The organism is Verrucomicrobiia bacterium (genome assembly GCA_036268055.1).
In the GTDB taxonomy this organism is placed as follows: Bacteria; Verrucomicrobiota; Verrucomicrobiia; order Limisphaerales; family Pedosphaeraceae; genus DATAUW01.
This window is the reverse complement of sequence record DATAUW010000035.1, coordinates 1-51,480: the sequence shown is the minus strand read 5'-3', so window position 1 is coordinate 51,480 and position 51,480 is coordinate 1. Positions and strand designations below refer to the sequence as shown.

The following is a 51,480-nucleotide window of genomic DNA, read 5'->3' as shown; positions in this document are numbered from 1 at the left end:
GCGATATCGTTAATGGCATAAGTGGGTTAAGGTTGCGGGTGGCGTAAGCGGAGAAGGTGGTGGTGCTGGTTTTTGGGAGGGTGATTCGCATGTTGGTGTCCACGTTGGTCGGGGTGGTGAGACCGGGGTCCAGCTTTGAGTGAGTGGTTGGCTCGATGTTTTGGGCGTAGTGGACGTTTTCGCCGTGCGGGTCCTTTTCTTTACGCTGTTACAAATACGATGTTCGCCGGGGCTCGCCTCGCTTCGCTCGATATAGTGGGGTTTATTAATGGGGTTGGTTATAAACGTGCCGAGCCTATGGCTCTTAGAGCATTTCAACAAATGATGCAGCGGTGTGCTGCGCTCTGATGGGAAGCGGTCTTTTTGGCTTTTGGCTTCGTTTCGGCTCAGTCACAGGCTACTGCGGGCATGTTCCTTCGCCACAGCCTCGTCAAAAGCCAAAAATCCTCGTTTCACATCGCTGTATTATTTCTGTCAATGCTCTGATGAGAAGCGTTGGGCGAATGGCTGAGCGTTCGTTCCATGAGAAGATTTCTTTCGTCCCTGAAGGGACTTGATTTTGTGCGGAGGCCAACCCAGCAATAAATTGCTGGGCTAAGATCTGTCGTCCCTGCGGGACTTGGGACGGCGGAGCAGCAGCTCCGCCCATACCCCAGACTGTCGGTCGTCCCTGCGGGACTGCAGCTCTGTCCAACCCCGCTATGTTCCGGCGATACCATCGCGCTCCGCACGTCTCAACCTCTCGGCTAATATCTTTCAACCCTCCGGGTCGCAAGAAGCTGACATGCGCCCGGGAAATTGACATTATTCCTTTTCAACTTTGAGGCTTGGGCCGACCAGGGTTCCGTCCATCAGAACGACGCGGCATAGTGTGGCGGTTCGGCCTTCATTGAAAATTTTATCGTAGGTGGCTTCGTCTTTAGGGGCTAATTGTATTTGATAAAGCCAGCTATGGGAATTCTGGACGGTTTTGGAAAACGGAGAGTCGGACGGGAAGCTAATCGGGCGAGCGGTGATGGAGTCTATCCGCCAATTTACAATCTGGGGATTTGCTTTTTCTATCGCTTGCATGGCGGTGGTCACGGCCTGATGCATCGGCAGGGGTGGTTCGGTGGAATGTCCGTCCCAGGAGGGTTGTTTCTTCAATGTCTCCCAGTTCACGAGAAATTCCCAAACGACGTTTTTTGCATTTGCGATTTCGTCGAAGGTAGCGACGGAAATTTGGTTGGTTTCGCTGGCGAATGCGGGCGAACTGTTCCCGATTAAAATCGCAACCAGCGCGGCAATGAGCTTGGGGTATTTTGAAATTGTTTTCATCGCGCCAAGGAGAGTTGTGATCGCCGAGCCATTTAAGAGGGTTTTGTTATTCATGGTGGATCAATCGGGTTTGCTCTGTAGAAATCATATTACCATGAGGAACGAAGACGGGAAATGTGTTCGGCGGGGGCGCCAAACACTGCACGCGGGGGCGCGTGCGCTCCCCAAAAACTTACTTCGGTTTTACTTTTGAATAATAAGGAACCAATGTTTTCTACCGAGCAAATCAGGTTCAATTTTTTTTGATTTTGACTTCGAAGAGTTTTGGCCATTTTTTGCCGGTGATGAAGAGGCGGTCGGTGGCGGGGTCGTAGGCGATGCCGTTGAGGACGTCGGTGTTGGTGTCGCGGTCGGTGGGTTGCAGTAGGCCGCTGAAGTCTATGGTTCCGAGGACGTGGCCGGTGGCGGGGTCTATGCGGACGACGTAGTCGGTCATCCAGATGTTGGCGTAGATTTCGCCTTTGATGTATTCGAGTTCGTTGAGGTTGCCGACGGGGCGGCCGGCGTCGGTGACTTGGATGGTGCGGGTGGCTTGGAAGGTAAGGGGCTCGAGGAAGCGGATTTGGGGGGTGCCGTCGCTGAGGATGAGGGAGCGGCCGTCGGTGGTGAGGCCCCAGCCTTCGCCGGGATAGGTGTATTGCATTTCGAGGGCGAAGGTTTGGAGGTCGTAGCGGAAGGCAAGATGGTGTTGCCACGTGAGTTGGTAGAGTTTGCCGTTGAGTTCGGCAAGGCCTTCGGCGAAGTATTCGGGTGGTATGTCTATGTGTTGGAGGACTTTACCGGTTTGGAGGTCTACTTTGCGGAGGGTGGATTGGCCGTAGAGGCCGGTGCTTTCGTAGAGGACGCCGTTGAGGTAGAGGAGGCCTTGCGTGAATGCATCGCGATCGTGGGGGAATGTGCGGATGATTTGGTAGGTCTCGAAGTTTCCGGAGGGTGTGGGCGCGGGGAGGAGTGGCGCGGGCGCGGGGGAGTTATCGCAGCCGGTGGCGAGGAGAAATAGGGTGGCGATGGCGAGCAGCGCGGGGAGGCGTGGCCGGAAGAATGCGGATGCGAATTTCATCGGGACTGGTGTAGCTGATTTTGCGGGGGTTGGCAATTCAAGCTGTGCGTGGAGGGCGTCGTGAAAAAAAAGAACGGCGGTGGTAAGCCGCCGTTGCATGGGGAGATGTGTGAAAAAAATTTACGCGGTTTTTGCTTTCGCTTCGTTTTGGCCGCCGAGGACGCGGCGTACGGTGAGGAGGAATTCTTCGTTGTTGATGGGCTTTTGGAAGAAGGCGACGGCGCCGGCGGCGAGGGCGCGTTCGCGGAAGCGTTCGGGATCGCTGCCGGTGATGATGATGACGGGAATGCCGGCGGCTTCCTGAAAGCGTTGCATCCATTGCATGATGTTGAAGCCGTTCCACTGGAGGCCGGCGGAGCCGACGTCGGGCGGGAAATTAATATCGAGCACGATGAGGTCGGGTTGTTCGGCGCGGGCGGTGCTGACGGCGGTGGCGCCTTCGGTGGCGGTGAGCACGGTGAAGCCGAGCGCTTTTAATTTGAGTTCAAAAGCTTTGAGCACGACGGGATTGTCATCCACGACGAGGATTTTGCGGCCGGAACCGATGCCGGGTTGCGCGTGGCGATCGCCCGGGGCTACGCCGCCGCTGCCCACGAAAGGCAATTCTTCTTTAGGCTGGGCCACCGGTTCATTGCGCCATTTTCCAAACAATTTCATAGGGATTTGCGGGTTGGGAAATAAGGAATCTGTACCGATACAGGACAACGAACTGGCATGCTCTGATACGCCCGCCGCTGATGGCGCGCGCGCCGCAACCGGCAATTAAGCGCCGATATCTCGTTTGTTTTCGCTGTTTTCGTCATGTTCATTATTTCAAGCACTTTCCTGAATAGCGGTTCTCATGCCATTTATATTACGTTCACGCATTCCTCGCGGATGCAGCCGGCAAGCGGTGAATTCAAATACGCTTTTGCGAAATACAAAATGCACAAATGGGAAGAAACATTGGGCGGCGCGGCGAGCGTATGTTACGGTCGTGGCGCGTGACGAATAAATTTTTCGTGGCGGGAGAAGAACGCGCGGCGCGGGTGCAAGACCTGTTCGCGGCGGTGGCGCCTCGTTACGACTTGATCAATGACTTGCAAAGTTTTGGACTGCATCGTTATTGGAAACGGCGCGTGCTCACGCTGGCCACAGTGCGTCCGGGTATGCGCGCGCTTGATTTGTGTTGCGGGACGGGAGACATCGCCCTGGCTTTGGCTCGCGAAGGCGCGGAAGTTGTGGGCTTGGATTTCAGCGCGCCCATGCTCGCCGTGGCGCAGCAACGACTGGAAAATTCCTGCGCGCAAAAAAATTCTTCCGTGCAATTTTTGCAAGGTGATGCGCAACACATTCCTTTCCCGGACGCGAGCTTCGATATCGTGACCATCGGTTACGGCTTGCGCAACCTCGCGAACCTCGATGCCGGTTTGCGCGAAATCCAGCGCGTCGCCCGGCCCGGCGCGAGATTGCTGGCGCTGGATTTTGGGCGGCCGGATAACGCGCTCTGGCGCGAAATTTATTTTGCGTATCTCGGAAAATTCGTGCCGTGGATGGGCCGGATTTTTTGCGGCGATCCCGACACACACAGTTACATTCTTGAATCCCTGTTGCATTACGCCGGGCAACACGGCGTCGCGGCGCGGATGGAGGCGCTCGGCCTGATAAACACGCGCATCATCAATTTCATGGGTGGCGTGATGAGCATCAATTACGCGGAGAAACCGCGATGAAATGTCGTTGCCAATCGGCGCGGCGCATGAACAGAATTCAATCGTGAACAATTTTCGCGACAAAATGATTTCGTGGGACGCGTTGCCTGCGTGGCGCGCCGGGTTGCGTGAACGCGGCGTGAAACTGGTCGTGACCAACGGTTGTTTTGATATTTTGCATCTCGGTCATGTGACTTATCTCGAAGGCGCGCGCAATCTCGGCGACGCACTTTTGGTGGGCGTGAACAGTGATGCCGCCGTGCGCGAACTTAAAGGTTCGCAACGTCCAGTAAATTCCGAAGCCGATCGCTCCGCCGTTTTGGCCGCACTGGAAAGTGTGAATGGCGTTTGCATCTTCACCGAAAAAACCGCGACGCATTTTCTCAAGCTCGCGCAGCCGGACGTTTACGTAAAGGGCGGCGACTACACGCTCGAGACATTGAACCAGGATGAACGCCGCGCTGTGGAAGAAGCGGGAGGAAAAATTATTATCGTGCCCATTGTCCCCGGCAAATCCACGACCTCACTGTTGCAAAAAATTTCGCGCCTGTAATTAGCCGAGCCGCGAAGGCATCTCTACGAGGTTGAGTTAATGGGCTGACAAAGCGTGAAGCTCCGCCTGCGTCATCTCCGTGATGAGTTGGACGAAGGTGGTTTGCGGTTCCCAATTCAAAAGACGTTTGGCTTTGGCAGGGTTGCCGCTCAGGTGCAGGGGTTCGGCGGGACGCATGAAGCGCGGATCCTGTTTGAGGCAATCGCGCCAGTGGAGTTGCACGACGCTGAAAGCCGTTTCAACCACGTCCTGGACGGTGTGCAATTTGCCGGTCGCAAAAACAAAATCTTCCGGTTTGGCATGTTGCAGCGTCATCCACATGCCGCGCACGTAATCGCGGGCATGGCCCCAATCGCGCTGGGCGGTGGTATCGCCAAGCACCAATTCCTTTTGCAAGCCGAGCTTGATCGAAGCGGCGGCGCGGCAGATTTTTCGCGTCACAAAATTTTCACCGCGCCGCGGAGACTCATGATTATACATGATGCCGTTGCAGGCGAAGAGCCCGTGCGTCTCGCGATAGATGACGACCATTTGCCGCGCGAAGGCCTTGGCGCAGCCGTAAGGATTCACCGGCGCCATCGGCGTTTCTTCATCTTGCGGCGAAGCGGCGGGGCGGCCAAAAATTTCACTCGAAGCCGCGTGAAAAAATCGCGGGGCCTTGGGCAGGTCGCGCAACATTTCGAGCAATCGCAGGGTTCCCATCGCGGTCATTTCGCAAGTGGACTCAGGAATTTCAAAACTTAAACCGACATGGCTTTGGCCCGCGAGATGATAAACTTCGTCCGGCGCGGATTTCGCGAGGGTGCGCCGCATCGAGGTCGGATCGTCCAAGTCCGCGTAATGCAGAAAAAGGCGATGACCGTAAGTTTTTGGATCCTGATAAAGTTGTTGAAGGCGCGAGCGATCCAGGCTGCTGGTCCGGCGCACGACGCCGTGGACTTCATACCCTTTTTCGAGCAGCAACTCGGTCAGGTACGAACCGTCCTGCCCAGTGATGCCGGTAATCAGCGCGCGGGTCATGCTCAGCCTTTGACTTTGATTTTGCCTTCGAGATGATCCTGCAGCAATTTCACGTCGGCATCCACCATGTCAATGACGAGGTCTTTGAATTTGATTTTCGGCTCCCAGCCCAATTTCCTTTTGGCCTTGCTGTAATCGCCGATGAGCAATTCCACTTCCGCCGGGCGATAATAGCGCGGATCAATCTCCACGTATTTGTTCCAGTCGAGGCCGACGTGGCCGAACGCGTGATCGAGAAATTCGCGGATGGAATGCGTCTCGTTCGTGGCGATGACATAATCATCGGGCGTGTCCTGCTGCAGCATGAGCCACATGGCCTGGACATATTCGCGAGCGTGGCCCCAATCGCGCTTGGCATCGAGGTTGCCGAGGTAAAGTTTGTCCTGCAACCCCGCCTTGATCTGGGCGACGGCGCGGGTGATTTTGCGCGTGACGAAAGTCTCGCCGCGGCGCGGAGATTCGTGGTTGAAAAGGATGCCGTTGCTGGCGTGCATGCCGTACGACTCGCGATAATTCACCGTGATCCAATAAGAATAAACCTTGGCGCACCCGTACGGACTGCGCGGATAAAATGGCGTCGTTTCCTTCTGGGGAACTTCCTGCACGAGGCCGTACATTTCGCTGGAAGATGCCTGGTAGAAACGTGATTTCACGCCGGTCTCACGGATGGCTTCGAGCAGGCGAATGGTGCCGGTCGCCGTGATGTCGGTCGTATATTCCGGGCTGTCAAAACTGACGCGCACATGGCTTTGCGCGGCGAGATTATAAGTTTCGTCCGGCTGGATCTGGCCGACGAGACGCGCGAGCGCGCTGGCATCGCTCAGGTCGCCGTAATGCAAAAACAAACGGCTCTTGCCGGAATGTTGATCGGCGTAAATGGAATCGAGGCGGCCGGTGTTGAAAGTGCTCGCGCGGCGGATGATGCCGTGGACTTCATAACCTTTGCTAAGAAGAAACTCGGCCATGTAAGAGCCGTCCTGTCCGGTGATGCCAGTGATTAACGCTTTTTTCGACATAGGTTTAGATTAAGGTTCGGGGCTGAGGATTTAAAGTTTAAAGTTGTCGCAGAGGTGACACGACGATTCGCGCCGTGCCGCGGATTGCGGCGGCCTTGAGCGAGGGCGAAGTTGACTGTTCGTCCGCGGGCCTTATGCTTAATTGCGTGATCAAAACGGGATTTAAATGTGGGCGCCTGATTGCGCTGGCCATGCTTTTTCTGCCCGGCATGGCTGCCGCCGCGCCCTTGATCGCGATCGCCGCGACCAACGGAGTTCCAGGCACGACCGTGCAAGTGCCGGTCCTGCTGGCAACCGATACCAATCTCTTGTCGGCAGAATTCGACCTGCGCTTTAATTCAAAATCCCTGACCGCCAGTCCGCCAGTTGCGGGTGACGCCGTCGCCGACCACATGGTGGCATCGTGTGAAGTGAAGTCCGGCGTCCTGCGCGTGGCGATCAATTCATTTTCCCATGCGCAGTTGAAAGACGGCGTGCTGGTCTTTGTGCCGATGACCATCGCGACGAACGCGTTCCTGGGAAAAGAGACTTTGGTGTTCACCAATGTGGCCTTGTTTGGCGCCGGCAAAGATCCGGTCCGGCCCATCAGCATAATGAACGGAACGCTGACGATTATGAAACCGGTGCATATCGGGATGGCAGTGACAAATGCAGCCGCACAAGGAGAGGCGCATGGCGTCGCCGCGGAGTAAGATCAAGACACGCGTGTGCGACTCGCGCAAATCCCCTACCTTGCGCGCAGTGTCAAGAGGCGTTCGACGGGTTGAGGCCGCGCTTATTTTGTTTGGCTTTCAGTCAAAATTTTTCCAACGTCAGATTTTACCAGCATGCGATTTCTGATGTTGAACTGGCGCGATCCGAAGAACCCGATTTCCGGCGGCGCGGAACGGGTGACGCTTGCATATCTCGCCGCATTGCAAAAGCGCGGCCACGAAGTCTTCTGGTTTGCGAATGCTTTCCCTGGCGGTTCGCGCGAAGAAACCATCGAGGGTGTGCGCATCGTGCGCGGCGGCGGCATGGGCACTTCCATACTGAAGGCGATTGATTGGTATCGCCGCCAGCCGAAATTCGATCTGGTGATGGACCAGCACCACGGCATTCCCTGGTATGCGCCGTGGTGGTGCAAAACGAATTGTGCCGCTTACATCCACGAAGTGCTTGGACCCATTTGGAGCGCTTTTTATCCGTGGCCGATTTCGATGATCGGCCGCTGGCAGGAAAAATGGACGCATTGGTTTTATCGCAAAGTGCCATTCTGGACGGCCAGTTCCTGCACGCGGGAAATTCTTTTATCGCACGGCGTCAAGTCCGTGAAAATGATTCCTTACGGCGTCTATACTGTTGCGCTGGCGTCCTTGCCAGAGAAAACGCTGGAGCTGCCCTTGCGGCTGGTGGTCGTTTCGCGACTCGCGCCGAACAAGCGCATTGATCACGCCGTTCGCACCGTGAAATGCCTGGTGGACCGTGGCGTGGATGTGCGGTTGACGATTGTCGGGACGGGTGAAGTGGATGCCCTGTTGCGGAAGTTGGTGGCCGAATTGCAACTGGGCGAACGCGTGGTTTTTACCGGTGGGCTTTCCGAGGCGGACAAGGATGCGGAATTGCGGCGCGCGCATTTTTTGCTGCACACCTCCCTGCGCGAAGGCTGGGGCCTAAACGTCGTCGAAGCCAATGCAATGGGTACACCGGGCGCGGTGTACCCGGTGGCGGGCCTGATCGAATCCACGTTGCACGACGAAACTGGAATTATTTCCAAGGCGGAAACACCGGAGTCGCTCGCGGAGGGGTTGGTGGAGATTTTGAAATCGCCGGAGAAATATGCGCGCTATCGGGTTGCGGCGTGGGAACGGGCGAAGACGTTGCATTGGGACCGGGTGTTGCCGCTGGCGAGCGAATGGCTGGAGCAACAAGCGCGCGGCAGATGATTCCAAACTCGCTTGCCAGCAAAACGTGAAACTGGCAACCTGTTTCAATCGTGTTAAGCAACCCAAAGCAGGCGCGGCATGCTGCGGCCCAGTGCTGGTGCGGAATTCCACTCTATGAGTGAAGGCGCCGAAAAAATCGCGCCGCCGCCGTTGTCGCTGTTGTCCATCGTCGTTCCCGCGCGGGACGAGGAGGGTTGCATCGCTTCCATGGTCGAGCATTTGCATATTGAACTTAAACTTCACAATGTGCCGCACGAAATCGTGGTCGTGGATGATGGCAGCAAGGACCGCACGTGGGAAATCCTCAGCGAGCTTAGGAATTCCATTCCCAATTTGTGCCCGTTGCAGAACACCGGCCAGCATGGGTTCGGCCGCGCGATTTTTTGCGGCCTGGATAATATGCAAGGCGACGCCGTGGTGATCATGATGGCGGACGAATCGGATGACTGCCGCGACGTGGTGCGTTATTGGCAGAAGTTGAACGAGGGGTTCGACTGTGTTTTCGGCAGCCGCTTCATGCGTGGTGGCGGGGTGATTGATTACCCGCGCGTGAAGCTCATGATCAACCGCATGGCGAATTTATTTTTGAAGGTGCTGTTTCAGATCAAATTGAACGACACCACCAATGCCTTCAAATGCTACCGCCGCACGGTGATTGAAGGTTGCCGTCCGCTGATCTCGCCGCATTTTAATTTGACGGTGGAGATTCCGCTCAAGGCGATCGTGCGGGGCTATACCTGGACGGTGATGCCGATCACGTGGCGCAACCGCCGCACCGGCGAAGCGAAATTGAAGATCAAGGAAATGGGCAGCCGCTACCTGTTCATCTGCCTTTATGTATGGCTGGAAAAATATTTCAGCCGCGGTGATTATAAAAAGAAATGAGCGCTAACGAACCAGCTGAATTGGAAAAAATCTATGAAGCCCGCTTCCGCGAGAACAAGGAATATCGCGGGCAAATCTGGTCGGTGCTGCTGGCGGAGTTTTTTCAAAAATTCGTGAAGCCCTCCGATCATGTGCTGGATCTGGGCTGCGGTTATGGGGAATTCATCAATCAGGTTCAATGCGCAAAAAAATACGCAATGGACTTGAATCACGATGCGCTTAAGTATCTCGACAAGTCGGTGACATTTCTTGAGCAGGATTGCTCGAAGCATTGGGAGTTGCCGGATAATTCGTTGCAGGTGGTTTTTACGAGCAATTTTTTCGAGCATTTGCCGGACAAAATCGCGCTGGGAAGAACCCTTGATGAAGCGCGTCGCTGCCTTGCGCCGGGCGGACGCATTATTGCGATGGGGCCGAATATCAAATATCTGCCGGCGACTTACTGGGAATTTTGGGACCATCATCTGCCGCTCACCGAAAATTCGATGACCGAGGCGCTGGTGACGCGCGGTTTTCAATCCGAATTGAACGTGGCGAAATTTTTGCCTTACACGATGGTGAATCAGCCACGCTATCCGATTTTCTTTCTCAGCCTGTATCTTAAATTGCGTCCGGCGTGGGGCTTTTTCGGGAAGCAATTCCTGGTCGTGGCGCGCAAAAAGTGACGGTAGTTGAGTCGGCGCGAAAGTCTTATCTGACGGACCGCGGGTCTATGACCCGCAGCAATATTCGACAAGCTTGCCGGTCACGATCTTTCTAATACGTTCATTTTTCAAGAGGGCTTCGAGTGGGGCGCGCCGTTGGCTGAGTCGTGTGCGGCAATTTAATCGGTCGTTGCTGCGGGTCATAGACCCGCGGTCCGTAAGGAAGTATTTCCATGAGCCGTTCGACAAATTCCTGTTAGCGGATTTTATTGATTTTATTGTGCTGGTTGCGCAATTTTTACGCGATGTCTGACGCACAATCACTTTATCGCAAACATTTCAATACGCCTGCCGTGCACCTGATTCGCGCGCCGGGGCGGCTGGAATTGCTTGGCAACCACACCGACTACAATGAGGGGCTGGTGCTTGCGCTCGCGGTGGACAAGGAAATTCAGATGGCGGTTTCGCCGCGCAATGACGGCAAGATCGAATTGATTTCCACCGCTTTTCCGCAGCCGGAAATTTTTTGGGCGGACCAGGCGAAAAAAAATCCGGCGGCGCCGTGGACGGATTATATCAAGGGCGTGCTGGAGCAACTGCGGCATCGCGGCGTGCATTTCAAAGGATTCAACGCGGCCATTCACGGCACAATTCCCATGGGCGCGGGCATGAGCAGCTCCGCCGCGCTGGAAGTCGCCACGACTCTGGCCGTGCGCCAATTATATCCCTTTCGTTTGACGGAGACGGGTCTCGGCAAACCGCCCGAGCGCGATACGAATGGCAAACTTTCTCCGCTGACTCCGGCCGAGAAATTGGAATACGCCAAAGTCTGCCGCGCGGCTGAAGCGGATTTTGTGGGCGTGAAAGTCGGGTTGCTCGACCAGATTTCGTCGTTGTTTGGCAAGGCAGCGCACGTGATGGAAATCGATTTTCGATCGCTGACGGTCGAGTGGGCGCCGATGGCGGGCGAGGCGATCATCGTTTGCAATTCGGGCGTGAAACATTCGTTGGTCGAGGGTGCGTATAATGAACTGCGGCGTAATTGCGAAGAAGCGGCGGCGGCGCTGGGCCGAAAATTTTTGCGCGAAGTGGACATGAAATTTCTCACGACGAACAAGTCGAGATTGACCGAGCGCCAATATCAGTGTGCGTATCATATCGTGGGCGAGAATCAGCGCGTGGTGGCGGGTGCGAGGGCATTGCAGGACGGCGACCGGCAGCAGTTCGGGCAATACATGTTCCAGAGCCACGAAAGCTCGCGCGATTATTTTAAGAACAGCACAAAAGAATTGGACCTGCTCGTGGAGTTGGCGCGGACGCATGCGGGTTGCCTGGGTGCGCGCTTGACGGGTGGGGGATTTGGCGGCGCGACGATCAATCTGGTGGACCAGGACGCCGCGAAGGATTTCATGGCCAGCATGTCGCGGCAATATGAGCAGAAGAGCGGGCACAAGCTGGAACCAATTCTTTGCCAGATTGTGAACGGGGCGGAATGATTTAAACTGAGATTTAGTTTGTGACCGCTGAAGCAGACTATAATTGAACCAACGCTGATTTCATGGCGATCATTCCCAGACCATTTCGCGCGACGCCGAAACTTGGGCCGCCCAAGAGCGGGCCGCGCCAGCGCATCCTCAAGGAATGGCGCGGGGAAGACGCTGACGCGCACGCGAAGACCAATCTGGTTCGCACGCGCAAAGTGGCGGACATCATGCCGAGCGTGCTGGTGGAATTGCGCATGGACAATCGCCGCGCCGAGGCAGAGGTGGTGAAGGTTTGGAATAACCTAATTGATCCGGGAATTGTCGCGCACGCGCAGCCGACCGGATTGAACAAGGGAACACTTTTCGTGACGGTGGACAGCAGTCCGTGGCTGGATGAGATCGTGCGCTATCGCCGCAAGGAAATTCTCAAGCGGCTGCAGCATAGTTTCGGCACGGACCTGATCGCGCGAATTTCTTTTCGCATCGGGTGATCAGGCTGGCACAGCGCCAGCCGGCTTGGGCGTGGCGTGTTCATCCAGCACTAAAACACCGTGCGGCGGGAGGTCGTAATTTCCCGCAACGACTGTGCCGGTGAGGAAATCGTGCATGGGTTTGTAGAATTGGATGCGGATGGGGGAGTTCTGGTGGTTGAGCAAAAAGTAAATGCGCGTGTTGTCTTTTTCGCGCATCGTGACTTCCACGGTGTCGGGAACTTTGAGCAGCGGCTGGAGATTGCACAACTGGCGCAGCCAGACGACGAGGTCGTCGTAAAAATGTTGCTGGCTCATGGTTCCGATGTAGATCGCCTTGCCGAGGCCGAAATTGTTCATGGTCATCGCGGGGCGGCCCGCGTAAAAATCCTTCGCGTAGGTCGCGAGCACCTGGCATTCCTTGGGTTCGATGATGTCGCACCACACCTTCGCGGTATGATGATGGTTCGTGGGGAAGGTGCCCTTGAAAGTCAGATGATTTTCCTCGCCGGGCGGCAGCGGATCGAACTCGAGCACTTCCATGCCGAACAAGTCCGTGAGGTCATGTGGATAGCCGCAGTTCGGCGCCATGTGATGTTGATCAACAAGGCCGGTGTTGAAAGTGCTGACGAGTGTGCCGCCGTTTTGCACGTAGAGCTTGAGCAAATCGGCCTCGCCGCCGGCCATGAGATGCATTGAAGGCGCGATGACCAGTTTATATTTTGAAAGGTCCTCGGTGGGGCGCGCAAAATCTATCGAGAGATTGCGATGGTGCAGGCCGTTGTAAAAAAGCTGGATGTGTTCGCGCAGGCTGAAATTTTTGTTGGGCTGCATCGGCTGTTGCATGGCCCAATCGTTGTCGTGGCTGTAGAGGATGCAGACGTCCGAGACGATCTTTGTGCCGCGCAAGGCTGGGGCAAGCAGTTTGATTTCGTCGCCAAGCTGGCTGATTTCGCGATAAGTGCGGCTGTCTTTGCGACCGTTGTGCGGCAGCACGGCGCCGTAAAATTTCTCGCTGCCGATCAAGGGCTGGCGCCAGCGGAAATACAAGACGCCCGTCGCGCCGCGCGAAATCACGAGGTAGGTGAAGAGCCGGACGACTTGGGGGCGCACGAGCGAATTGACGTCCTGCCAATTCACCTGACCAGCTTTTTGTTCGATGACCCAGAAGCCTTCTTCACCGTCGGGGGTCCGGATGTTGTGCTTCTTGAGCGAGCGCAACATGTCGAGTTCGCACGCCATCTCGGAAGATTTGGATTTGATCGTGGCGTTGCTATCCACGGAAACAAAGTCGAGCGCCTCGGCGACGTCGAAATGATCGAAGCGCCGATAGAGCGCGCGGAGGTTCGCGGTGACGGGACATTTGGGCGTGAGTTCGTGGAGGATGTCCGCCTGCATCTTGACGAAGGCGAGGATGGTATCACTGCAAAAACGCATCCAATCGAGCGCCAGCGCGGGGTTGTGCAATGTGGGCGAGTGGCGCGGCATGGGAATGTGATCCCAGTCGCTGACGATCTGGCCCCAGTGGCGCGCGCCGGTCTGTTCGTTGAAACGCTCGATGACTTCGTATTTGGCCTTGAGCCAGGAATGCCAGTCGCGGCGGGTCTCTTCGTTGAACGAGGCTTCGGTGTTATGCGCGCCGAGGCCGTTATCAATCTGCCAGGCGATAAGCTGCGGATGATTGCCGAGCGCGCCCGCCATCGCGCGAACAATCTTCTGCGAAAAATCCCAATAAACATTGCTGTTGAGGCAGGTCGCGCGGCGCGTGCCTTCGCCGTGGACGTGGCCGTGCTCATCAATGGGAAGTATCTCGGGATGATTTTTGGCCAGCCAGATCGGCGGCGCGGCGGTGGGTGTGCCGAGGACGATTTTGATGCCGGCTTTACCGACGACATCCATGGCGCGTCTGAGCCAGGAGAAATCGTATTGGCCCTCGGAAGGTTCGCAGAGTCCCCAGGAAAATTCGCCCATGCGGACAATATTGACACCGGCGGCGACCATCAGTTCGACATCGCGTTCCCAACCGGATTCGGGTTTTTCAGCGGTGCCGGCGTACGGAAAGACCCAGTGCTCAGGATAGTAATCTACGCCAAAATACATAACGATTATGCGTTAGGAGGTTAATGCGTTGAGCGATACCTTGATTGTACGCCGATGTGGGAAATGCGCAATCTAAAAGTGGGGAGGGGAAGTTAACCGCGGAGGCGCGGAGGTTCGACTTGAGGAAGAAAAAATTATTTTGTCGGAGTGGCCATTAAGTCACGGGCATGGTTGATCACGTAATCCCAGTTGAAGGCGGGGCCGGGGTCCACTTTGTTGGATTGGATGTGATAGTGGCCGAGGATGCCGTGATAATTTTCCCATTCGTAGTTCGTGAGTTTGTGGGGGATGAGTTTGCCGGAGGCGTCCACAGGATATTTGCATTCGATTCGCGGGAAGACAGTGCAAAGCGTGGCGGTCAATTTCACCAGCGCGGCGTATTGTTGCGGCGTGAAGTCGTATTGCTCAAGTTCTTCGCCCTGGATTTCGCCTTTGATAATCTCGGGGCGCGCGGGATGGCCGACGAAATGAGGCGTGCGCACACCGCCATCGCCAAGGCGCGCAGGAATGGTGATGGTGGTTTGGCCGTCAGGCTCATGCTTATACCAGTTGGGCAAAGGATTTTTCTCCTTGCGGCTGTAGGAGCCCATGTTGGCGATTTCAATTCCGACGGAGCGCGTGTTGGCGATGGTCGCGTGCGGGGCGCGTTCCTTCAGGTCGAGCGTTTGATAAATGGTTCCGTCAATGTCCAACATGAAATGCACCGACAAATCTCGATGGTCCTGGAGGATGTTGAAACATTGCCGGCTGACGCCGCAGACATCGAAGTGAATCACGAATTGATCCACGATTTTTTGCAACAGGAGCAAATCCCAGCCGCCGCCGCGAACGCGTTCGACTTCGGCATCCGTCAGCGGATTGCGGCGGAGACCGTAGCGATTGGGCGCGGTGAGTTCGGGTTCGGCTTTGGCGGAATCGGCCCAGCTTGATTTGTCGTAAGGCGCGAAACGGCGTTCGACGCGGTAGGCATCGTAACCGCCCGGATCCAGCCACAGCACGACCGGCGTGCCGGTATGAATGAATTTTCCGGCGACGACGATTTCGTCATGCTGGCGCGGCTCGAATGCGCCCGGACGTGGTGCGGTGCGGCAGCCGGTGGATGCGAGAAGCAGGAGAGCGGAAAATAAAACCAAAGTTAGCGAAAGCTTTTTCGAGCACGACCGGAAAATCATGCGCCATATTTCATGGGCATGTGAGTCAGGTCAAGCTTGGGATAGAACCCGGCAAGGCAGTTAGATTCTTCACGAAATAGTAAAAGGAGCGGTTTTATTTTTGCGGATTACCGAGTTAGCGCGCCGGCGACCATTCTCCAAACCTCCAAGAATCAAAAAGGTTAAAAATCAGATAAAATAAATGAAATAAAAACACAATGTAGGCAATTTAAGCTGCGAAATTGCCTACATTGATATTTTAATAAAGGAATATATGACAGTCAATGGAATTGTAGGCAGGGTATCAGTTTGGGTTATCAGTGAGTATTAGTGTGGTCAGTGTGGGTTGTAGCGGCGGCCTATGACCGCCGTTTTGCGAGGGATTCGACGGTCATAGACCGCCGCTACAGGTTGAAATTTTCAAACTGATACGCTACCGAATTGTAAGAAAAGAAAATCTTCCTCGCGGGTAACAGTTACTTTGACACACAGGTCTCAAGGTTTTCGAGACTCAAAATCCCGGCATTTTCAAGTATCTCACGGCTGCCGCCGGGAAAGTCATTAGGCGAGGCGCGCCGGTTCATAAATGAGTTAGCCAGATTAAAATGCGATCGGGTTTATTAGCCTGGTTAAGTTCTGGGGCGTTTTCGTCTCGAGGGTAGAACAGGGTTGGCGAGTGGCGCTGGAGTTACAGCCGCGAGTTACTCGAAGTTTTTTCTGGCTATGCCGGCGCGTTTCTCCGGTAATGGTGCGCGAAGCGATGAACAGTTATTTCAACGCCGCCGACTGGCTGATTATTTTTTTCTATCTCGGCGGCATCATTTTGCTCGGCGTCTGGTTCGGCAAGGACCAGAAGAACACGCGCGATTATTTCCTCGGCAGCAAAAATATCCCGTGGTGGGGCATCGGCCTGAGCATCGTGGCGGCGGAAACGAGCGCGCTGACGATCATCGGCGTGCCGGCGATGGCTTACGGCACGGACATGGCGTTCATGCAGTTGATCATCGGCTATGTGATCGCGCGCATCATCCTCGCGATCGTGATGGTTCCGCATTATTTCAAGGGGGAAATCTATTCGCCGTATCAACTGTTCGGAAACGCGTTCGGACATTCCGTGCGGCAAACGGCGGGCGGATTTTTTCTGCTGAGCGAAACGCTGGCGGCGGGGGTGCGCGTGTACGTGGCGTGCATTCCGATCCAGCTTTTGCTGGGCATCCATATCTTGCCCGCGATTTTTTTATTCGTCATTCTCTCGCTGATTTATACTTACATCGGCGGGGTGAAGGCGGTGATCTGGACGGATGCGGTGCAGTTCGGGTTGTTTCTCGCAGGCGGACTTTTCACCTTGTTCTATATACCGCACGTTTTTCCCGGCGGGCTGGGCGAAGTGTGGCGGCAGGCGTCGGCGGCGGGAAAATTTCACTGGCTCAACCCGCAATTCTCGTGGCACGACCCGATCAATATCTGGATGGGAATCATCGGCGGGACAGTGATGGTGATGTCGTCACACGGCGCGGAACAACTCATCGTGCAACGCGTTCTGGCGTGCAAAAATGTGGCGGACGGGCGCAAGGCGCTGGTCTTGAGCGCGGTGGTGATTTTCCCGCTGTTCCTGATTTTTCTTTTGTGCGGCGCGATGCTGTGGGTGTTTTATCAGTCGCATCCATTTCAAATTCCGCTGCCGGAATCGCGGCCAGGCATCAAGTCGAACGATTTTATTTATCCGATTTTCATGCTTACGGAAGTGCCGCATTATTTGAAAGGATTGCTGATTGTGGCATTGCTTTCTGCGGCGATGTCGTCGGTGAGTTCGGCGCTAACGGCGCTGGCATCGGTCTCGACGATGGACTTCGTGAAGGGATTTATTTCGAAGGGGCGGTCGGAGGGATATTACCTGGCGTTCAGCAAAATCTCGACGGTGTTTTGGGCGGCGGCATTGATTTGGGTGGCTTACTTGAGCCGGCAACAAGCATTCATTCTGGATGCGGCATTCAAGCTGCGCGGACTGACGAGCGGCGCGTTGCTGGGTGGATTATTACTGGCGCTGTTTTGGAAACAAGGGCGCGCGATGGCGGTGATTGGGGGCATGGTGACATCGTTGGTGGTGATGACGTGGATCAGCCCGATTGTGCAAGCGTGGAAGGGATTGCCAACGTGGTTGCGGTTGGAAAATCAAATTGCGTTTCCGTGGTACACGTTGATTGGATTGGTGATTATGCTGGGGGTGACGGGAATGATTTCGTTGGTCGTGCGGCGTGAAGGGGGACGGCGGAGCGGCAGCTCCGCCCTACCGTGACATAAATGAAAAAGCCGCCGGTGAGGGCGGCTTGGGGAAAACGGAATTAGTTGATCAGCTTATTTTTTGCGGCGGAAGAACGCGGCAAATGTCGCGGCGCCCGTGCCCAGCAAGGCATACGTGCTCGGCTCGGGAGCGGCTGAGAGCGTGAGGCTGTTGAAAGTGATGTCGTAGGCGTTGCCGGGAGTATTGCCAGCCGGGTCCAGTTCAAGATTGAAACCGTACAGGGCATCATTACCGGCGGCGACAGCGGTTTGCTGTGCGGTGGTAAGATTCACGGTTTCCGAATAGGTTCCGGGAAAAGTAAACGTATTGTAGCCGCCGTAAGGTGTGCCGCTGTTCGGGCCGGCATTGTCATTCAAAATAAAAGGCACGCCGACGTAAAATGCACCGGCTGGACCGTTCAAGGTGAAGGTGAGCGTCACCTGGGTGTCGGCGGCATCGAGTGGGATTGGGGTTGGGTTGGCATAATACAAACTGCCATAGCCGGTGGACGATACTTCGTAGCCTGCCGCCGAAGGTGTAATGACGGTGGGTGAAGCGGACCAACCGGGATAAAGAGTGGTCTGGCCGGCAGTCATGTTGCCCAGGGTGGGATTCCCGGTGGCTGATTGCGCGAGGGCCGAATTCACGGCCGCCAGCGCCGTCATCCCCGTGACCGCAGTCACGATCCACTTTGCGTTTAGTTTCATAGTTTGTTTAGCTGATTTGTTTCGATGGTTGTTGCAACAAGGTCACAACGCGGCCTGACATTGGTGCTTGGTGGGCATATTAAAGGCGGAGGAGGGATGTGAGGGTAGTCGCATGAAGTGGTTACAGCGGGATTGCTTGCGTTGAGTTTTGCGGGTATTTTTAAATTTGCAAAATGCTGGTTTGCAAATATATGCGAAAGCAGAGGGGAGTGGATCGTTTTTCGAGAAAGGCGGGATTTTTGTACGGACGCGGTCTTTCAACCGTCGCGCTGTACTCTAACGAACGACGGTGGTCGCGCTGGAAGGGTCGTTGTTATTGCGGTGCCATTTATCCATCCGGGCGGCAAATAGCAATTCTTTGCCTGCCATCACGGAAAGTTTGTTGGTGGTGCAAATCACCTCGAGGTCATTGGCGGAGGTGGAAATCCTGGCCCGTTCCTTACCGTCCAGAAGCACCTTCTCTCGTTCAAAAGTCACGGTATGATCAACGCTCATTTTAGCGGCGGCATCAAATTGCACTTCTCCTAACCTTACATCAACCATTTCACCTTGCCGCTGGATACCTACTGAAACCATATCGCCACGCGCGACCACGCTGCGCCCGCCGGGGGTGCGGCAACTGGCGGTATTGGAATAATGTGCGGAAGCTGAATGGTCAGCCGCGCCGGTCTGGGTAACGGGAGTTGATTTACAACCGAATAGTGAGACGAAACAGGCCAGCATTAAGAGGCTTCGCGCTTTTTTCCGTGTCATAAGCTTCGTGGGTTTCCGAGCGGAGGGTAGCTGCTAATTGGACAAAGGACAACCTTTTTTGGCGTCAAAGTTTGATGGCTATTTATATGCGAATGCCCGGCGGTGTGGGAGCGCCACCCTGCTTTGAGGGTGGTTTAGGATGCGTACGAACGTGTGCGCCTTTGAAGACTATGGATTGCATTTCGGCAAGCCGGCGATAAAGTCTGGCCACAACCCTTGAATCGAAAAAAATAAAAGAAAGCGTGCTATGAAATATTTTCGGTGTTCTTTGATGTCTATTATTACGTTGTTGGTGATGGTGTTTTCCGCCGCGGTCAGTTTTGCCATCGAGCCGGAACCGCCTGCCAGTCCGGAAGTGGCGGCGGCGATGCAGCCGTATTTGGATGGTTATAAATTGGCGGGCATCATCGGCATCATCGCGGACAAGGATGGGAAGGTGCATTACAAAAACCTGATCGGTTATGCCGACGTCGAGGCGAAGAAACCGATCAGCGAGGACAATGTTTTTTGGATCGCTTCGATGTCGAAGATGTTCGTCGGCGCGTCTATCATGATGCTGGTGGACGAAGGCAAGGTGAGCCTGGACGATCCGGTTACCAAGTTCATTCCGCAACTGAGCAAGTGGATGGTGATGGAGGAGAAGGACACGAATCACGTTTTGCTTAAGCCATTGGTGCGGCCAGTCACGATCCGGCATTTGTTGAGTCATACGAGTGGTCTTACTGCGCTGTCCGAGCTTCAGCGGGAGACGGGCGCCGACAGCACGCCGCTTAAAGATCGCGCGCTGAGTTCGGTGTGCGGGCCGCTTCAATGGCAGCCGGGCGACAAATATCAATACGGCAACCAGGACATCAATATCGCCGCGCGGGTGGTGGAAATCGTCAGCGGCATGGCTTACCAGGATTTTTTGCAGAAGCGTTTTTTCGATCCGCTGGGCATGACCGAAACCACGTTCTGGCCAAGCGATGCGCAAATCGCGCGGCTGGCTAATGCCTACGGTCCGAACAAGCGCAAGACCGGTTATGCGAAGGGTAAGGTTGATTTTCTGACAATGCCGTTCAGTGATCGCGTTCATCGTTATCCCGAGGCGGCGGGGGGATTGTTTTCAACGACGCACGATATTTTTCGTTACGGATTGATGCTGGCGAACAACGGCGAACTGGACGGCAAGCGCTATCTTTCACCGGCGGCGATGGATGAATTGCGCAAGGAACAAACGGGGGCGACGAAGGTCAATTACAGTTTGGGTTATCATTTGCGCAACGGCATGTTCGGCCACGACGGCGCTTACGGCACGGATTTGTCGGTCAATCCCAAGACGGGGATGGTTGCCATTTTCATGGTGCAATGCACGAGTGGCGATCAATGGGCGGCGCGCGATCTTTTTCTCAAGACGGCGACGGAGGTTTATAATAGGAAGTAATAGAGGCCGGCTTATTTCTTCGCGGTTGGGGAATTGCCTTTGGACAGGAGGAAGGCCATGAGGTTATTGAAATCGGCGATGGGAAGGGCGTCGGAAAAATTGTCGGGCATGAGGGATGACATGGATTCAACGCGGCTTTGCATGTCGGATTTGGCGATGGAAGTTTCCTTGCCGGTGGCATCCACGAAGACGACGACGGCGCCTTCTTCGCGCCGTTGCAGGCCGGCAAAGACGTCGCCGTTTTTCAAGGTCACGGTGCTGTAGCGGAACGAGGGATCCACGTTGCGGCTGGGGTCGAGCACGTCTTCGATCAAGCGCTCCAAGCCGCGATTGCCGACGCCGTCGAGGTGCGGCCCGACGGCTCCGCCGCGATTGTCCATCGAATGACATACCATGCAATTCTGCTCAAATACTTTTGCGCCTTTGGCGGCGTCGGCTTTGGCGAGATCGAATTGCGCGCGACGCTGGTCGAGCAGCTTCTGGCGCTGGGCGTCGGCGGGCGGCAAATTTTTTGTCAGGGCTTCCACGCGGTTTTCGTAGTTGGCGGGTGCGGTGGCTTTCAGACGTTCGCTGATGCCGCGATCCTGGAGAACGCGCGGGGAAATTTTTCCGGTCTCGGCTAATTTCAAAAGCGTCTCCGCGCCGTCGGCGCCGGTGGCGAGGGCCAGCGCCATCTTTACCTGCAAGCGGTCGGGGGCGGTGCGCAAGGCCTCGATCAATGCGGCGCGCGCGGCTTCTGAATTTGCGGATGCCAGCGCGTGCGCCATGCTTTCGCGCAGTTCGGCAGGGCCGGCGGGATCGGCGGCGAGGCGGCCGAGCAGCGCGGCGTGGGCGTCGGGATTGATCGCCATCAAGGCCATTGCCGACTGGCTGCGGGTTTCAGGGGAAGTAGTGTCGTCGGTTACCCATTGCGCCAATTCGGTTTCGAACGCGGCGAGCTTGAAGGTTTTGGCCAGTTCGGCGACGGATTGCTGGCGTTGGGCGATGATGAGCGGATCGGCGGCGGGCAATTCGACTGCGGGGGGATCGAAGCGGCCCACGGCGAGCCAGGCGTAGGCGGTTCCCTCGTCGGCATCCACAATTTCCACGTACACTTTTTTTCCGGACGCAGCGTGCAAGTCCCAGGTGAATTTTTGAGCGACGTCATTGCGCGGAGGGGCGCTCTCGGCGAGCACTTCACCGGTGTCAACGGCGCGCAAGCGCACGGCGTTTTTTTTCTGCGGCGGTTTGCCGGGCGGGCCGTCGTGACCGGCCATGAAAAAGGTGAGTTGTTCGGGCGCGGTAAAATCCGGCGAGCGAAATTTGCCGGTGAGTTTTTCGCCGCTGGGGAGACTACTGATGAATAGCGAAGCGGGATCGCCGTCGGCGGATTTGCGCATTTGGAGGGACCAGGGATTCGCGCGGTTGGGGAGGCCGTCAACCGGGGAATTGTGCCAGGTTTCGGGTTGTGATTTTAATTCGCTGTCGAGTTGTTTGGCGATATCGCCGCCCCAATCGGCGAGTTGCGCCGGGCCGGATTCGTCGCCGCGTTGGGCGGTTCCTTTTTGCACGGAGCGAAACAAAGCCATTTGAAAATCCGCGTCGCCGGCAAATTTTTTGCGGGTGAATTCGACGAGATGACTGATTTGATCGGGCGGCAGATAACGCGCGATGTGGCGGAGGAAATCGGCGGAGCGCGCGCGGCTCTCTTCGTGATTTTGCAGGTGGCGCAACAGGAAATTCGCGGATTCGGACGAGGGCACGCCGAGGCAGACGTCCACGATGGCTTGCTCGTCGGCATCGCTCCATTGCGCGAGCGGGAGGCGCGAGAAAATGTTGGTGGCGAGCAACTGATTGCGCAAGGACATGCGCAGGACGTAGAGCAAATGGGTGTCGTCGGCGGGGACGGTTTCGCGGGCGTCGAGCAGCGGGCGAAGGTTGTTGAAATCCGGGTGGCGGCCGAGGGCGTCGGCGGCGGTGCGCTTCACGAGTGCGTCGGGATCTTGCAACGCCGCGAGCACGAGCGAACGCTGGCTGGGCAATGATCGGGTGGATGAACTTTCGTTGAGCGCGGGCAATTCTGCCAGGACGCGGGTGGCGTGGACGCGCAGGCGTGCGTCTTTGTCTTGCGCCGCGGACGCGAGGATTTTTGGATCGAGCGCGTTCAACCGGTAGAGCACCCAAAGGCCGTGAATTTTTTGGAACACGTTGGTGTTTGATGGGCGCATGATTCGCGTGACGGGCGCGATGGCGGCGGGGCCGATGCGGTCGGTCAATTCACTCATCGCGAGCATGCGGATGGTGAGGTTCGGGTTGCCGAGTTCGCGGATCAAAGTTTTGCCGGGCGCGCGGGAAATATCGAAGTGCGCGGGGGCGGGGGCTTCACTGGTGGCATTGGTGCCGCGATAGACGATGCGCCAGATGCGGCCGCGCTCGCGGTCGCGACCGGGATGATCGAGCGGCACTTCGTAATGGCCGATGATGCGATTGTAAAAATCGGCGACGTACATCGTGCCGTCGGGGCCGACTTGCAAATCCACCGGGCGAAACCAGGGATCGTCGCTGACGAGAAAATCCGGCTGCTGGATCGCCCACGGCGAGGAACCGCGCATTTCTAGGGAATCGCGATCAATGCGGCAGGTCATGACGTTGCCGACGAACATATTTTCGCGAAAGTCGGGCGGGAAATTGGTGGCGGCGTAATAAACGATTCCGGCGATGGCGGTCGAGCCGTGTTTGTGATCTATCATCGGCGGGGCAAAGCCGAGGCCGTCGTCGGGTTTGCCGAAACTGGGATAATAACCGCCGCGCAAAATTTCATAGATGGGCAGGGTTTCGCAATCGGCGGAGTAGAGGTTGCCGAGGGGATCGAAGATGAGGCCGAAGGGGTTGACGCGGCCCCAGGCAAATTGCTCGATGTGGGAACCGTCTATTTTGACGCGGTAGGTGTTGCCGGAATTGAGTTTGATGCTGCTGCCGTCTTTGGCGGTGAGGACGGAATCGTTGTTGTAACCGTGATTGGCGTAGAGCCAGCCGTCGAAGCCGCGCCGGAAGGAACTGGTCATGCCGTGAGTGTCTTTCTCGAAGCCGAAGCGGCCAAGAAAGGGTTCCTTCGTGTCGGCGTGGCCGTCGTGATTGGTGTCGGTGAAACGGTAAAGGAAGGGGATGCTGTAGCCGATCGCGCCGTCTTTGTAGGGGTAAATGCCGATGGGAATATTCAGGCCCTGGGCAAAGGTGGTGATTTTCGCGGCGTGGCCTTGGGGATCGAAGTCGGACAAGATTTTTATCATGTCGCGCGCGGGCTGGCCGGCGGGGGCGGGAAAGGGATATTCGCGAGATTGGGTGATCCAAAGGCGGCCCTGGGCATCGAAGGCCATATTGATGGGTTTGCCGATGTCGGGTTCGGCGGCGACGAGTTGGATTTCAAAACCGGGTGGCAGATGAAAGGCTTTTTGTTCCTGCGCGGGGGTGAGCGGCTCGGTCTTGCGCACGATGTCGGCGAAGGAATTTTTCGTCCCTTTGGCGGCGGGTGCGGCGAGAGCGGCCGCGGTGGCGGCGGTGAGGGTTAGGGCGAGAATGAAATGAGTTACTAACTGCGAACGGCGGCGGAGATTGATCATGTTGCTCATCCAGATATTAGAGCTGGTTTCATAAGGGTTGGCTGCATCCGCGAACTGTTATACATCAACGGTTTAATTTTTGGCACGTCGAGTTTATTTTCAAAAAAACTCCTGCTTCATCGGTCGCTGTAGAGAAGGCATCCGGCCCTACAAAGGCATCCCTCAGCGCATCTCGTTTCAGTGTTTTTTTACCGCCGCAAACACGCACTTAGCCCACAAAAGAAAAGATTCTGACTTTTTCACCTTGCACGCGTTATCATCATAAAACTCGGATTCATAATAGAATCGGCCTTCCCCTATTCGAGGTTTTTCAAAAAGACCGCGATTTAATTCTATAACCGGTGAACGCATCCCATCAATATCTGAGGATGATTTGGAATTGATTGCTTACAAGGCAAAAAGTAGCACACTGGAAAGATAAAATCAGTTCAAGGATTTATTTCTCAGTGAAGTTTTTTTAGCAGATGCGCCAAGACCGAAAGCAAAGATGAAGATTTTGCCTTTGGGCCTTTGCCCTCCTTAACCGTCCAATCTTTGCCCACGATCATCATCACGATGATGAGCACCAATGTTGTGTTGAAATCTGACATTCGCGACTGCTTTCTAATGGGGAAACCTGCGCGGTGGGGCTGCGCTCAGATTTCCACAAGCAGTTGATAACGTCAGTTATGAACAACTCATCTATCCGCCCCACGAGAACAAAACTTAACACTCTAAATCCGAAATTGTACTACACCGTTTCGCAATCGGCCGCTTAACACAGCCACGTATGGTCATGAAAGCTGTTTCGACTCTAAATCAAAACAAATAAAATTGCAAATTTTTGGGCGCTTCTGTGTCCTTCGGCTTTTTAAATTTAATCAGTTTGAAGATGAGGAGGGTGTCAACCGTCATCCAAATCGAAAAATGACGATGGCTCGGATTTTATTCGAAAGCCTGCTGCCGAGGGTAACCCAAATCATAGCCTTCGCGCGGCTATTTTCATAGGAATTGACAATTTATCTACGCTTCTACGTGCATTCGAGCGTCGGGTGATTGACAAATCGCGCAAGGGAACGAAATTGGCTGATGAAAATGAATTTTGCTAAGTTCGCTTCGATTATAGCGGTGTCATTTACACTTTTTCTTTTTTCAAACGCGGCTTTTGCCGGTGGTGATGGGTGTCACGGGAGCAGGATCGGAGGGGAAGGGCAAGGTGGATTGATGGGCGGCGGTGGTTGTCAGGGTGGGCTCACTCTTGGTGGTGGTGATGGGTGCGGAGGTGGGTTCGTTGGCGGGGATGGTTGCCATGGACCGTTGATTTAGTGTTGTTGTTATCCTGGCTTTGCATCAGGCGCATTCAGACGGATCGGACCTCAGACAAGTGAGGAGGGACTCTTTTCTCGACCGAAGTCAAAATTGGAATTTCTCGGAAGCTACGCCCAGTGCTGCGTTCCGTAAACTTTTTCTCAATGGTGCGGGATAAGTCGAATCGAGAACGCGTGATGGCTTTGAATATTGTTCTTTAGAATAGAGGATAGATGTGGTCGGCGAGACGCCGGTCACTGCACGCGGGACGTGTGCGTTCCCCGGGGAAAGAGATGATCGTCGCCTCCACTTGGACGGTTGGGCGCGATTTTAAGAACGCGCACATGGCAAAAATTCGGGTGATTTATTTCGGTTACGCGGGCACTTTCATTTTCATCAAATTCTTTCGTCCCGTTGCTGGCGGGACTTGAATTAGAAGTGAAGGAAGACCCAGCAATGAATTGCTGGGCTAAGGTCTGTCGTCCCTGCGGGACTTGGGACGGCTGCGCGGCAGCGCAGCCCTACCTTGCGCCAGGATATCAGTTGTCTCTGCGGGACTTGGGTCGGGTTGGCCGGGCTTGATCTCGGGACGGTGTCAAGATGGGCCGGGTTCAGGGCATTGGGCGTTGTGGCGGAAGAATTAGTTGAGGGCGCGTATTTCTGGCGTTCTTTCAAGAGGCAAAAAGGGGAAGGGTTCGGTGTTACGGGGAATCGTCGCGCTGGGAGGGTTTCGACTGGTCGGCTAATAGCCATCAATGCGTCGGGTTGCGAGAAACACTTGCCGCGTGGTAGCAAAATGCTACTGAGGCGTGTCCATGCGCGCGATTGTGGGGGAATGCGCGCGATTAACGCAGGTGGTTGACCTTGGCGGCGAAAATAAAATCGCAGACGGTGAGGCCATCGCTTTGATGGTCCCAGAGGGTGAGTTTGACTTTGCCCCAGGCGAGGTAGAAATCCGGGTGGTGCTGGACTTTCTCGGCGAGCTTGCCAACTTTGACGGTGAAGGCGAGGGCTTGCTTGAAGTCTTTGAATTTGTATTCGCGTTCGAGGTGGTGGCCCTTGATGATTTTCCAGGCGGCGCCGAGTTGGTGGGAGAGTTTTTTGATTTCGGAACGGGACAGCGGTGGGACGGGGCCCTTGGCGGGGATGCAGGGTTTGTTGGCGAGTGTATCCATGTGTTACCATGAATCTGGAATGGGGCGGAGTCAATGGTCGAGACGAGGTTGCCAGTAGTCTGGGTTGCGATGGAGATGTTTCACCGCCTAAATCACGATGATATCGTTTTCCAGCGTGTAATAAATGCCGTAAGGGAAGCGCTTGATGAGGTAGCGGCGGACATCGTCTTCGATAACGCGCCAGAGAGAGGGATTGCCGAGAATGACTTCGATGCCGGCTTCAACTTCGTCGGCGAAGGCGTCGCCTAAACCTGGTACTTGATGGTTGTAGTATCGGGCGGCGGCGATGAATTCGGCGAGAGCTTCGTCAACGAAGCGATGCTTCATTTTTTGAGGGCGGCGCGAGTCTGCTTGAGCGCTTCAGTTCCATCAATCAGTTTTGCTTTGCCGGATTGTACGGCAGCGCGTCGGTCGCGGATTTCATTTAAATGAGCCTGTTCGATGGAGGGATCCACTTTGCCGGCGAGACTGGCGAGAAGTTTTTCGACCAAGAGCGCGCGTCCGCTGGTGGGCAAATCGAGGGCCTCTTTGGCGAGCATTTCAACGGAAAGACTCATGTTGGAACAATACTATCCCATAAGGGTGAAATGCAAGAATCTGTTTACATCCAATTTGCATTCCCGGCGAGCCTGCGGCATTATGGTCGAGGCTGACCGGCTAACCTTCTCCGTGGCGGCTTGGAAAGAATCCTTTGATGATGATCGCAACCATTTTGAATCCGACGCCGCATGCGTGGTGGGATTTTGGGTATCTGGGAGTGGCGGGTTGTGTGTTCCTGGAGCAGATCGGGGTGCCGATTCCGGCGTTTCCGGCGTTGCTGGCGGCGGGGGCGTTGTCGGTTTCGGGTGAGATGAATTTCGCGCTTTGCCTGGCGATTGCGATTGGGGCATCGGTGCTGGCGGATTCGATTTGGTATGTGATCGGGCTTTCGCGCGGGGGAAAAGTGCTGAACCTGATGTGCCGTTTGTCGTGGCGGCCGGATACGTGCGTGAGCAAAACGAAATCGTTTTTCTCGCGGTATGGGACGCGGACATTGTTGTTTTCAAAATTCGTGCCGGGGTTGAATACGCTCGCGCCACCGCTGGCTGGGATGTCGAATGTGCGTTACGGCGAATTCGTGGCTTATGATGCGGTAGGGGCGTTGTTCTGGGCGACTTTGCCGCTGGCGGCGGGTGCGTATTTGAGCGAGAGTTTTAAGCGGTTGCAGATGCAGGCGCATTCGATTGAGGCTTACATTCCGTGGGTGTGCGGGTTTCTGGTGGTGGGGGTGTTGATCTGGAATTTCATCCAGCGGAAGCGTTATTTGAAGGCGTTGAAGGAAAGTTTGCAGGCGAGCATCAGCGTGGAGGAATTGAAGCGGATGCAGGACGCCGGCGAAAGTGTGGTGGTGGTGGATGTGCGGGATGAACTGGACGCGCGGGCGAATCCTATCACGCTCCCGCACTCGCGCTGGATTCCTCACGACACGATCGAGAATCACTTCAGCGAATTGCCGCTGGACAAGACAATCGTGGTGTTTTGCGACTGCCCGGCGGAACAGACGGCGGGCAGCGTGGCGGAGTTTTTGCGGGAAAAAGGCGCGAAGCAGGTGCGCCCCTTGGTTGGTGGTTTAAACGGCTGGCGGTCAAAAGGTTTTGAGATGGTTCCGATGAATTTTGATCCCGCGATCTGATTTGGCGATCACTCAACGCGGCGATTCGCCTTTGCCCGCGAATAAATTAGGCCGAAATTCGCTTTGACTCACTCTTGCGGTGAGGTATCCTCTCGCCCCTATTTGATTATGGCAAAATTGACCGTTAAAGATTTGAATGTGCAGGGCAAGCGCGTCCTCGTCCGCGTGGACTACAATGTTCCGATGGAAGAAAAGGACGGCCAAATGGTCATCAACGACACCACGCGCATCAAGGAAACCCTGCCCACGCTCGAATTGCTTATCAAACAAGGCGCCAAAGTGATTCTCGCGGCGCATCTTGGGCGGCCCAAAGGCCAGCGCGAACCTTCCATGTCCCTGCGTCCCGTGGCCGCGAAGCTCGCGGACATGCTGCATTGCAATGTCGCTTTCGTGGATGATTGTGTTGGCGAAAAAGTGGAGAACACCATCGGCGCGATGAAGCCCGGCGACGTGCTCCTGCTGGAGAATGTCCGTTATTACAACGAAGAGGAGGCCAACGATCCCGTCTTCGCCGCCAAGCTCGCCAAACTCGCGGACGTTTATGTAAACGACGCTTTCGGCGCCGCTCATCGCGCGCATGCCTCGACGGAAGGCGTCGCCCGCGTCATCGCGAAAAACGGCGGCCAATGCGCTGCCGGCCTGCTGATGGAACGCGAATTAAAATTTTTGGGCGATGAATTGGAAAAACCCGCGCGGCCATTCGTGGTCATCCTCGGCGGCGCAAAAGTCTCTGACAAGATCAACGTCATTGACCGATTGCTCGAAAAGGCCGACGCCATTTTGATCGGCGGCGCGATGACTTACACTTTCCGCCTCGCGCTCGGTGCGAAGATCGGCAAATCGCTTTGCGAACCGGACAAGACGGACATCGCCAAGTCCGCGTTGGAAAAAGCCAAGGCGCGCAATGTGAAATTCCTTTTGCCGACGGACAATATCGTCGCCACACCGGTGAAGACCGACAAGCTGAACAAAAAAGGCAAGCCAGTCATTGACTTGACGAATCCGCGCGTGAACAAGGACAAAGATATTCCTGATAACGAAGAAGGCGTGGACATCGGCCCCGACACCGCGAAGACGTTTGCCGACGTGATTCACGGCGCGAAAACGATTTTGTGGAACGGCCCGATGGGAATTTTCGAAGACCCGCGTTTTGCCGAGGGCACGTTCGCGGTGGCGCGTGCGGTGGTGGAAGCCACGCAGAAACACGGCGCCAAGAGCATCATCGGCGGCGGCGACAGCGTGAAGGCGCTCAATGTAGCCAAGCTCGGCGACAAGGTGACTTTCATGAGCACCGGCGGCGGCGCGAGCCTGGAATTTTTGGAAGGCAAAGTATTGCCGGGCGTCGCGGCGTTGACCGATAAAAAATAGCCGATATTTTCTGAAAGACCAATATGGATAAGGAACGCAAACTCATCATCGCCGGCAACTGGAAGATGCACAAGACCGTGGCCGAGGCGCTGTCGTTCGTGCGCGATCTCAAGCTGGAAACCGGCAGCGTTAAGGAAGCGGACATCGTGATCTGCCCGCCATTCACCGCGCTCAGCGAAGTTTCCAAGGTGGTGCTCAATTCCAATCTGCGCCTCGGCGCGCAGAACATGAACGAGCACAACTCCGGCGCATTCACCGGCGAAATCGCCGCGGGGATGTTGAAGGAATTTTCCGTCCGCTATGTGATCCTTGGCCATTCCGAACGCCGCCATATTCTTGGCGAGAAGGACGATTTCATTTGTAAGAAAACGCATGCGGCCCACGCGGCTTCCATCAAGCCCATCGTATGCGTCGGTGAAACTCAGGCGGAACGCGAGGCGAACCAGACCGAGGAAGTTTTGGAAACGCAGGTGCGCGGCAGCCTCGCCGGTCTTTCCAAGGCGCAGATGGAGGAAACCATCGTGGCCTACGAACCGGTTTGGGCCATCGGCACCGGCCACACGGCCACGCCCGCGCAGGCGCAGAAGGAACATCAATTCATTCGCAAGCTGCTTGCGAGTATTTTTGATGAAACTGTCGCCCGCCGCGTGCGCATCCAATATGGTGGCAGCGTCAAACCCGCGAATGCGCGTGAACTGATGAGCCTGCCCGACGTGGACGGCGCGCTGGTCGGCGGCGCTTCGCTTGAAGCCCGCAGTTTTGCTGATATTATCAAGAATTCGATTTAACCGTTAACTGACTCAAAGCTATGACTATTTTGACTGTGCTATTTACATTATTGTTGCTGGTGGATTGTGTGTTCCTCGGACTGCTGATCCTGATTCAACTGCCCAAGAAGGAAGCCGGCGCGGGGGTGGCATTCGGCGGCGGCACCACGGACGCGCTGTTCGGCGCGGGTTCCGGCACGGCGCTGACCAGTCTCACCAAATACGCTTCGGCCGCATTTTTTGTATTGGTGTTCGTGCTTTCGGTCTTGAACACGCACGCGAGCCATTCGAGTGCGGACGCCCTCAAGCGCTCGCTCGAAAAACAATCGGCCCTGCCGCCGGTTTCAACGACTGCTCCGGCGCCGTCCTCGACTCCGGCGCCCGCACCCGCGAGCAGCGCCGCCCCAGCGATGCCGCTGATGATTTCCACCAACGGCGCCGCGCCAACCAATCACCCGGCCAAATAATCACGGATGAATTTGCCGACGAACCCGCCTCTGCCACGGAGGAGGTTTCGTCGCATACCGAAGGCTGCCGCGCTGTTGGTTTGCGGCTTCAGCCTGCTCTTCACGGATTGCGTCCGGCGTGAACCGCGCGCGGACATCGTCATTGTCAACGGCATCGAACCCGAAACGCTCGACCCCGCGCTGGTGTTGGGCGTCTCCGAGGGAAGAATTGTTTCCGGGCTGTTCGAGGGTTTGACGCGCGTGAATCCCAAGACCGCGCTGCCCGACCCGGGACTCGCTTCGCATTGGGAAATTTCACCGGACGGCCGCATCTACACATTCCATCTCCGTACAAATCTCGTCTGGTCCACCGGCGAACCTATCACCTCGGCAGACGTCGTCTATTCGTGGATTCGCGCGTTGAAACCGGAAACCGCCAGCGAATACGCCGGACAACTTTTCTACCTCAAGAACGCCGAGGATTTTAACTCGGGCAAAATCAAAGACCCGAACCTGGTCGGCGTACATGCGATTGATCCCTACACGGTGCGGGTGGAACTCACCAATCCCACCGCGTTTTTTCTCGATCTGTGCGCCTTTCCCACTCTCGAAGTCGTGCCGCGGCAGACGATTGAAAAGTACGGTGACAAATGGATCATGGCCAAGCCGCTGCCTTCAAGCGGTCCTTACGAAATGATGTTCTGGCACCTCAACGACCGGATCCGCTTGCGGAAAAATCCGCGTTACTGGGACGCTGCGAACACCCGGATCGAGGTGGCGGATTTTCTGCCGCTGGGTTCGCCGATCACAGCGTTGAATCTTTACGAAACCGGCGGTGTGGACCTGGTGTGGGACAAGGACCTCGTGCCGACGGAATTGCTCGACGTGCTGATGAAGCGCCCCGACTTTCACAGCTACACGATTCTCGGGACTTATTTCATCCGCTGCAACACGACGCGGAAACCGTTCAACGACGTGCGGGTGCGGCAGGCGCTCGGCTACGCGATTGACCGCGAGCGCATCACCAAAAAAATCACGCGCGCGGGCGAAGTGCCCGCCACGCATTTCACGCCGCCGGGCATTGGTCATTATCACGCGCCGGAAGGCTTGGGTTACGATCCCGACAAGGCGCGCAAGCTCCTCGCCGAGGCGGGTTATCCGGGCGGCAAAGGTTTTCCGCGTTTCACTTATATGTTCAACGCTTCCGCCGGCGGCGCATCGCTGATCCACGCGAAGATCGCGGTGGAACTGCAACAGATGTGGCGTGACACACTGGGCATTGACATGGAATTGCGGCAGGTGGAATGGAAAGTCTATCTCTCCGACGAAAACAAACTCGACTATGATACGAGCCGCGATAGTTGGATCGGCGATTACAACGACCCCGACACCTTTCTCAATTTGTTTATGACCGACGGCGGCAACAACCGCACCGGCTGGGGCGATCCGCATTACGACGATTTGATCCGCTCCGCCGACAAGGAAAACGACCCGGCGAAGCGGCAGAAGTATTTGTATGAGGCGGAAAGCATCCTCCTCACAAACGGCCCGGTCATCCCGATTTTTTATTACGTGGGTTTCAATTATTACCACACGAACATCATCCACGGCATCTACGAGAACGTGCTCGACAACCATCCGCTGAACGCGATTTGGAAAACGCCGGCCACCCCAACCAAACATTGACATGTATTTTTTGCGACGCCTGCTCATGTCCATCCCGTTGTTGCTGGTGATCAGCTTTCTCTCGTTCGGGTTGCTGCATCTCGCGCCGGGCGGGCCGTTCGACCGCGACCGCAAACCCGCCACGCCCGATGTCGAGCGCAACATCAAACGTAAATATCACCAGGACGATCCGTTCTGGAAACAATACCTGCGCTACCTCGGCGTCGGTTACGACCGCGAGGCGAATGGAAAAATCCACTGGTTCGAGGGCGGATTGATCCGCGGCGATTTCGGACCCTCGTATATTTATCGCGATCACACCGTCAACGACATCATCGTCCAGGGCTTGCCGGTTTCGCTGTCGCTGGGGTTCATGGCCTTTGGATTCGCGCTGGGCATCGGGTTGCCGCTGGGATTTTTTACCGCGGTGCAGCGCGGCAAATGGGGCGATTATGCGGGAAGTTTTTTTGCGGTGCTCGTCGTGTGCATTCCTGGGCTCGTGATCGGGCCGGTGCTCGTCGTGGTGTTCGCGATTCATTTCCGCTGGTTCCCGGTCGCGCTGTGGGAAACGCCGTGGCACGCGGTGTTGCCGATGATTGCGCTCGGGCTGTATTTCGCGGGGCGCGTCGCGCGCCTGATGCGCGAGGGCATGCTGAACGTGATGCAATCGGAATTCATCACCGCCGCGCGCGCCAAAGGCATGAGCGAAACCACGCTGCTGCTCAAGCACGGCGTCCGCATCGCGATCTTGCCGGTCCTGTCTTATTCCGGCCCGCTGCTCGCGGACCTGTTGACGGGCTCGTTCGTCATCGAAAATATTTTTCAAATTCCCGGCCTCGGCACCCCAATCGTGAACGGCTCCCTCAACCGCGATTATCCCGTCGTCGTCGGGCTCGTGATTCTTTATGCCGTTTTGTTGATTGCGTTGAACCTGCTCGTGGACCTCGCCTACATGATGCTCGACCGGAGGGTGAAGTATGAGTGAGCCGGCCACGACACCCGCGCCCGAAATCGCGCAAAGCCCGGCGGTCAAGCATCTCAGCCTGAACGAAAAGGCGTGGCGTCGCTTCAAGCGGCATCGCCCGGCGGTGATCAGCGCGTGGTTTTTGCTGGCGTTGATAATCGTGGTGCTCGCGTGGCCGCTGGTTTTGAAAACGGCGCAGATGAGCGGGGCAAAAGGAAAAGCGTTCGCGATGAAATACGATCCCGATACTTTATCCGACGAATCCTTCGTGCCGCCGAGTTGGGAACATTGGTGCGGGACGGACGTGCATGGGCGCGATTTATTGTCCCGCATTCTTTACGGCGCGCAGGTGTCGCTGCTGGTGGGCGCGGTCGGGGCGAGCGTGAGCTTGATCATCGGCGTGTTGTGGGGCGCGATCGCGGGTTACCTCGGCGGACGCTGGGACGACGTGCTGATGCGCATCGTGGACGTGTTGTATTCGCTGCCCTCGATTATTTTTGTGATTGTGCTCATCACGACGCTGGAGGGGCGCGTTAAAAACCTCATAGACTATTTCAATTCACCCGCGCTGTCGGATCTCACGCGCTTGCTTTTTCTGTTCATCGGACTCGGCGCGGTTTCATGGCTCAACATGGCGCGCATTGTTCGCGGGCAAGTGTTGAGTTTGCGGCAACGCGCGTTTGTCGAGGCGAGTCGCACGATGGGCGCGGGGCATCGGCACATCCTGGCGCGTCATATTCTGCCGAATGTTTTTGGTGTCGTGATCGTTTATCTCACGCTCACCGTGCCCGCGATCATCCTCTACGAATCCTTTCTCAGCTATCTCGGTTTGGGCATCCAGCAACCGATGGCAAGTTGGGGCTCGCTCATCGCCGAAGGCGCGGGACAGATCAATATCATCCGCGTCTATTGGTGGCTGCTTGTGTTTCCCGGCCTGGCTTTGGTGTCGTCGCTGCTCGCGCTGAATTTTCTCGGCGATGGCTTGCGCGAAGCGTGGGATGTGCGCGCCGACCGCTAAGCTTACTGTAACGAAATGCCGATGCGATAAAACTGCTGCGGCGCGGCGGTGTTCGTATCCGTGAAACTCACCTGCGAACTATTCGTCACCGGCGTGACCGCGAGATTCGTCAACGATTGCCACACGCCGCTTTCCAAATCTGTGGTGACTTGTGGCGTGTAAGTGCGCCCAATCATCGCCGGGCCAAAAGCGAGCGTGGTTCCCGCAGATAAATTTGTGCCGGGCGTTATTTGAAAAGTGAACACGGACGCCGGGTTGGTCGGATTCAACCCCGCGACGAATTTGAAATAATTATTTTGCCCGGTGCCGTCGCCATCGGCATTCGTCTGCGCCTGCGCACAATTCGTGCAGCCGAAATATTGCAACTGCCATGCCTGATAAGGCGCTGGATCAGGCACGGTGACCGTATAATCCGCCACCACGGGCAAATGATCACTGGCATTCGTCAGATCGTGATAAAGCGTCGCCGCGGTGATCGGCGAACCCGCGGGAATGCTGGAGTTCAAAGCCGAGTCCGAAGTGCTGACGTTTCCCTGGAACGGCGTGGAACCATTATTGCCAAACACATGATACGTGTTCGTGACCAGCGATAACCCGCCCGGCACTCCAAAGAAAACATTGCTCGTCATGATTTGAAAATCATCGCGGTAACGCAGGTCGGTGGTGGATTCGGTTTTCAACGCGAGCAGGGTGCTGGTTCCCCAATTCACATTGGTGCTGCCGGTGGGATTGGAAAAATCGTAACCGCCGCCTTGCGCGATGCCGCTGGGCGAATTTGTCGCGAGGATCGTGATATAGGAAGCTTCGCCCGAAGTTGTCACATTGTAATCTCCGACATACACCACACGCGCGTTGGCCGGCAGGCTGGCCGCTTCATCGTTGCGAATGATCACCGCCTCTTTGCCGCGCGAAGTCAGGTCGGACGCCGTCGTGCCGGACTTATAGTGACTCACATAAATATAAAATACGTTCGAGGCTGCGGGAGTAACTCCCGCCGGGGCGAATTCGTAACGCATCACCTGGCGATACTCGCCGCTGCTCGAACCGAGCGAACCGCTCGTGGGATTGACAGGAACCGACGCCACGAGTTGAACCGTCGCGGTGTTATAGGCAATCGCATTGGGGCCATTGCCGTCGGCGGTGTCGCCACCACTCTCCGTCGCTTGAAACGTGCTTAAGGCATAACGGTTGGTGCCATAAAAAGCATTCAGGCCATTCACGATCGGCTGCACTGTGACGGGATTGCTGGTCGTTTCTTCAAGAGCAATGATGTCGAGCGGTTGTGCATGTTTATCTGTGCCGAGAGTTTCTTCGCCGATGCCTTCAAGGACGCCGCCGAGCAAAACATTCGTGCTGCCAAACGGCGTGATCAACCCGGGCAGCGGCGCAGTCGCGCCATTGATGTCGTCTTCAATGTTATAAGTGACGATGCGTAATCGAACATCATGCGCGAAGGCGGTGGCAGCTATGCCGCAGGTGCAGAACAATGCGAGACAAAAGGAAAGAACCCGGCGGGCAATTACGACATTCATGAATAATAATCTTCAGTATTATTAACTGCGCTAAAGCCGCGAAAGTCAATCGCATAGCGTTCGATGAAGAAGATTTAATGTGAAAGTCTATGACCGCCGGATGGTTGGGTTCCGGCGGCCATAGAGTCGCAGCGGGGAGAATCTTTGGTTACTGTTTCCGATTACCCCCACCTCCTTGACGACGATGTAACTAAATCATTTGGGACGCAGGCGGACTATTATAATTTGGCGGATTTTTTGGAAAGGGGGATAGACACAACCACGAGCAGCAAGCCAAGGCTGATTCCTGAAATAACCAACCCCGGCAGCAGATAGTCCTGGTGAAAATATACCCGCACTTCATGTCGTCCGGCCGGGACGGGCACTGCCCGCATCCAGATATTTGCCGGCACGCAATCGCAAACGCGCCCGTCAATCTCCGCGCGCCAGCCGGGATACCACGCTTCCGCCAGCACCAGCAACGCGTCCGCCTTTGCGTCCACGTCCACCAGGAGCGAGTTGAGTTCGAAGCGGCGAATGGGTGCCGTCGCAGCAGTTTGGTTGCTATGCTGCGGCAGGGGATTGAGCAACGGCTTTTCCAGCAGTGCGCTTTCGTGAATATTATGACCCCCGGCAAGTTGCGCCATGATCGTGTCGTAGTTTGACACCACTTCCGCCGAGTAAACCAGGAATGCGCGCGGCGAGGGGTTGGTCGTCACGACAATTTTCTCGGTGGCGGGATCATAGCCAGCGGAGATCGCCAGGTCGGGATAAGGAAACGGTCCGTGATCATATACCTGGGTGGAGATGCCCGTATTCAGAAATTGCGATGGCTTCAGTCCGAGGCTTCGATGCAGAAAATCCCAATCGCGTTGCAGGAACAGGGAGAAATTACCGTCAAGATTACTATAGCGGTACATCATCCCGTTATTCGCCGGGGCGAAATTTGCCGGCAGACAAACGCGTGGCGGCGGTTGGAATGGCTCGATCAATCCCGTCGCTTGCAACTGTTCCACGAGCGGGCGTTGATAAGCAAAGTCCGGGGAGTAATGCATCGTGACGCCGAAAGTGTAAGTGCCTTTGATTTTCATCGTGGCCCGCCACAAGTCCAGCGTCTGCAACAATACCAGCGCTGCGAACAGATAATGCACGGGTGTTGAGCCGTTGCGTTTCCACCAAGCCAGCAGCCGGGGATGCGGACGGCTCAACGAAATTCCCGCCGCGCAAATCAAGGCAAAGGAAATTAGAAATCCCTCGCGCGCATGGATGCGCAAGCTGGCGAAGCCGGGCAGCCAGCGGTAAAAAATTTCAAAGGCCGGCGTGCTGTTTCCCACTGCCAGCAAAACGCTCACTGCCAACATCGCCAGCAAGCCGCGCACGGCCGACTCTCGAATTCGGCGCAGTCCGCATATTCCGAGCACAACCACAATCACGCCGACGAATAAATTCATCTCCCAGTATTGGCCCGCGAACCGGTTTGAAATTCCGATCGGGCTAAACAGGCTTCCGAAATTCATCCATTCCAATTTCATGAAGCTGGCATACGCGCGCGAGGGCGCATTGCGATTGCCTTCCTTCACCAATTCCATGAACGGCAACAATTCCGCCGACACCAATCCGACGCACCACACCATCGCCACTCCGAATTGGAGCCAACCGCGCCGCAAATCCGCCATGGCCTCCCGGATCGGCAATTTAACCGACTGTCCGAAAATGAAAATCCCCTGGCCGATGGCCGAGAACCAAAACACCTGCGGATTCCCGCATAAAAATTGCAACGCCAGTGCCAGCGCGTGCCCGGCCACTCTCCGCCAATTCCACGGACGGTTGGTTTGTGCGGCAAAATAAAACAACCACGGCACATAGCATAAGCCCCAGCAATAAGGTATTTGCCCGTTCACCCAGCGCGAGGTCAATGCGCCCGAGCCAACAAAACACAGGCCCATGAAATAACTTGCCCCGCGAGTTGCGCCCAGGACTTCGCCCAATCGCCGCATCCCAAAAACCGCGATGCCAAGATGCAACCAGATCAGCGCGATCACGCCCATCGGCTGTCCCAGGAGAACCAGATATACGGGCGGGTAGAAGATGGCGTTTTGCACGTCCGCCAAAAACGGGCGTCCAAGGTCAATGTAAGGATTCCAAAGGGGAACGGTTCCTTCCAACAGCGCGTGCCTGAGGAAATACCAAATCGGTTTCCACATCAGGAGATAATCCGAGCCTTGAAGCACTGAACCTATTCCCTGGCAAAGATACACGGCGAAGCACCCGGTAGCCGCCACCACAAGAAGGGCTTCGGTGCGCTCACGATTTCTGCTGGCTGCCACGTTTTAAAGCAGACCATTCGCAAGACAGAACCGTCAAGGCGAATTCGGAAGTGAACGGTGGCGGCGATCTATGACCGCCGAATCCGTCGCGAAATGGGACTCATAGAGCGTCGTTACCGTTTGAAATTTTCAAGGTGATGAGTGAATTCAGCGGGATTTACATTCGAGAGTGCGGCTGTTAAAAGATTTAAGTGTTAAATGATTCCACGATTTGGAAATCCCTGAGTTCACCCCGCCAATTCACTTTGATCGGCGGGCCGTGCGCGATTGAAAGCGAAGCGCTTTGCCTGAAGGTGGCGGCCTCGCTGAAAAAAACCTGCGCGAAGCTCGGGATCAATTACATTTTCAAGGCGAGCTACGACAAAGCGAACCGGACTTCAAACCAATCGTTTCGCGGGCTTGGTCTGGACGAAGGTTTGGAAATTCTCGGCCGCGTACGCGCAAAAATGGAAGTGCCGGTGCTCACGGATGTCCATACCGAAGCGCAAGTGGCAGCGGCGGCGCGGGTCGTGGACGTGCTGCAAATACCGGCATTTCTTTGCCGGCAGACGGATTTGATCGTCGCGGCGGCGAAGACGGGACGCATCGTGAACATCAAGAAGGGACAATTTTTATCGCCGCTCGAAATGGGGCAGGTTGTGAAGAAGGCGGAGAGCGCGGGCGGAAAAAAAATCGCGGTGACGGAGCGCGGCACGACGTTCGGCTACAATAATCTCGTCGCCGACATGCGCTCGATTCCCATCATGCGCAAGTTCGGTTACCCGGTGATTTTTGACGCCACCCATTCGGTGCAGTTGCCGGGCGGCGGCGGCGACAAGTCGAGCGGGCAACGGGAATTCGCGCCGGTGCTGGCGCGGTGCGCAGTCGCGGCGGGCGCGACGGGCGTGTTCATCGAGACGCATCCGAACCCGGACGTGGCGTTGAGCGACGGGCCGAACATGATCCCGCTGGCGGCGATGCCGAAGTTGCTCGCCGAGTTGGTGAAGTTGCACGAGTTGGTGCGGTAGAATATTTGGGCTCGCGCGGACGCTCGCCCTCTCATCCAAATTACTAAAATGGTTTACACGAACGATGAACTGAACGCGCGGCTCGCGAAGGTGAAACTTTTTTTGTGCGACGTGGATGGAATTTTAACCGACGCGTCGGTGTTCATCGGTTTGGATCAGGAGATCAAGCGGTTTCATATCCGCGATGGGTTGGGTCTGGTGATGTTGCGGCACGCGGGAATTAAAATTGGGTGGGTTTCAAAACGGCCATCGCTGGCGACGACGCGGCGGGCGGAGGAATTGAAGATTGATTTTCTCGAACAGAGCAAAGGCAGCAAAGTGGAGATTATCGAAAACCTTTTGCTGAAGACCAAGCTGACCTGGGAACAGGTGAGTTACATGGGCGATGACATAGTGGATTTGGGCGTGCTGCGGCGCGCGGGTTTCGCGGCGACGGTGGCGGACGCGACCGACGAGGCGAAGGCGGTATCGCATTACGTGACGCGGGCGGACGGCGGGCGCGGCGGGGTGCGCGAGGTGATTGACATGCTGCTCAAGGCGCAGGGGCTTTGGGACAAACTCGTGGCGGGGGAATCGGCGTGAGGTGATGAGAAAATTGTTTTTCATAATGGCGCTGGCGGCGGCGGTGGGCATCGCCGTGGAGAAATTACTGGCGCAATCCACGCCGCAAATCTCGATCTCCGAAGGCATGGTGCAGCAAGTCCCCTACGATCCGCCAAACGAATCGCATATCAAATACGAAATCCGTTTCAGCGATCTTACGCCGCACGGCGAAGGCAAGGAGCTGGTCAAGAACATGATTCTTAAGCAATTCGCGTTGACGGGTGGCGCGCCGCAAATGGTAGCCGAAGCGCCGGAATGTTTGATGGATCCCAAGACGAAGGAATTCAGTTCGGCTGGGCCGTTGAAGGTGCATGCGCAGGAGGGGAAAGTTTTTATTGAAGGGCGGGGGTTTGAATTCTTGCAGAATGATTCGGTGCTGGTGATTTCGAACGACGCGCATTCCATTATTGATAACCAGACGGGAACGAACCTGCCGGTGAAGACGGAAATTTTTTCGCGCCATGCGCGGTTTGAGATGAAGACGGACGCGACAAACGGCACGGCGGTTTATGAGCGGGACGTGCACGTGAAAGATCCGCGGATTGATTTGACGAGCGATTATCTATTTGCGGATTTGCCGAGAAGCGGCAAGGGGCAATCGAACCGGCTGAGCTACATCGTGGCGAAAACGAATGTGGTGATGGATTTTTTGAATCCGCAAGGCGAGCGTTCGCACGCGACGGCGGAGAAGGCGGTCTATAATTCGCGCGATGCCAACGGCGCGACCAATGACCTGCTGGAATTGACGGGCAACCCGCGGGTGACCTTGACGAATGGCTGGATGACGGCGGACTTGTTTTTGGTGAATCGCGCGACGGGCGCATTGCAAGGGCAGGACAATTTTCATTTCCATTATTTGCCGCAAATCATGGCGGGAAAAACCAACACGGAGGAGGCGGACATTTATGCCGACCGTTTTGATTACGACATGGGCACGCGCGTGGCCAAATTCAACAGCGTATGGGGCCATGTCCGGGTGCGCGATACACGAATGAAACTCGATTGCGACCAGTTGGTCGCGAACCTGCCGAAGGCGCAGTCGGGCGCAAATCATTTCGATCACATCGTGGCGGACAAAGATGTGACGATGGATTTTCCGGATGAAAAGACCGGGCAAAATATTCACGCGACCGGGCAGAAAGCGGTTTATGATTTCAAGGTGGCGAACGGCAGGACGAATGAAGTGCTGGATTTGACCGGCGAACCCGCGCTGGAAACGGAAAAGTATTCGGCGCGGATGACGGCTGATCGCATTCATGTGGATAGCGGGCTCGGCACGATTCGAGGCATTGGGCATCAACATTCGACTTTGAAAAAAAAGCCAGACGAGCCCGCGACGATGGACACGGACGTTTTTTCGGAGGAATTGGAATCGTTTATGGACACGGGGCTCTCGATTTATTCGGGTGGGGTGCGGGCGTTCGATCCCGAGATGAATCTCACCAGCGAGAAACTCACGGTCAAATCCGTTCGCGGCACGAAGGGCAGCAAGGGGCATCTGGATAATATCGTGGCCGAAGGAAACGTGGCGATTGATTTTGTGAGCGAACCCTTTTCGGCGACTAATATCGTGAACTTGCAAACCTTCGCTTTGCGGCTGAAACAGCCGGGAGATTTTGACGAGGTGGGGCAATTCGTCAGCGGGCAACTGACGCCGCCGACGAAGGCGCTGCTGGGAAAATATTCGGGCGGAACGAATGAAGCATCAGGATTGAAGGGCGTGCTGGCGGCGGAGTTGAATCGCATCGCGAAAAGCGAGAATGTTTACGAGTCGAACCGGTTCGATCACGTGGTGTTGTCGAAGGATACGATTGCGCTGATGAACGAGCATCCGATGGGAGTGGATCGGGTGGAGTTGAACCGGCTCCTGTTGCTCGATGCGTTTCCGGGCGAGATTGAGCGCGGCGAGCAGGGCGAAAAAACCCATGCCACGGGTGATCGCGCGATGTTCGCTTATGTGCCGATGGGCGCGACGACGAATCGCGTGTTGGACTTGACGGGACATCCACGGCTCGACAAGCCGGATTTATGGGTCACGGCGGACGATGCGATTGTTTTTGACCAGACGACTGGGGTGAGCCGATATGTCGGCCAGCCACATTTTCATTTGAAGTTTGGCGGGTTCACCGGATTGAAAACGCCGAACGCGGAAAAGAAGCAGCCGGAAAAAAAACAACCGTGAGCGCGGCGAACATTATGAGCGAGATGCAAACAGATCCAGCGGCGGCTCCGACGTCCGTTTCGAGCGGGCAAATTTTGCTGACGACCGACAAGCTCGTGAAGGAGTATCGCGGGCGCCGCGTGGTGAACGGAGTTTCGATCCGGGTGGATGCGGGAGAAATCGTCGGGCTATTGGGGCCGAATGGCGCGGGCAAGACGACGACGTTCAATATGGTCGTAGGCGTGGTGAAACCGGACCTGGGCGCGGTGAAATTTTTGGACCGGGACATTTCGCGTTTGCCGATGCATTTGCGTGCGCGGCTGGGGATCGGTTATTTGACGCAGGAACCTTCGGTCTTTCGTAAGCTGACGGTGGAGCAAAATATCTCGGCGATTTTGGAGACGTGCAAGATGACGTCGGCGGAGCGTAAGGTGCGCTTGAAATATCTGCTCGAAGAATTGGATTTGACGCGGGTGTCGAAGAGCATGGCCTACACGCTGAGCGGCGGCGAAAAACGGCGGCTCGAAATCACGCGCGCGCTGGTGACGAGCCCGAAGTTGCTGTTGCTCGACGAGCCGTTCAACGGGATTGATCCGATCGCGGTTTATGAGGTGCAGAAAAATGTGCGCCGGTTGAAGGAGCGCGGCCTGGGGATATTGATCACGGACCATCATGTGCGGGAAATTTTGAATGTGGTGGACCGCGCGTACCTGATTCACAAGGGCGAAGTGGTGTATCAAGGCGCGGCGCAAAAGATGTTGGAAGATCCGAAGGCGCGGGAGATCTATCTGGGGCCGGAGTTTAATATGTAAAAAAGTTTTTAAGTTTCAAGTTTTCAGTTTTCAGTGGGTGAGAAGCGTTGGGGTTTTTGTGAGTGAAGTTAAAGTGGGTAAGAGGAGTGGGACTTACTTGTGTGGGCCGAGTTACTTTTTCTTTAAGGTTCGCCGACGGCAAGTTTAGTTATTTCGGCTAGTAACTCGGAGTTTGTAACTCAGTAAATAACAGTGTTGCTTCAAACTGGCTTTTAGGGTTTCGTTTGCGGGTGCAAATTAAATTTTGGCGGAACGAATTGAAGCTGGCGCATACGTGGACGATTGCGACCGGCGTGGCGACCGGGGGCACGAATACGTTCGCGGTGGCGATGGTGCAACTTACGGGATCGGATGGGACGATTGGCCTCGGCGAAACAGCGCCGGCGAAGCGTTACGCGGAAAATGTCGCGGGGGGAATGGAATTTTTTGGAAAGGTGGATGCGAGCAAGCTTTCGTTCGGGGATGTCGCGGGAAGCATGAAGTATGTCGAGGGGATTGAGCCGGGAAATTTTGCGGCGAAATCGGCGATCAACGTGGCGCTGCTGGACGGGGCAGCGCGGCTCGCGGGCAAGGCGCTTTATGATTATCTCGGGCTGGGTTTTCGTGACAAACATCATGTGACATCGTTCAGCATCGGCATAGATAAGCCGGAGGTGATTCATAAAAAGGTGATCGCGGCGGCGGATTATCCGGTTTTGAAATTGAAGGTGGGCGGGCCGCATGATCGGGAGAACATGAAAGCCTTGCGCGAGGCGGCGCCGAAAAAGTGGGTGCGCGTGGATGCGAATGAGGGATGGAAGACGAAGGAACAGGCGCTGGACATGATCGAATGGCTGGCCGAGGACGGCTTTATCCAATTCATCGAACAGCCAATGCCCGCGACGACGGATGCGAAGGACATGGCGTGGTTGAAATCGCGTTCGCCGCTGCCGCTGGTGGCGGATGAGTCGTATCACACGGCGAAGGACGTGGCGCATTGTGTGGATTGTTTTCACGGCGTGAATGTGAAGTTGTGCAAGACGGGCGGGGTGAGCAATGGTTACGAGGCGTTGCAGGCAGCGCGCAAGGCGGGACTCAAGACGATGATCGGTTGCATGATCGAGACGAGCGTTTTGATCAGCGCGGCGGCGCACCTGGCGGAGTTGACGGACTATCTGGATATTGATGGGAATCTTTTGATCACGAATGATCCGTATGTGGGGGTCACGGCGGAGCGGGGGTTGTTGTCGTTTGCGTCGGCAGTGGAGAAGACGGGGCTTAGGGTTAGGGCGCGCGGGTGAGTTTTTGAAATGCGGAGTGTGGAGTGCGGAGTGCGGAATTTCTGAAGTGTGAAGTTTCAAGCTTTCGGTTTTCAGTTGGGAAGGGTGGTGGTGAGAGGGCTCTGGTAAATGGCTTTTGCGGCAGTCTTGTCTTGAATTGCTGCGGGTCATAGACCCGCGGTCCGCGACGGATGGGAGGGGACTCTTTTGGAATCTTCAATTTGCTTGAATGTGGTTTGGGGCGGGGAGTTAATCGGCGCATGGGCACGATGACTTTGACGGCAAGTTCGCCGGCGGGAACGGCTACATCCACACAGGCGGCAGCTTCGCGGGCGCCGCGTATTACTTCGATTGATGCCCTGCGCGGGCTGGTCATGTTCACGATGATTTTTGTGAATGACCTGGCGGGTGCGCCGGAAAATATCGTGCCGCCGTGGATGAAACATTTTCACGGCAAGAGCGGGATGACTTTTGTGGACATGGTGTTCCCAGGATTTTTGTTCATCGTGGGGATGTCCATTCCGTTCGCGCTGGGGCCGCGATTGCGCCGGGGTGAGCCGCTGTGGAAAACGCTGGCGCATGTGCTGGCGCGGACGGGCGCGCTGCTGTGGATCGGCGTGCTGATGGTGAATGAAACGCCGAGCAGCGAAAAGCTGGGCTGGTCCGGCGCGTTGTGGTGCACGCTGATGTATCTCTCGGCGATCCTGGCGTTCTGCGTGATCGCACCGCCAAGAAAAACGTCGGGCGAATCGGGAAAAACTTTTCAAATCATTTCATTGGCGCTGCGAATCGTCGGCTGGGTGGGAATGATTTATTTGGCGATGGTTTTTCGAGACAAGAACGGCGGGGCGATACTTTCGTTCAATCCGTTTCATATCGAGACTTCGTGGTGGGGAATTTTGGGATTGATCGGCTGGGCGTATCTGGTGGGGGCGATTGTGTTTCTGGTGTTCAGGACGAACCGGACGGCGTTGCTGGCGTGCATGGTTTTGTTGATGTGTTTTTATCCGGCGGAACGCGCGGGATTTTTTGACGGCTTCTTTTTGTCGCAGTTCGTGGGGATGGGCGGGACGATTGGGTCGCAGGGGGCGATCACGGTGGCGGGACTTTTGCTGGCGGTGATTTTGGTGTCGCCGGACATGAGCGCGGTGTCGGCGCGGGTGAAGTTTGCGTTGTGGTTCATCGCGGGTTGCGCGGCGGCGGCGATGCTGGTGAAGGGGCTTTACGGCATCAATAAAAATGCGGCGACGCCGGCGTGGTGCTTGTGGGCGTGCGTGATCATGGGGGCGCTTTGGCTGGTGTTCTATTATATATGCGACGTGCGGCCGGTGCCGGTGATCGCCAAACCGCTGGCGGTGGCGGGACAGAATGTTTTGCTGGCGTATTTGATTTCGGAAATGTTGCCGGGGGCGATTGATTGGCTGCATCTCGGCGATTGGTATTATGGGCTGGCGGGGCCGGCATTGGGGAATGCGATCGCGCGGTCGGCGGTTTGTGGGGTGATGATTTTGTGCGTGGTAGCGGGGGTGAATCGGGTGGGGTTTCGGTTGAAACTATAAGGCTGTTTTTAAACGCGGAGGGAAAAATGCGGGGGGAGTTTTCAGTTTCAAGTTTTCAGTTTTCAGTTGGGAAAGACTGTGGTGAGATGGGCACGCTGGAAAATGGCTTTTGCGGCAATCTGGTCGTGAGTTGCTGCGGGTCGCAGACCCGCGGTCCGTAGGGAAAGTGGAGCGGGGAACATTAAAAATATTGTGATTGAGAGGCGGTGGTGGGGGTTTGCCGTTGACTTTGGGGGAGGGTTCGGGAATACCTTGGGCATCACTTATATTTTATGAAATTCAAACAGGGAAAAACTTTTTTCGCGCTCGCGGTGGCGCTGCTCGCCATGCTTTCGATCCATACCCAAACGGCCAGCGCGGCGGATAAATTGAAGGCGCTGATCATTGACGGTCAAAATAATCACAACTGGCAGCAGACGACGCCGATTCTCAAGGCGGGCCTGGAAAGTTCGGGCCGCTTCACGGTGGAGGTCGCGACGACGGCTAAGTCGGGTGTGCCGATGGATTTCAAGCCGGACTTCACGAAGTATGATGTGATCGTGCTGAATTATAACGGCGCGGATTGGCCGGAGGAGACGAAGAAGGCGTTTGAGGATTATATGAAAAATGGCGGCGGCATGGTGAGTGTGCACGCGGCGGATAACGCATTTCCCCACTGGGAGGAATATAACAAGATGATCGGCGTGGGGGGCTGGGGGAATCGCAATGCAAATTCGGGGACGATGTTGCGCTGGCGCGATGGCAAGGTGGAGCATGATCACGGCGGTGGCGGACAGCACGGGCAATTTTTTGCGTGGGACGTCGAGACGCGCGACGCGGAGCATCCCATCATGAAGGGGTTGCCGGAAAAATGGCTGCATACGCCGGATGAACTTTATTCGACGCTGGTGGGCCCGGCGGAAAATGTGACGGTGCTGGCGACGGCGAAGTCGGACACGACGCAGCAGAACGAACCGATTTTAATGACGATCAATTACGGCAAGGGCCGCGTGTTTCATACGACGATGGGGCACAATGATGTTTCGATGAAGGACGTGGGTTTCATCACGACGCTGAATCGCGGCGCGGAATGGGCGGCGACGGGGGCGGTGACGATTCCGGTGCCGGATAATTTTCCGACGGCGGATAAGACGAGTGTTTGGACGGGGAAGTAAGCAGTGCGGAATTGGGAAACGCTAATTTTGGCACGCTTGGCGGGATTAACGAACGAATCCTTTGAAAATTCTCGGAGTAATCTCGATCTCATTCTTATTTCGAGTCAGATCGAATTGCCGCTACCACATCGCAACGAGCGAAAGCAATCTCCGTAATGGATGTCAGTGAAGCGTCATTCACCAGTTCAAAAATCGAAATGAACAACGATGAAACGCTAATATTGACGGGAATTCTCACAGGATGCGAAACAGCCACTATCGTCCTGACCCCCAAGAAATATCACGCTGATGGCATTGATATTCTGATTTCCGTTAAGGCGCTCGAGTATGGATTCAATGCCGAAACTTTTTATTTTGGTTGTATTCTTGACGGTTTTCTTCAAGAAGCGGAAAGAGTCATTTCCGGCCAGGCAAATAGAGCCCACTTGTTTAATAGTGATGGGACGTTGACACTGGAATTTATCAATAACGATAACAGGACGTTTTTGTCCGCCACCTACACGTCTATCTTTCCGCAAAAATTGGAAGACTCGCTTTGGGAACACCTTAAAAGTGCATCGTGCCTTGATTCAAAAGAAAACGATGGATCTCAATTTTCATTTTCTTTTATGCAGCTGCATAATTCGATTACAGAGATTAGTGATTGGCTGACTCATATTTTCTCGAAGCATAGTATTTCCAAAGAGAGTCCGTTTTCCAGATAAGCAGTTTATTTGCAAATCAACTAGTCAGTGCAGATTCGAACCGTTCTCATCCAAATGATATTTCAGGACAAACGGCAGCGCGCGGGCGCATTGGCTTAGCTGAAGGCGAGGCGGCAGATGATGATGGAGGCGATGATGCCGACGGCGTCGGCGGTGAGGCCGGCGAGGATGGCGTGGCGGGTGCGTTTGATGCTGACGGCACCGAAATATACCGCGACGACGTAGAAGGTGGTTTCGGTGCTGCCGTAAATCGTGCCAGCCATTTTGCTGAGGATGTTGTCGGGGCCGTAGGTGTTCACGATGTCGGTGAAGAGGCCGAGGGTTCCGCTGCCGCTGAGCGGGCGGATCAGGGCCATCGGCAAAAGCTCGGGCGGAAAGTGGAGCATATTCATCAGCGGCGTCAGCTTCGTGGTCAGCAAGTCAATGCCGCCCGCGCCGCGGAACATGCCGATGGCGACGAGGATGGCTACAAGGTTCGGGATAATTTTGACAATGACCTGGAAACCTTCTTTCGCGCCTTCAACAAATTCTTCATAGATTCGCAGACCGCGCAAGGCGGCGTAGAGCGGGAAAAATGACAGCAGCATGGGAATGGAGAGCAGTGAAAGAATTTTCACGGCGCGAATGCGCGTGCTGTCGCGCAGGAGTTCGTCCGGGATGGGTTGGTCGAACCACGGCGGAAAGGTGAGCTTGAGAAATAGCCACGCGAAAAAGGCGAAGTAGGCCACTATAATCAAATATCCCCACGGCGCGATGGGTTTGACGACGATGACTTCGTTGGCGGGTTCGGCTTCAGCTTCGGTTTTGATTTCGTTAAGTTTTTCGCGGGCATCGCCGGGAGTGATTGGCGGCAAGGCGAAGATGGGAAGTTTCTCGAGGAGTTTTACGGCGATGATGGCGCAGATGGCGGCGATCAACGTGGCGGCGAAAGCGGTGCCGATGATGGAGGACGGGTCTTTCGAGCCTTTGACGGCGAGGATGCCGACGGCGGTGACGGGAATGAGTTGGACGGAACTGGTGTTGATGGCAAGGAACGTACACATGGCATTCGTCGCAGTGCCGGGGCGCGGGTTGAGAGTTTCGAGGTCTTTCATGGCGCGCAAGCCAAAGGGCGTGGCGGCGTTGACGAGGCCGAGCATGTTGGCAGCCATGTTGAGCAGCATGGAACCCATCGCGGGATGATCGGCGGGGACGTCGGGGAAGAGCCGCACGAGGACGGGGCGCAGCAGGCGGGCGATGAGTTGGACCATGCCGGATTTTTCGGCGAGGCGCATGATGCCGAGCCAGAGGGCCATGATGCCGATGAGGGGTAGGGAGATGTCCATCACGGCGACTTTGGCCATGTTGAAGCCGCCTTCGGTAAGTTCTTTGAGGTGGCCGGTCAAGCCGCCGATGAGCACGGCGCAAAGGACGAGGGCGAGCCAAATCCAGTTCAGCATGCGCGAGAATATATAATGGCGAAAAAAATTGCGCGGAAAAATTTTGGCGGTGAAACCTATGGGAGGTTGGACGGGGTGAGAGGCGTGTGGTTAAATGGAGGGAGTTCTTTGAGATGGGAACTTGGGAAGGGGGTGACGCGTCAGGCCGAGTCGGCAACGGCAATCCTGGTTTGGATTGCTGCGGCTCATAGAGCCGCGGTCCGTTAGGAAGGCGGATTCGAGCGCGTCGGAGGGGGAAAGTGCGGATAAGTGCGCGTAAGTGCGAATATTTTTTTTCAGCGAAGCGCAAAAAGGGTATTTGCCAAGAATTAGAATTATTCCAAATATTGACAGTTTACGACAGAGACTTCACATTAATCTTATGAGTGCGCCGGAACACTCCAAAATGGACAGCCAATTCAACGAACGTCTTGCGACGAGCGGGTTTCGTTTCACGCCGCAGCGGCAGCAGGTCTATAATGTCCTGCTGGAACAGCGCGACCATCCGACGGTCGAGGACGTTTTTATACGCGCGAAACATACGATGCCGGATATTTCGATGGCCACGGTTTATAATTGCCTGGATGCGCTGGTGAAGTGCGGGCTGGTGCGGCATGTGAACCTGGAGCGTTCGGCGACGCGTTATTGCCCGAACATGAAGGAGCATTGCCATTTTTATTGCGATGAATGCGCCGGGATTTATGATGTGGATTTTTCGGCGGACGGTGAACGCGCAGGATTGCAGATTCCCGATGGCTTCAAGGTGAAGCAAACCGAGGTTTCTCTGCGCGGCCTCTGCAAGGATTGTGCGGGCAAAGCGCAGGCATAATTCGCGCGACGATTTTATTTTTTTAATTTTTTATTTTTGATTTTGAATTGATATGAGCACAGCGACCGACACGATCGAAGAATTTGTAAATAAGGAATACAAGTATGGGTTCGTCACCAATGTGGAGACGGACACCATCGCGCCCGGGCTGAGCGAGGACGTCATCCGAATCATTTCGCAGAAAAAAAATGAGCCGAAATTCATGCTCGATTGGCGGCTCAAGGCGTATCGCCAATGGCTGACGATGAAAGAGCCGACCTGGGAAAAGGCGACGTATCCGCCGATTGATTATCAATCGCTGATCTATTACGCCGCGCCAAAGCCGAAAAAGGTTTTGGGCAGCCTGGACGAAGTGGACCCGGAATTGTTGAAGACCTTCGACAAGCTCGGCATTTCGCTCAACGAACAGAAGCGTCTCAGCGGTGTGGCCGTGGATGCCGTGGTGGACAGTGTCTCCGTGGCGACGACGTTTTCGAAGGACCTCGCGAAAATTGGCGTGATTTTTTGTTCCTTCTCCGAAGCGGTGCAAAAGCATCCTGACCTCGTTGAAAAATATCTTGGGAGCGTCGTTCCCGCGGGCGATAATTTCTTCGCCGCGCTCAACGCCGCCGTGTTCAGCGACGGTTCGTTCTGTTACATCCCCAAGGGCGTGCGGTGCCCGATGGAATTGTCCACGTATTTCCGCATTAACACGGCGAACACCGGCCAGTTTGAACGCACGTTGATCATCGCCGAAGAAGGCGCGTATGTGAGTTATCTCGAAGGTTGCACGGCGCCGATGCGGGATGAAAATCAGTTGCACGCGGCGGTGGTCGAGTTGATCGCGCTCGGCAAAAATTCGCAGATCAAATATTCGACGGTGCAGAATTGGTATCCGGGCGACAAGAACGGCAAAGGCGGCATTTATAATTTTGTGACCAAGCGCGGCAAATGCCAGGGCGAAGGTTCGCGCATTTCGTGGACGCAAGTGGAAACCGGCTCGGCGATCACGTGGAAATATCCGAGCGTGATTTTGCAGGGCGACAATTCGGTGGGTGAATTTTATTCGGTCGCGTTGACGAATAATCTGCAACAGGCCGACACGGGCACGAAGATGATCCACATCGGCAAGAACACGCGCAGCACGATTATTTCCAAAGGCATCTCGGCGGGACGCGGGCAGAATAGTTATCGCGGCCTGGTGAAGATCCTCAAGAATGCCGACGGCGCACGGAATTTTTCACAGTGCGATTCGCTATTGCTCGGCGATAAATGCGGCGCGCACACGTTTCCCTATATCGAAGTCAAAAATACGACGGCGCGTGTGGAGCATGAGGCGTCCACTTCGAAGATTGGCGAGGACCAGATTTTTTATTGCAACCAGCGCGGCATCTCGACGCAGGACGCGGTGAACATGATCGTGAATGGTTTCTGCAAGGAAGTGTTCCGCGAGTTGCCGATGGAATTTGCGGTGGAAGCGCAGAAGTTGCTGGGTGTGAGTCTGGAAGGCAGCGTGGGGTGAGTTATGACGGACAAGCAAGCTGCGATTATTGCCATCAATAAATTCCCCGACGACATTTCCGCGGCGGAAATTGTGGAGGCTTTACAGATTAATTTGGCCATCAAAAAGGCCGGGCCGATGTGAAGGCAAGGCGGATCAATCCCATGCCGCGGTTGAGAAGTTCGTTGATCAATTGGTGGCGACAAAAAATTTTA

Annotated in this window: 44 protein-coding genes; 27 read left to right on the top strand and 17 right to left on the bottom strand. The window is 55.7% G+C overall.

Going from position 1 to position 51,480, the window contains the following annotated elements:
* Positions 1 to 804: 804 nt before the first annotated feature.
* The 3 genes from VH413_18270 to VH413_18260 all read right to left on the bottom strand — a co-directional run bounded on the left by VH413_18270 (position 805) and on the right by VH413_18260 (position 3,034).
* Positions 805 to 1,317, bottom strand: a complete 513-nt coding sequence (locus tag VH413_18270; GenBank protein ID HEX3800645.1) for a hypothetical protein — start codon at positions 1,315 to 1,317, stop codon at positions 805 to 807.
* 232 nt (positions 1,318 to 1,549) lie between these two features.
* Positions 1,550 to 2,476: a glutaminyl-peptide cyclotransferase gene (locus tag VH413_18265; protein HEX3800644.1), complete on the bottom strand. Its 927-nt coding sequence runs from the start codon at positions 2,474 to 2,476 to the stop codon at positions 1,550 to 1,552.
* Between the two features lie 21 nt (positions 2,477 to 2,497).
* The gene (locus VH413_18260; protein ID HEX3800643.1) at positions 2,498 to 3,034 is read right to left on the bottom strand and encodes a response regulator; all 537 of its coding nucleotides are present in this window, start codon (positions 3,032 to 3,034) and stop codon (positions 2,498 to 2,500) included.
* Positions 3,035 to 3,309: 275 nt separating this feature from the next.
* On the opposite strand from VH413_18260, the gene VH413_18255 reads away from it, so the two are divergent.
* Positions 3,310 to 4,089, top strand: coding sequence for a class I SAM-dependent methyltransferase (locus tag VH413_18255; GenBank protein ID HEX3800642.1), 780 nt, complete (start codon positions 3,310 to 3,312; stop codon positions 4,087 to 4,089).
* Positions 4,090 to 4,153: 64 nt separating this feature from the next.
* Positions 4,154 to 4,621, top strand: coding sequence for an adenylyltransferase/cytidyltransferase family protein (locus VH413_18250; protein ID HEX3800641.1), 468 nt, complete (start codon positions 4,154 to 4,156; stop codon positions 4,619 to 4,621).
* Positions 4,622 to 4,657: 36 nt separating this feature from the next.
* Here the strand turns inward: VH413_18250 and VH413_18245 are convergent, their stop codons facing one another.
* Both VH413_18245 and gmd read right to left on the bottom strand, forming a co-directional pair.
* Positions 4,658 to 5,641, bottom strand: coding sequence for a GDP-mannose 4,6-dehydratase (locus tag VH413_18245; protein ID HEX3800640.1), 984 nt, complete (start codon positions 5,639 to 5,641; stop codon positions 4,658 to 4,660).
* 2 nt (positions 5,642 to 5,643) lie between these two features.
* Positions 5,644 to 6,657: a GDP-mannose 4,6-dehydratase gene (gene gmd, locus VH413_18240; protein ID HEX3800639.1), complete on the bottom strand. Its 1,014-nt coding sequence runs from the start codon at positions 6,655 to 6,657 to the stop codon at positions 5,644 to 5,646.
* A gap of 191 nt (positions 6,658 to 6,848) precedes the next feature.
* Here gmd and VH413_18235 point away from each other — a divergent pair, with 191 nt between their 5' ends.
* The 6 genes from VH413_18235 to VH413_18210 all read left to right on the top strand — a co-directional run bounded on the left by VH413_18235 (position 6,849) and on the right by VH413_18210 (position 12,086).
* Positions 6,849 to 7,349 (top strand): cohesin domain-containing protein, encoded by a 501-nt coding sequence (locus tag VH413_18235; GenBank protein ID HEX3800638.1) that lies wholly within the window; start codon positions 6,849 to 6,851, stop codon positions 7,347 to 7,349.
* 135 nt (positions 7,350 to 7,484) lie between these two features.
* On the top strand, positions 7,485 to 8,582 hold the full coding sequence (locus tag VH413_18230; GenBank protein ID HEX3800637.1) for a glycosyltransferase family 4 protein: 1,098 nt from the start codon (positions 7,485 to 7,487) through the stop codon (positions 8,580 to 8,582).
* 114 nt (positions 8,583 to 8,696) lie between these two features.
* Positions 8,697 to 9,467, top strand: coding sequence for a glycosyltransferase family 2 protein (locus VH413_18225; GenBank protein ID HEX3800636.1), 771 nt, complete (start codon positions 8,697 to 8,699; stop codon positions 9,465 to 9,467).
* Positions 9,464 to 10,132, top strand: coding sequence for a class I SAM-dependent methyltransferase (locus VH413_18220; GenBank protein HEX3800635.1), 669 nt, complete (start codon positions 9,464 to 9,466; stop codon positions 10,130 to 10,132). The genes VH413_18225 and VH413_18220 overlap by 4 nt, the downstream gene beginning before the upstream one ends.
* Positions 10,133 to 10,416: 284 nt before the next feature.
* Positions 10,417 to 11,607 (top strand): galactokinase family protein, encoded by a 1,191-nt coding sequence (locus VH413_18215; GenBank protein HEX3800634.1) that lies wholly within the window; start codon positions 10,417 to 10,419, stop codon positions 11,605 to 11,607.
* A 62-nt stretch (positions 11,608 to 11,669) separates the two neighbouring features.
* The gene (locus VH413_18210; protein ID HEX3800633.1) at positions 11,670 to 12,086 is read left to right on the top strand and encodes a DUF721 domain-containing protein; all 417 of its coding nucleotides are present in this window, start codon (positions 11,670 to 11,672) and stop codon (positions 12,084 to 12,086) included.
* Here the strand turns inward: VH413_18210 and VH413_18205 are convergent, their stop codons facing one another.
* Both VH413_18205 and VH413_18200 read right to left on the bottom strand, forming a co-directional pair.
* Positions 12,087 to 14,165 (bottom strand): beta-galactosidase, encoded by a 2,079-nt coding sequence (locus VH413_18205; GenBank protein HEX3800632.1) that lies wholly within the window; start codon positions 14,163 to 14,165, stop codon positions 12,087 to 12,089.
* 134 nt (positions 14,166 to 14,299) lie between these two features.
* Entirely contained in the window at positions 14,300 to 15,337 is a 1,038-nt protein-coding gene (locus VH413_18200) for a peptidoglycan recognition family protein (protein HEX3800631.1), read from the bottom strand.
* A 724-nt stretch (positions 15,338 to 16,061) separates the two neighbouring features.
* Between VH413_18200 and VH413_18195 the strand changes: the two genes are divergently transcribed.
* A complete protein-coding gene (locus VH413_18195; protein ID HEX3800630.1) occupies positions 16,062 to 17,612 on the top strand; it encodes a sodium/solute symporter in 1,551 nt (516 codons plus the stop codon).
* A gap of 59 nt (positions 17,613 to 17,671) precedes the next feature.
* Here VH413_18195 and VH413_18190 read toward each other — a convergent pair whose 3' ends face one another.
* Together VH413_18190 and VH413_18185 are read right to left on the bottom strand one after the other, a co-directional pair.
* Positions 17,672 to 18,304, bottom strand: coding sequence for a PEP-CTERM sorting domain-containing protein (locus VH413_18190; GenBank protein ID HEX3800629.1), 633 nt, complete (start codon positions 18,302 to 18,304; stop codon positions 17,672 to 17,674).
* A gap of 276 nt (positions 18,305 to 18,580) precedes the next feature.
* Positions 18,581 to 19,057 carry a hypothetical protein gene (locus VH413_18185; GenBank protein ID HEX3800628.1) on the bottom strand — a complete coding sequence of 159 codons (477 nt, stop codon included), beginning with the start codon at positions 19,055 to 19,057 and terminating at the stop codon, positions 18,581 to 18,583.
* Between the two features lie 271 nt (positions 19,058 to 19,328).
* Here VH413_18185 and VH413_18180 point away from each other — a divergent pair, with 271 nt between their 5' ends.
* Positions 19,329 to 20,480: a serine hydrolase domain-containing protein gene (locus VH413_18180; protein HEX3800627.1), complete on the top strand. Its 1,152-nt coding sequence runs from the start codon at positions 19,329 to 19,331 to the stop codon at positions 20,478 to 20,480.
* 11 nt (positions 20,481 to 20,491) lie between these two features.
* Here the strand turns inward: VH413_18180 and VH413_18175 are convergent, their stop codons facing one another.
* The 5 genes from VH413_18175 to VH413_18155 form a co-directional block, all read right to left on the bottom strand.
* Positions 20,492 to 24,088: a PVC-type heme-binding CxxCH protein gene (locus VH413_18175; protein HEX3800626.1), complete on the bottom strand. Its 3,597-nt coding sequence runs from the start codon at positions 24,086 to 24,088 to the stop codon at positions 20,492 to 20,494.
* 1,122 nt (positions 24,089 to 25,210) lie between these two features.
* Positions 25,211 to 25,369, bottom strand: a complete 159-nt coding sequence (locus tag VH413_18170; protein ID HEX3800625.1) for a hypothetical protein — start codon at positions 25,367 to 25,369, stop codon at positions 25,211 to 25,213.
* A gap of 842 nt (positions 25,370 to 26,211) precedes the next feature.
* Positions 26,212 to 26,541 (bottom strand): 4a-hydroxytetrahydrobiopterin dehydratase, encoded by a 330-nt coding sequence (locus tag VH413_18165; protein HEX3800624.1) that lies wholly within the window; start codon positions 26,539 to 26,541, stop codon positions 26,212 to 26,214.
* A gap of 87 nt (positions 26,542 to 26,628) precedes the next feature.
* Positions 26,629 to 26,868: a type II toxin-antitoxin system RelE/ParE family toxin gene (locus tag VH413_18160; GenBank protein ID HEX3800623.1), complete on the bottom strand. Its 240-nt coding sequence runs from the start codon at positions 26,866 to 26,868 to the stop codon at positions 26,629 to 26,631.
* The gene (locus tag VH413_18155; GenBank protein HEX3800622.1) at positions 26,865 to 27,098 is read right to left on the bottom strand and encodes an addiction module protein; all 234 of its coding nucleotides are present in this window, start codon (positions 27,096 to 27,098) and stop codon (positions 26,865 to 26,867) included. Before VH413_18155 ends, VH413_18160 begins: the two co-directional genes overlap by 4 nt.
* 137 nt (positions 27,099 to 27,235) lie before the next feature.
* Here VH413_18155 and VH413_18150 point away from each other — a divergent pair, with 137 nt between their 5' ends.
* From VH413_18150 to VH413_18120, 7 genes are all read left to right on the top strand, one after another.
* A complete protein-coding gene (locus VH413_18150; GenBank protein HEX3800621.1) occupies positions 27,236 to 28,213 on the top strand; it encodes a VTT domain-containing protein in 978 nt (325 codons plus the stop codon).
* 108 nt (positions 28,214 to 28,321) lie between these two features.
* The gene (locus VH413_18145; GenBank protein HEX3800620.1) at positions 28,322 to 29,581 is read left to right on the top strand and encodes a phosphoglycerate kinase; all 1,260 of its coding nucleotides are present in this window, start codon (positions 28,322 to 28,324) and stop codon (positions 29,579 to 29,581) included.
* Positions 29,582 to 29,604: 23 nt separating this feature from the next.
* Complete coding sequence (gene tpiA, locus VH413_18140) at positions 29,605 to 30,369, top strand: triose-phosphate isomerase (GenBank protein HEX3800619.1); 765 nt, start codon at positions 29,605 to 29,607, stop codon at positions 30,367 to 30,369.
* 20 nt (positions 30,370 to 30,389) lie between these two features.
* Positions 30,390 to 30,815, top strand: coding sequence for a preprotein translocase subunit SecG (gene secG / locus VH413_18135; protein ID HEX3800618.1), 426 nt, complete (start codon positions 30,390 to 30,392; stop codon positions 30,813 to 30,815).
* A gap of 6 nt (positions 30,816 to 30,821) precedes the next feature.
* Complete coding sequence (locus VH413_18130; GenBank protein HEX3800617.1) at positions 30,822 to 32,480, top strand: peptide ABC transporter substrate-binding protein; 1,659 nt, start codon at positions 30,822 to 30,824, stop codon at positions 32,478 to 32,480.
* A gap of 1 nt (position 32,481) precedes the next feature.
* The gene (locus VH413_18125; protein HEX3800616.1) at positions 32,482 to 33,444 is read left to right on the top strand and encodes an ABC transporter permease; all 963 of its coding nucleotides are present in this window, start codon (positions 32,482 to 32,484) and stop codon (positions 33,442 to 33,444) included.
* A complete protein-coding gene (locus tag VH413_18120; protein HEX3800615.1) occupies positions 33,437 to 34,441 on the top strand; it encodes an ABC transporter permease in 1,005 nt (334 codons plus the stop codon). The genes VH413_18125 and VH413_18120 overlap by 8 nt, the downstream gene beginning before the upstream one ends.
* Positions 34,442 to 34,443: 2 nt before the next feature.
* Here the strand turns inward: VH413_18120 and VH413_18115 are convergent, their stop codons facing one another.
* Positions 34,444 to 35,973: a hypothetical protein gene (locus VH413_18115; GenBank protein ID HEX3800614.1), complete on the bottom strand. Its 1,530-nt coding sequence runs from the start codon at positions 35,971 to 35,973 to the stop codon at positions 34,444 to 34,446.
* Between the two features lie 218 nt (positions 35,974 to 36,191).
* Positions 36,192 to 38,279, bottom strand: a complete 2,088-nt coding sequence (locus tag VH413_18110; protein HEX3800613.1) for a hypothetical protein — start codon at positions 38,277 to 38,279, stop codon at positions 36,192 to 36,194.
* Between the two features lie 191 nt (positions 38,280 to 38,470).
* On the opposite strand from VH413_18110, the gene kdsA reads away from it, so the two are divergent.
* The 8 genes from kdsA to VH413_18070 all read left to right on the top strand — a co-directional run bounded on the left by kdsA (position 38,471) and on the right by VH413_18070 (position 47,538).
* Positions 38,471 to 39,286 (top strand): 3-deoxy-8-phosphooctulonate synthase, encoded by an 816-nt coding sequence (kdsA, locus tag VH413_18105; GenBank protein HEX3800612.1) that lies wholly within the window; start codon positions 38,471 to 38,473, stop codon positions 39,284 to 39,286.
* Positions 39,287 to 39,334: 48 nt separating this feature from the next.
* On the top strand, positions 39,335 to 39,868 hold the full coding sequence (locus tag VH413_18100) for an HAD hydrolase family protein (protein ID HEX3800611.1): 534 nt from the start codon (positions 39,335 to 39,337) through the stop codon (positions 39,866 to 39,868).
* A 25-nt stretch (positions 39,869 to 39,893) separates the two neighbouring features.
* Positions 39,894 to 42,071 carry an LptA/OstA family protein gene (locus VH413_18095; GenBank protein ID HEX3800610.1) on the top strand — a complete coding sequence of 726 codons (2,178 nt, stop codon included), beginning with the start codon at positions 39,894 to 39,896 and terminating at the stop codon, positions 42,069 to 42,071.
* Positions 42,072 to 42,094: 23 nt separating this feature from the next.
* Positions 42,095 to 42,862, top strand: a complete 768-nt coding sequence (lptB, locus tag VH413_18090; GenBank protein HEX3800609.1) for an LPS export ABC transporter ATP-binding protein — start codon at positions 42,095 to 42,097, stop codon at positions 42,860 to 42,862.
* Between the two features lie 257 nt (positions 42,863 to 43,119).
* Positions 43,120 to 44,142 carry a dipeptide epimerase gene (locus VH413_18085; GenBank protein HEX3800608.1) on the top strand — a complete coding sequence of 341 codons (1,023 nt, stop codon included), beginning with the start codon at positions 43,120 to 43,122 and terminating at the stop codon, positions 44,140 to 44,142.
* A 239-nt stretch (positions 44,143 to 44,381) separates the two neighbouring features.
* A complete protein-coding gene (locus VH413_18080; protein ID HEX3800607.1) occupies positions 44,382 to 45,680 on the top strand; it encodes a DUF5009 domain-containing protein in 1,299 nt (432 codons plus the stop codon).
* 272 nt (positions 45,681 to 45,952) lie between these two features.
* A complete protein-coding gene (locus tag VH413_18075) occupies positions 45,953 to 46,834 on the top strand; it encodes a ThuA domain-containing protein (GenBank protein ID HEX3800606.1) in 882 nt (293 codons plus the stop codon).
* Positions 46,835 to 47,031: 197 nt separating this feature from the next.
* On the top strand, positions 47,032 to 47,538 hold the full coding sequence (locus tag VH413_18070; protein ID HEX3800605.1) for a hypothetical protein: 507 nt from the start codon (positions 47,032 to 47,034) through the stop codon (positions 47,536 to 47,538).
* 95 nt (positions 47,539 to 47,633) lie between these two features.
* On the opposite strand, the gene VH413_18065 is transcribed toward VH413_18070, so the two are convergent.
* Positions 47,634 to 48,977 (bottom strand): nucleoside recognition domain-containing protein, encoded by a 1,344-nt coding sequence (locus VH413_18065; protein ID HEX3800604.1) that lies wholly within the window; start codon positions 48,975 to 48,977, stop codon positions 47,634 to 47,636.
* 361 nt (positions 48,978 to 49,338) lie between these two features.
* On the opposite strand from VH413_18065, the gene VH413_18060 reads away from it, so the two are divergent.
* Both VH413_18060 and sufB read left to right on the top strand, forming a co-directional pair.
* The gene (locus tag VH413_18060) at positions 49,339 to 49,785 is read left to right on the top strand and encodes a Fur family transcriptional regulator (protein ID HEX3800603.1); all 447 of its coding nucleotides are present in this window, start codon (positions 49,339 to 49,341) and stop codon (positions 49,783 to 49,785) included.
* Positions 49,786 to 49,837: 52 nt separating this feature from the next.
* The gene (gene sufB, locus VH413_18055) at positions 49,838 to 51,286 is read left to right on the top strand and encodes a Fe-S cluster assembly protein SufB (GenBank protein HEX3800602.1); all 1,449 of its coding nucleotides are present in this window, start codon (positions 49,838 to 49,840) and stop codon (positions 51,284 to 51,286) included.
* Positions 51,287 to 51,480: the final 194 nt, after the last annotated feature.

Excerpts from the sequence above, each read along its gene's own strand:
- VH413_18270 (HEX3800645.1), bottom strand. The coding sequence starts at position 1,317 with ATGAAAACAATTTCAAAATACCCCAAGCTCATTGCCGCGCTGGTTGCG.
- VH413_18265 (HEX3800644.1), bottom strand. The coding sequence starts at position 2,476 with ATGCAACGGCGGCTTACCACCGCCGTTCTTTTTTTTCACGACGCCCTC.
- VH413_18260 (HEX3800643.1), bottom strand. The coding sequence starts at position 3,034 with ATGAAATTGTTTGGAAAATGGCGCAATGAACCGGTGGCCCAGCCTAAA.
- VH413_18255 (HEX3800642.1), top strand. The coding sequence starts at position 3,310 with ATGGGAAGAAACATTGGGCGGCGCGGCGAGCGTATGTTACGGTCGTGG.
- VH413_18250 (HEX3800641.1), top strand. The coding sequence starts at position 4,154 with ATGATTTCGTGGGACGCGTTGCCTGCGTGGCGCGCCGGGTTGCGTGAA.
- VH413_18245 (HEX3800640.1), bottom strand. The coding sequence starts at position 5,641 with ATGACCCGCGCGCTGATTACCGGCATCACTGGGCAGGACGGTTCGTAC.
- gmd (HEX3800639.1), bottom strand. The coding sequence starts at position 6,657 with ATGTCGAAAAAAGCGTTAATCACTGGCATCACCGGACAGGACGGCTCT.
- VH413_18235 (HEX3800638.1), top strand. The coding sequence starts at position 6,849 with ATGCTTTTTCTGCCCGGCATGGCTGCCGCCGCGCCCTTGATCGCGATC.
- VH413_18230 (HEX3800637.1), top strand. The coding sequence starts at position 7,485 with ATGCGATTTCTGATGTTGAACTGGCGCGATCCGAAGAACCCGATTTCC.
- VH413_18225 (HEX3800636.1), top strand. The coding sequence starts at position 8,697 with ATGAGTGAAGGCGCCGAAAAAATCGCGCCGCCGCCGTTGTCGCTGTTG.
- VH413_18220 (HEX3800635.1), top strand. The coding sequence starts at position 9,464 with ATGAGCGCTAACGAACCAGCTGAATTGGAAAAAATCTATGAAGCCCGC.
- VH413_18215 (HEX3800634.1), top strand. The coding sequence starts at position 10,417 with ATGTCTGACGCACAATCACTTTATCGCAAACATTTCAATACGCCTGCC.
- VH413_18210 (HEX3800633.1), top strand. The coding sequence starts at position 11,670 with ATGGCGATCATTCCCAGACCATTTCGCGCGACGCCGAAACTTGGGCCG.
- VH413_18205 (HEX3800632.1), bottom strand. The coding sequence starts at position 14,165 with ATGTATTTTGGCGTAGATTACTATCCTGAGCACTGGGTCTTTCCGTAC.
- VH413_18200 (HEX3800631.1), bottom strand. The coding sequence starts at position 15,337 with ATGATTTTCCGGTCGTGCTCGAAAAAGCTTTCGCTAACTTTGGTTTTA.
- VH413_18195 (HEX3800630.1), top strand. The coding sequence starts at position 16,062 with ATGGTGCGCGAAGCGATGAACAGTTATTTCAACGCCGCCGACTGGCTG.
- VH413_18190 (HEX3800629.1), bottom strand. The coding sequence starts at position 18,304 with ATGAAACTAAACGCAAAGTGGATCGTGACTGCGGTCACGGGGATGACG.
- VH413_18185 (HEX3800628.1), bottom strand. The coding sequence starts at position 19,057 with ATGACACGGAAAAAAGCGCGAAGCCTCTTAATGCTGGCCTGTTTCGTC.
- VH413_18180 (HEX3800627.1), top strand. The coding sequence starts at position 19,329 with ATGTCTATTATTACGTTGTTGGTGATGGTGTTTTCCGCCGCGGTCAGT.
- VH413_18175 (HEX3800626.1), bottom strand. The coding sequence starts at position 24,088 with ATGAGCAACATGATCAATCTCCGCCGCCGTTCGCAGTTAGTAACTCAT.
- VH413_18170 (HEX3800625.1), bottom strand. The coding sequence starts at position 25,369 with ATGGCAACCATCCCCGCCAACGAACCCACCTCCGCACCCATCACCACC.
- VH413_18165 (HEX3800624.1), bottom strand. The coding sequence starts at position 26,541 with ATGGATACACTCGCCAACAAACCCTGCATCCCCGCCAAGGGCCCCGTC.
- VH413_18160 (HEX3800623.1), bottom strand. The coding sequence starts at position 26,868 with ATGAAGCATCGCTTCGTTGACGAAGCTCTCGCCGAATTCATCGCCGCC.
- VH413_18155 (HEX3800622.1), bottom strand. The coding sequence starts at position 27,098 with ATGAGTCTTTCCGTTGAAATGCTCGCCAAAGAGGCCCTCGATTTGCCC.
- VH413_18150 (HEX3800621.1), top strand. The coding sequence starts at position 27,236 with ATGATGATCGCAACCATTTTGAATCCGACGCCGCATGCGTGGTGGGAT.
- VH413_18145 (HEX3800620.1), top strand. The coding sequence starts at position 28,322 with ATGGCAAAATTGACCGTTAAAGATTTGAATGTGCAGGGCAAGCGCGTC.
- tpiA (HEX3800619.1), top strand. The coding sequence starts at position 29,605 with ATGGATAAGGAACGCAAACTCATCATCGCCGGCAACTGGAAGATGCAC.
- secG (HEX3800618.1), top strand. The coding sequence starts at position 30,390 with ATGACTATTTTGACTGTGCTATTTACATTATTGTTGCTGGTGGATTGT.
- VH413_18130 (HEX3800617.1), top strand. The coding sequence starts at position 30,822 with ATGAATTTGCCGACGAACCCGCCTCTGCCACGGAGGAGGTTTCGTCGC.
- VH413_18125 (HEX3800616.1), top strand. The coding sequence starts at position 32,482 with ATGTATTTTTTGCGACGCCTGCTCATGTCCATCCCGTTGTTGCTGGTG.
- VH413_18120 (HEX3800615.1), top strand. The coding sequence starts at position 33,437 with ATGAGTGAGCCGGCCACGACACCCGCGCCCGAAATCGCGCAAAGCCCG.
- VH413_18115 (HEX3800614.1), bottom strand. The coding sequence starts at position 35,973 with ATGAATGTCGTAATTGCCCGCCGGGTTCTTTCCTTTTGTCTCGCATTG.
- VH413_18100 (HEX3800611.1), top strand. The coding sequence starts at position 39,335 with ATGGTTTACACGAACGATGAACTGAACGCGCGGCTCGCGAAGGTGAAA.
- VH413_18095 (HEX3800610.1), top strand. The coding sequence starts at position 39,894 with ATGGCGCTGGCGGCGGCGGTGGGCATCGCCGTGGAGAAATTACTGGCG.
- lptB (HEX3800609.1), top strand. The coding sequence starts at position 42,095 with ATGCAAACAGATCCAGCGGCGGCTCCGACGTCCGTTTCGAGCGGGCAA.
- VH413_18080 (HEX3800607.1), top strand. The coding sequence starts at position 44,382 with ATGGGCACGATGACTTTGACGGCAAGTTCGCCGGCGGGAACGGCTACA.
- VH413_18075 (HEX3800606.1), top strand. The coding sequence starts at position 45,953 with ATGAAATTCAAACAGGGAAAAACTTTTTTCGCGCTCGCGGTGGCGCTG.
- VH413_18070 (HEX3800605.1), top strand. The coding sequence starts at position 47,032 with ATGAACAACGATGAAACGCTAATATTGACGGGAATTCTCACAGGATGC.
- VH413_18065 (HEX3800604.1), bottom strand. The coding sequence starts at position 48,977 with ATGCTGAACTGGATTTGGCTCGCCCTCGTCCTTTGCGCCGTGCTCATC.
- VH413_18060 (HEX3800603.1), top strand. The coding sequence starts at position 49,339 with ATGAGTGCGCCGGAACACTCCAAAATGGACAGCCAATTCAACGAACGT.
- sufB (HEX3800602.1), top strand. The coding sequence starts at position 49,838 with ATGAGCACAGCGACCGACACGATCGAAGAATTTGTAAATAAGGAATAC.